This is a genomic window from Martinezella tropici (genome assembly GCF_003287875.1).
Taxonomy (GTDB): domain Bacteria; phylum Pseudomonadota; class Alphaproteobacteria; order Rhizobiales; family Rhizobiaceae; genus Rhizobium; species Rhizobium tropici_C.
Window position 1 is genome coordinate 1 of record NZ_QMKK01000056.1, and the last position, 57,671, is coordinate 57,671.

Annotated in this window: 47 protein-coding genes and 1 pseudogene (1 of these 48 running past the window's edge); 26 read left to right on the plus strand and 22 right to left on the minus strand. The window is 58.2% G+C overall.

Features of this window, described 5'->3' with window-relative positions; all coding sequences use genetic code 11:
* The 7 genes and pseudogenes from DQ393_RS29360 to DQ393_RS34165 all read left to right on the plus strand — a co-directional run.
* Positions 1-207: pseudogene (locus DQ393_RS29360) on the plus strand (bifunctional methylenetetrahydrofolate dehydrogenase/methenyltetrahydrofolate cyclohydrolase); the annotation flags it as partial.
* A gap of 114 nt (positions 208-321) precedes the next feature.
* Entirely contained in the window at positions 322-1,455 is a 1,134-nt protein-coding gene (locus DQ393_RS29365; RefSeq protein WP_112345238.1) for an aminomethyltransferase family protein, read from the plus strand.
* Between the two features lie 10 nt (positions 1,456-1,465).
* Positions 1,466-2,071 (plus strand): dimethylamine monooxygenase subunit DmmA family protein, encoded by a 606-nt coding sequence (locus DQ393_RS29370; protein WP_112345239.1) that lies wholly within the window; start codon positions 1,466-1,468, stop codon positions 2,069-2,071.
* On the plus strand, positions 2,068-3,033 hold the full coding sequence (locus tag DQ393_RS29375; RefSeq protein ID WP_112345240.1) for a PDR/VanB family oxidoreductase: 966 nt from the start codon (positions 2,068-2,070) through the stop codon (positions 3,031-3,033). The genes DQ393_RS29370 and DQ393_RS29375 overlap by 4 nt, the downstream gene beginning before the upstream one ends.
* Before the next feature lie 29 nt (positions 3,034-3,062).
* Positions 3,063-4,103 carry a heme-dependent oxidative N-demethylase family protein gene (locus DQ393_RS29380; protein ID WP_112345241.1) on the plus strand — a complete coding sequence of 347 codons (1,041 nt, stop codon included), beginning with the start codon at positions 3,063-3,065 and terminating at the stop codon, positions 4,101-4,103.
* 68 nt (positions 4,104-4,171) lie between these two features.
* Complete coding sequence (locus tag DQ393_RS29385) at positions 4,172-5,509, plus strand: NAD(P)-binding domain-containing protein (protein ID WP_112345242.1); 1,338 nt, start codon at positions 4,172-4,174, stop codon at positions 5,507-5,509.
* Between the two features lie 115 nt (positions 5,510-5,624).
* A complete protein-coding gene (locus DQ393_RS34165; RefSeq protein WP_112345374.1) occupies positions 5,625-6,254 on the plus strand; it encodes a methyl-accepting chemotaxis protein in 630 nt (209 codons plus the stop codon).
* On the opposite strand, the gene DQ393_RS29395 is transcribed toward DQ393_RS34165, so the two are convergent.
* On the minus strand, positions 6,221-8,590 hold the full coding sequence (locus DQ393_RS29395; RefSeq protein WP_112345243.1) for a DUF1989 domain-containing protein: 2,370 nt from the start codon (positions 8,588-8,590) through the stop codon (positions 6,221-6,223). The two genes, DQ393_RS34165 and DQ393_RS29395, sit on opposite strands and share 34 nt — an antisense overlap.
* 242 nt (positions 8,591-8,832) lie before the next feature.
* On the opposite strand from DQ393_RS29395, the gene DQ393_RS29405 reads away from it, so the two are divergent.
* Both DQ393_RS29405 and DQ393_RS29410 read left to right on the plus strand, forming a co-directional pair.
* Complete coding sequence (locus DQ393_RS29405; RefSeq protein WP_112345245.1) at positions 8,833-10,617, plus strand: APC family permease; 1,785 nt, start codon at positions 8,833-8,835, stop codon at positions 10,615-10,617.
* Between the two features lie 198 nt (positions 10,618-10,815).
* On the plus strand, positions 10,816-11,601 hold the full coding sequence (locus DQ393_RS29410) for a class I SAM-dependent methyltransferase (protein ID WP_112345246.1): 786 nt from the start codon (positions 10,816-10,818) through the stop codon (positions 11,599-11,601).
* A 60-nt stretch (positions 11,602-11,661) separates the two neighbouring features.
* Here the strand turns inward: DQ393_RS29410 and DQ393_RS29415 are convergent, their stop codons facing one another.
* Complete coding sequence (locus DQ393_RS29415; RefSeq protein ID WP_112345247.1) at positions 11,662-12,885, minus strand: MFS transporter; 1,224 nt, start codon at positions 12,883-12,885, stop codon at positions 11,662-11,664.
* A gap of 137 nt (positions 12,886-13,022) precedes the next feature.
* Between DQ393_RS29415 and DQ393_RS29420 the strand changes: the two genes are divergently transcribed.
* Entirely contained in the window at positions 13,023-13,616 is a 594-nt protein-coding gene (locus tag DQ393_RS29420; RefSeq protein ID WP_162737093.1) for a TetR/AcrR family transcriptional regulator, read from the plus strand.
* Between the two features lie 59 nt (positions 13,617-13,675).
* Here the strand turns inward: DQ393_RS29420 and DQ393_RS29425 are convergent, their stop codons facing one another.
* A complete protein-coding gene (locus tag DQ393_RS29425) occupies positions 13,676-14,326 on the minus strand; it encodes a glutathione S-transferase family protein (RefSeq protein WP_112345249.1) in 651 nt (216 codons plus the stop codon).
* Between the two features lie 331 nt (positions 14,327-14,657).
* Entirely contained in the window at positions 14,658-15,389 is a 732-nt protein-coding gene (locus DQ393_RS29430) for an SDR family NAD(P)-dependent oxidoreductase (RefSeq protein WP_112345250.1), read from the minus strand.
* 81 nt (positions 15,390-15,470) lie between these two features.
* On the opposite strand from DQ393_RS29430, the gene DQ393_RS29435 reads away from it, so the two are divergent.
* Positions 15,471-15,863, plus strand: a complete 393-nt coding sequence (locus DQ393_RS29435) for a winged helix-turn-helix transcriptional regulator (protein ID WP_112345251.1) — start codon at positions 15,471-15,473, stop codon at positions 15,861-15,863.
* A gap of 86 nt (positions 15,864-15,949) precedes the next feature.
* On the opposite strand, the gene DQ393_RS29440 is transcribed toward DQ393_RS29435, so the two are convergent.
* Positions 15,950-16,339, minus strand: coding sequence for a limonene-1,2-epoxide hydrolase family protein (locus tag DQ393_RS29440; protein ID WP_112345252.1), 390 nt, complete (start codon positions 16,337-16,339; stop codon positions 15,950-15,952).
* 79 nt (positions 16,340-16,418) lie between these two features.
* Entirely contained in the window at positions 16,419-17,159 is a 741-nt protein-coding gene (locus tag DQ393_RS29445) for an SDR family oxidoreductase (RefSeq protein WP_112345253.1), read from the minus strand.
* 105 nt (positions 17,160-17,264) lie between these two features.
* On the opposite strand from DQ393_RS29445, the gene DQ393_RS29450 reads away from it, so the two are divergent.
* On the plus strand, positions 17,265-18,206 hold the full coding sequence (locus tag DQ393_RS29450; protein ID WP_112345254.1) for a LysR family transcriptional regulator: 942 nt from the start codon (positions 17,265-17,267) through the stop codon (positions 18,204-18,206).
* Between the two features lie 473 nt (positions 18,207-18,679).
* The gene (gene arr / locus DQ393_RS29455) at positions 18,680-19,102 is read left to right on the plus strand and encodes an NAD(+)--rifampin ADP-ribosyltransferase (RefSeq protein WP_112345255.1); all 423 of its coding nucleotides are present in this window, start codon (positions 18,680-18,682) and stop codon (positions 19,100-19,102) included.
* A gap of 298 nt (positions 19,103-19,400) precedes the next feature.
* On the opposite strand, the gene DQ393_RS29460 is transcribed toward arr, so the two are convergent.
* Positions 19,401-20,441, minus strand: a complete 1,041-nt coding sequence (locus DQ393_RS29460) for an aldo/keto reductase (RefSeq protein WP_112345256.1) — start codon at positions 20,439-20,441, stop codon at positions 19,401-19,403.
* 14 nt (positions 20,442-20,455) lie between these two features.
* On the opposite strand from DQ393_RS29460, the gene DQ393_RS29465 reads away from it, so the two are divergent.
* The 3 genes from DQ393_RS29465 (at position 20,456) to DQ393_RS29480 (ending at position 23,082) form a co-directional block, all read left to right on the plus strand.
* Positions 20,456-21,163, plus strand: coding sequence for a TetR/AcrR family transcriptional regulator (locus DQ393_RS29465; RefSeq protein WP_245430491.1), 708 nt, complete (start codon positions 20,456-20,458; stop codon positions 21,161-21,163).
* A gap of 1,257 nt (positions 21,164-22,420) precedes the next feature.
* Positions 22,421-22,672, plus strand: a complete 252-nt coding sequence (locus DQ393_RS29475; protein WP_112345259.1) for an AbrB/MazE/SpoVT family DNA-binding domain-containing protein — start codon at positions 22,421-22,423, stop codon at positions 22,670-22,672.
* Entirely contained in the window at positions 22,669-23,082 is a 414-nt protein-coding gene (locus DQ393_RS29480; protein ID WP_112345260.1) for a type II toxin-antitoxin system VapC family toxin, read from the plus strand. The genes DQ393_RS29475 and DQ393_RS29480 overlap by 4 nt, the downstream gene beginning before the upstream one ends.
* Positions 23,083-23,182: 100 nt before the next feature.
* Here the strand turns inward: DQ393_RS29480 and DQ393_RS29485 are convergent, their stop codons facing one another.
* From DQ393_RS29485 to DQ393_RS29500, 4 genes are read right to left on the minus strand one after another with little or no spacing between them, the layout of a single operon-like run.
* On the minus strand, positions 23,183-24,340 hold the full coding sequence (locus DQ393_RS29485; RefSeq protein WP_112345261.1) for a site-specific integrase: 1,158 nt from the start codon (positions 24,338-24,340) through the stop codon (positions 23,183-23,185).
* On the minus strand, positions 24,337-24,591 hold the full coding sequence (locus tag DQ393_RS29490; protein WP_432422045.1) for a type II toxin-antitoxin system Phd/YefM family antitoxin: 255 nt from the start codon (positions 24,589-24,591) through the stop codon (positions 24,337-24,339). Before DQ393_RS29490 ends, DQ393_RS29485 begins: the two co-directional genes overlap by 4 nt.
* Before the next feature lie 6 nt (positions 24,592-24,597).
* Complete coding sequence (locus DQ393_RS29495; protein ID WP_112345263.1) at positions 24,598-24,975, minus strand: type II toxin-antitoxin system VapC family toxin; 378 nt, start codon at positions 24,973-24,975, stop codon at positions 24,598-24,600.
* Complete coding sequence (locus tag DQ393_RS29500; protein ID WP_112345264.1) at positions 24,972-25,262, minus strand: type II toxin-antitoxin system Phd/YefM family antitoxin; 291 nt, start codon at positions 25,260-25,262, stop codon at positions 24,972-24,974. The genes DQ393_RS29495 and DQ393_RS29500 overlap by 4 nt, the downstream gene beginning before the upstream one ends.
* Positions 25,263-25,968: 706 nt before the next feature.
* Between DQ393_RS29500 and DQ393_RS29510 the strand changes: the two genes are divergently transcribed.
* The 4 genes from DQ393_RS29510 to DQ393_RS29525 all read left to right on the plus strand — a co-directional run bounded on the left by DQ393_RS29510 (position 25,969) and on the right by DQ393_RS29525 (position 32,419).
* A complete protein-coding gene (locus tag DQ393_RS29510; RefSeq protein WP_112345265.1) occupies positions 25,969-27,018 on the plus strand; it encodes an IS110 family transposase in 1,050 nt (349 codons plus the stop codon).
* A 618-nt stretch (positions 27,019-27,636) separates the two neighbouring features.
* On the plus strand, positions 27,637-28,659 hold the full coding sequence (locus tag DQ393_RS29515) for a trypsin-like serine peptidase (RefSeq protein WP_112345266.1): 1,023 nt from the start codon (positions 27,637-27,639) through the stop codon (positions 28,657-28,659).
* Positions 28,656-29,705: a hypothetical protein gene (locus DQ393_RS29520; RefSeq protein ID WP_112345267.1), complete on the plus strand. Its 1,050-nt coding sequence runs from the start codon at positions 28,656-28,658 to the stop codon at positions 29,703-29,705. The genes DQ393_RS29515 and DQ393_RS29520 overlap by 4 nt, the downstream gene beginning before the upstream one ends.
* A complete protein-coding gene (locus DQ393_RS29525) occupies positions 29,702-32,419 on the plus strand; it encodes an ATP-binding protein (RefSeq protein ID WP_112345268.1) in 2,718 nt (905 codons plus the stop codon). Before DQ393_RS29520 ends, DQ393_RS29525 begins: the two co-directional genes overlap by 4 nt.
* 6 nt (positions 32,420-32,425) lie before the next feature.
* On the opposite strand, the gene DQ393_RS29530 is transcribed toward DQ393_RS29525, so the two are convergent.
* The gene (locus tag DQ393_RS29530) at positions 32,426-33,496 is read right to left on the minus strand and encodes a hypothetical protein (RefSeq protein ID WP_112345269.1); all 1,071 of its coding nucleotides are present in this window, start codon (positions 33,494-33,496) and stop codon (positions 32,426-32,428) included.
* Between the two features lie 1,184 nt (positions 33,497-34,680).
* Between DQ393_RS29530 and DQ393_RS29535 the strand changes: the two genes are divergently transcribed.
* Both DQ393_RS29535 and DQ393_RS29540 read left to right on the plus strand, forming a co-directional pair.
* Positions 34,681-35,841 carry a peptidoglycan-binding domain-containing protein gene (locus tag DQ393_RS29535; RefSeq protein ID WP_181592437.1) on the plus strand — a complete coding sequence of 387 codons (1,161 nt, stop codon included), beginning with the start codon at positions 34,681-34,683 and terminating at the stop codon, positions 35,839-35,841.
* Entirely contained in the window at positions 35,838-37,697 is a 1,860-nt protein-coding gene (locus DQ393_RS29540) for a cell wall hydrolase (RefSeq protein ID WP_112345271.1), read from the plus strand. The genes DQ393_RS29535 and DQ393_RS29540 overlap by 4 nt, the downstream gene beginning before the upstream one ends.
* A gap of 416 nt (positions 37,698-38,113) precedes the next feature.
* On the opposite strand, the gene DQ393_RS29545 is transcribed toward DQ393_RS29540, so the two are convergent.
* The 3 genes from DQ393_RS29545 to DQ393_RS29555 form a co-directional block, all read right to left on the minus strand.
* A complete protein-coding gene (locus DQ393_RS29545) occupies positions 38,114-38,986 on the minus strand; it encodes a hypothetical protein (protein WP_112345272.1) in 873 nt (290 codons plus the stop codon).
* 54 nt (positions 38,987-39,040) lie between these two features.
* Positions 39,041-41,338 carry an AAA family ATPase gene (locus tag DQ393_RS29550; protein ID WP_112345273.1) on the minus strand — a complete coding sequence of 766 codons (2,298 nt, stop codon included), beginning with the start codon at positions 41,336-41,338 and terminating at the stop codon, positions 39,041-39,043.
* 333 nt (positions 41,339-41,671) lie between these two features.
* Positions 41,672-44,575 carry a Tn3 family transposase gene (locus DQ393_RS29555; RefSeq protein WP_112345274.1) on the minus strand — a complete coding sequence of 968 codons (2,904 nt, stop codon included), beginning with the start codon at positions 44,573-44,575 and terminating at the stop codon, positions 41,672-41,674.
* 95 nt (positions 44,576-44,670) lie between these two features.
* Between DQ393_RS29555 and DQ393_RS29560 the strand changes: the two genes are divergently transcribed.
* Both DQ393_RS29560 and DQ393_RS29565 read left to right on the plus strand, forming a co-directional pair.
* Positions 44,671-45,288, plus strand: a complete 618-nt coding sequence (locus tag DQ393_RS29560) for a recombinase family protein (RefSeq protein WP_112345275.1) — start codon at positions 44,671-44,673, stop codon at positions 45,286-45,288.
* Entirely contained in the window at positions 45,281-46,312 is a 1,032-nt protein-coding gene (locus tag DQ393_RS29565; RefSeq protein WP_210209440.1) for a pyridoxal-phosphate dependent enzyme, read from the plus strand. Before DQ393_RS29560 ends, DQ393_RS29565 begins: the two co-directional genes overlap by 8 nt.
* A gap of 339 nt (positions 46,313-46,651) precedes the next feature.
* Here DQ393_RS29565 and DQ393_RS29570 read toward each other — a convergent pair whose 3' ends face one another.
* The 5 genes from DQ393_RS29570 to DQ393_RS34350 are packed head-to-tail and all read right to left on the minus strand — an operon-like array spanning position 46,652 to position 55,209.
* Positions 46,652-47,737, minus strand: a complete 1,086-nt coding sequence (locus tag DQ393_RS29570; protein WP_112345277.1) for a restriction endonuclease PLD domain-containing protein — start codon at positions 47,735-47,737, stop codon at positions 46,652-46,654.
* 13 nt (positions 47,738-47,750) lie between these two features.
* Positions 47,751-50,996, minus strand: a complete 3,246-nt coding sequence (locus tag DQ393_RS29575) for a hypothetical protein (RefSeq protein ID WP_181592438.1) — start codon at positions 50,994-50,996, stop codon at positions 47,751-47,753.
* Complete coding sequence (locus DQ393_RS29580) at positions 50,993-53,113, minus strand: N-6 DNA methylase (protein WP_112345278.1); 2,121 nt, start codon at positions 53,111-53,113, stop codon at positions 50,993-50,995. The genes DQ393_RS29575 and DQ393_RS29580 overlap by 4 nt, the downstream gene beginning before the upstream one ends.
* Positions 53,100-54,959, minus strand: a complete 1,860-nt coding sequence (locus tag DQ393_RS29585; RefSeq protein ID WP_112345279.1) for a DNA methyltransferase — start codon at positions 54,957-54,959, stop codon at positions 53,100-53,102. Before DQ393_RS29585 ends, DQ393_RS29580 begins: the two co-directional genes overlap by 14 nt.
* 31 nt (positions 54,960-54,990) lie before the next feature.
* On the minus strand, positions 54,991-55,209 hold the full coding sequence (locus DQ393_RS34350; protein WP_112345280.1) for a ribbon-helix-helix domain-containing protein: 219 nt from the start codon (positions 55,207-55,209) through the stop codon (positions 54,991-54,993).
* Positions 55,210-55,871: 662 nt separating this feature from the next.
* Here DQ393_RS34350 and DQ393_RS34235 point away from each other — a divergent pair.
* Together DQ393_RS34235 and DQ393_RS29600 are read left to right on the plus strand one after the other, a co-directional pair.
* Complete coding sequence (locus DQ393_RS34235) at positions 55,872-56,021, plus strand: trypsin-like serine protease (RefSeq protein ID WP_348628033.1); 150 nt, start codon at positions 55,872-55,874, stop codon at positions 56,019-56,021.
* 97 nt (positions 56,022-56,118) lie between these two features.
* Entirely contained in the window at positions 56,119-56,829 is a 711-nt protein-coding gene (locus DQ393_RS29600; RefSeq protein WP_112345281.1) for a hypothetical protein, read from the plus strand.
* Positions 56,830-56,929: 100 nt separating this feature from the next.
* Here DQ393_RS29600 and DQ393_RS29605 read toward each other — a convergent pair whose 3' ends face one another.
* Both DQ393_RS29605 and DQ393_RS33955 read right to left on the minus strand, forming a co-directional pair.
* On the minus strand, positions 56,930-57,202 hold the full coding sequence (locus tag DQ393_RS29605) for a hypothetical protein (RefSeq protein ID WP_112345282.1): 273 nt from the start codon (positions 57,200-57,202) through the stop codon (positions 56,930-56,932).
* 257 nt (positions 57,203-57,459) lie between these two features.
* A protein-coding gene (locus tag DQ393_RS33955; protein ID WP_146758997.1) for a hypothetical protein crosses the window boundary here: on the minus strand, positions 57,460-57,671 show its 3' portion. Its footprint extends 100 nt past the window's final position; only the last 212 of its 312 coding nucleotides appear in the window; its start codon lies beyond the right edge, outside the window — the gene reads right to left on this strand; its stop codon occupies positions 57,460-57,462.

Here is a 57,671-nt window from a genome sequence, read left to right on the forward strand (position 1 = left end):
GTCGGCATCAACCGGATCGCGGCCCCTGAGCGGGGCGAGGGCAAGAGCCGGCTGGTGGGGGATGTCGCCTATGGTGAAGCCTCCGAAGTCGCTGCCGCCATCACGCCGGTTCCGGGCGGTGTCGGACCGATGACGATCGCCATGCTGATGGCCAATACCGTCATTGCAGCACATCGCGCTGCGGGTAAGAAGCCGCCGAAGTTTTGAGAGCGAAATACCATCCGGACGGCTAAGAAAAACCCTTCGGATCGGCTTGCCAAGGCGTGAAAGACGATTATAGTCAGGAAACAAATATTCCATAGAAGAAAAAGAGGGAACGAAATGGCATTATCATGGCGTTTCTCCGCCTTGGCGGACCGGCACCGTGCTCTCGGATCGAAACTCGAGGACTGGAGCGGCATGGGAACCGCCTGGACCTACGAGAAGGACATGTCGCAGGAACACGTCGCGATCCGCACCAAAGCCGGCATCATGGACGTTTCCGGCCTCAAGAAGGTGCATCTGGTCGGACCGCACGCCATTGCCGTGCTCGACTATATCACCACCCGCGACATGTCGAAGATCTATCCCGGCCGCTCGGTCTATGCCGCGATGCTCAACGACCGCGGCTACTTCACCGACGACTGCATCGTCTACCGCACCGGTCCGAATTCCTGGATGCTGGTGCATGGTTCGGGCTCCGGCCACGAGGAAGTGCTCAAGCAGGCGGCCGGCCGCAACTGCGCTGTCCTCTTCGACGACGATCTGCACGATCTGTCGCTGCAGGGTCCTGTCGCCGTCGACTATCTCGCAAAATATGTGCCCGGCATACGCGATCTCAAATACTTCCATCACATGCAGACGACGCTGTTCGGCGCGCCCGTGATGATCTCGCGCACCGGCTATACCGGCGAGCGCGGTTATGAAATTTTCGTGCGTGGCCAGGATGCGCCGATGATCTGGGATCGCATCGTCGCGGAAGGCGAGGAGATGGGGATCATTCCCTGCTGCTTCAGCGTCCTCGACATGCTGCGTGTCGAAAGCTATCTGCTCTTTTATCCCTACGATAACTCGCAGATGTATCCCTTCGCTGACCAGCCGCCCGGCGACAGCCTCTGGGAGCTCGGCCTCGACTTCACGGTCAGCCCGGGAAAGACGGGTTTCCGTGGCGCCGAGGAACATGCGCGCCTCAAGGGCAAGGAACGCTTCAAGATTTTTGGCATGCTGATCGATGCGGACGGTCCGGCCGATCTCGGCGACGAGGTCTATGCCGAGGGCAAAAAGGTTGGTGTCATCACCTGCCCCTGCTATTCGACCTTGACCAAGAAATCGATGGCGATCGCCCGCCTCGATGTCGACAAGGCGGTGCAGGGCACCAAGCTTGAAGTGCGCGGCAAGAGCCTCAATGCGAGTGCCATCGCCCATACGCTTCCGTTCGACGACCCTGAAAAGAAGAAGAGGACGGCTATCGGTTAAGGAGGCGCTCATGCTTGTCGAAGGCATCAAGAGCCGGCCGGTCTACAAAGGGCTCTCCATCCAGCCGCACGCCCGGCGGCATCTGTTCGCGCTGGAAGGTGAGGGGGCCAATGCCCTCCTCGACCAGACGGTCGGGCTTGACGGTACCATCCTGTCGCGCAGCGAGATCCTCTATGTCGCGCGCGGTTCGCAGGGCAGGGGCCATGATGAGGCCCTGCGCGGGCTCGGCGCCGACATGTTCTTCACGGCGCCGACCATTGCGACGTTGCTCTTCCGCCTGAAAGGCTCGCTCGCAACGGCTCACATGGGCACGCGGCTTTATATCGCCGGCACGGAAGGTTTTATCGGCCAGGCGATGATGGTGGCGTTGGACCTTGGCATGGATCATGCCTCGATCATCACGGAGCATCGCGGCTCGCTTGCAAGACGGGTGCAATGCGTCCACTGCAAGGGCATCACCGACGATGTCACGCATAGTCCTTTTGCCTGCAGCCATTGCGGGCTTCCGCTCTTGGTGCGCGACCATTATTCGCGCCGGCTCGGCGCCTTCCAGGGCGTCAACATCGATGCGGAAGAGCCGGGCACGGCGCCTGATCCCGAGGAGTTGTTCCTGTGAGCGGTGGTACGGAAATTCCGGTTCGTGTCGCGAAGGTGACGCCCGTCGCCGATCGCATCAAGCGCTTCCGCTTCGAGCGTCTTGATGGCGCGCCGATGCCTTATTTTTCCGGTGGCGCCCATGTCATCGTCTCGATGAATGACGAGGGCCATGTGCGCCGCAACGCCTATTCGCTGATGTCGCCGCCGCATGATTGCTCGGCCTATGAGATCAGCGTGCTGCGTGTCGAGGACTCGCGCGGCGGTTCCGCCTTCATGCATGAGAAGGTGCGTGAGGGTGACGAGCTCAAGGTCAGCTATCCCGTCAATCTGTTCCAGCCGGACTGGCGCGGGCGCAAGCATCTTTTGATCGCCGGCGGCATCGGCATTACGCCCTTCATCGCGATGATGCAGCAGTTCTCGCGCGAGGGCGCGAATTTCGAGCTGCATTATGCCGTGCGTTCGATCGATCGCGGCGCCTATTGTCAGGAACTTGTCGAGCAATACGGCTCGCAGCGGGTGAAGATCTATTGCGACGCCGATCGCAATTTCATGCCTCTGGCACGTCTGCTCGAAAGCCAGCCGCTCGGCACGCATCTCTATGTGTGCGGCCCGACCGGCATGATCGACAGCGTGTTGAAAACGGGTATAGAAGCCGGCTGGCCGGAACAGAACCTGCATTCCGAACGCTTCCTGTCTTCCCAGCCCGGCAAGCCCTTCTCCATCATGCTGACGCGGTCGGGCAAGACCGTTCACGTCGGCCATCACGAGAGCATGTTGGAGGCGATCGAGGCTGTCGGCATCGATGCGCCCTTCCTCTGTCGCGGCGGCGCCTGCGGGCAGTGCGAGACGGGTGTTGCCGTCTGCGACGGCAAGCTTCTGCACAATGACGTCTATCTGAGCGACGAAGAAAAGGCCTCCGGCCGAAAAGTGATGATCTGCGTCTCCCGCTTCGAGGGAAGCGCGCTGCATCTCGACCTCTAAGCATCCGGCCGATATCCAGGAGAATGGGCATGGCAATCGCCTTCAAGCAGGAAACGTTTCGGGACGACTTTACCTACCGCAACAGTCCGGAAAACATCCGGCGTTTTCCGTTCCCTTTCGATCGCGACGAATACATGTATTCGGTCAACATGGAACCGCATGTGAAGGGGCGGAAGAATACGGTCTACGAAAGCCTCATCGACGTCGACGAGCACTATGTCGCCGAGATGCATGACCGGGCCCTGGTGCTGAAGGAAGATCCCTTACGCTATCAGGCGCTGCCGCACATGATGACAGCGCAATGGGACACGCTGGAACTCTTGATGGAAGAGCAGGCGGCCGGCTATCCCGAGCATTTCACGCTCACCAAGAATGGCGATCAATGGCGCTGGATCAATAGGCCGCTCGGCATAGACGACACCTTCACCTTCGGCGATGCGTCCACGTTGCCTTACGAACCCTTCGAATACATCACCCGCCAGGCGCAGGGTGATTTCTGCATCGTCGACCAGCGTGACGGCAATCTCTGGATGGATGCCGGCATGGTGACGACCCAGGCCGATTGGTCGCTTGATTTCGATATCGGCATGAACTTCATGGAATGGCATGGGCCGGTGCCGCTCGCCCATCAGATCGGCGTCTTCGACCGCGCGCTGAAATTCCTCTTGAACCTGCAGCAGGGCAAGCCGACGCGCCGGTTCAACTGGACCATGACGATCAATCCCCGCCTCGATACCAGCCCCGAAAACTACCCGAAGTGGGGTCCGGATCGCACCACGGTGACGCCTGAGAATGTCGGCGAAAAGGTGCATCTGCGCGTCGAGTTGCAGAGCCTGTGGCGTCTGCCGCGCTCGAACGCCATTCTCTTCGTCATCCGCTGCTATCTGATGAACATGAACGAGCTCGTTACCGTGCCGAAATGGGCGCGCCGCTTCCCGCGTGTGCTCAAAACCTTGCCGCCGGAGCTCATCGACTACAAGGGCCTGACGCGCTTCCGCCAGACCACGATCGACTGGCTGTCGCAATATGATGACGGCGCGCCGACCAGCCCCGGCATCTTCCCGGATTGATGCCGGACGCGGCGCGAAACGACTGCATGCAATAAGAACTTCGATACAATCGAGAAGGGGAATGCCACATGACACGAGTTGCCGTTATCGGTGCCGGCCCTTCGGGCCTTGCCCAGCTAAGGGCCTTTCAATCGGCCGCAAAGAAGGGTGCTGATATCCCGGAAGTCGTCTGCTTCGAAAAGCAGGCGGATTGGGGCGGCCTTTGGAACTATACCTGGCGCACAGGCCTCGATGAATATGGCGAACCGGTGCATGGCAGCATGTATCGCTATCTCTGGTCGAACGGCCCGAAGGAATGCCTGGAATTTGCCGATTATTCCTTCGAGGAGCATTTCGGCAAGCCGATCGCCTCCTATCCGCCGCGCGCCGTGCTTTGGGACTATATCAAGGGCCGTGTCGAGAAGGCCGATGTACGCAAATGGGTGCGCTTCAGCACGCCGGTTCGCATGGTGCGCTTCGATGAAGAGACGAAGAAGTTCACGGTAACCGCGCATGATCGCCCCCAAGACCGGATGTATGACGAGGAGTTCGACTATGTCGTCGTCGCCTCTGGCCACTTCTCGACGCCGAACGTGCCCTATTTCGAAGGGGTGAAGACCTTCAACGGTCGTGTGCTGCATGCCCACGATTTTCGTGATGCGCTGGAGTTCAAGGGCAAGGACGTGTTGCTCGTCGGCCGTAGCTATTCGGCCGAGGATATCGGCTCGCAATGCTGGAAATACGGCGCAAAATCGGTGACGACAAGCTATCGCTCTAAGCCGATGGGCTTCAAATGGCCCGAGAATTTCGAAGAGCGGCCGCTGTTGACGCGTCTTGAAAACAAGACGGCCTATTTCCTCGACGGCTCATCGAAGGATGTCGACGCGCTGATCCTCTGCACAGGCTATCAGCATCATTTCCCCTTCCTGCCCGATGACCTCCGGCTGAAGACGGCCAACCGGCTCTGGGCCGATCATCTCTACAAGGGCGTGATCTTCGACAAGAACCCGCAGCTTTTCTACATCGGCATGCAGGATCAGTTCTACACTTTCAACATGTTCGACGTGCAGGCCTGGCGGGCGCGCGATGTCATGATGGGCCGCATCAAGCTGCCGCCCGAAGCGGAACTGCAGGCGAACTTCGACAAGTGGCGCGCCCGCGAGGAAACGCTTGAGGATGCCGAGCAGATGATCTGGTATCAGGGCGACTACGTGAAGGAGCTGCTCGCAGAGACCGATTATCCGAGCTTCGATATCGAAGGCACGAACAGGACCTTCATGGAATGGGAGCATCACAAGGCGGAAAACATCATGGGCTTCCGCGATCATGCCTACCGCTCGCTGATGACCGGCACCATGTCGCCGACACATCATACGCCCTGGGTCGACGCGCTCGATGATTCCATGGAGGAATATCTGCGCAATTGATCCTTGACCATTTCCCCACCTGACCGGCAAGGGAGGCGAAAGCAGCCTTTGCCGGATTTTTATGCGTTGAGACGAAACGAGTTCATCCGCAACCTTCTCTTCGGGCATGGCTTCCATGGATTTTCAGACAAGCGTTCTCGGCCGTATGGCGGGTTTTCTCTATCGCTGCCGGGCGGACGAAAACTATACGATGCTTGAGATGACCGACGGCATCGAGCGTATCTTCGGCTATCCCGCAGATGAGATCATCGGCAACCGCGCGCGAACCTTTACTTCGATCATGTGCGAGGATGATATTCCGCTCATGGATGAGCTTGTCGGCAAGGCTTTGGAAAGCCGCACCGACTGGACGATGGAGTATCGCATCCGTCATCGCGACGGCCATTTCCTCTGGGTGACGGAGACCGGCGGCGGTGTCTGGGACGAGGCCGGGGAGCTTCTTTATCTTGAAGGCAGTATCCTGAATATCGAATCGCTCTACCAGCGCCTCGACGAGCAGACCGCGGACATGCGGGTCACGGCATCGAAGACCAACGAGATCCTGCAGTCGCTGCGCTACTTGAAGCTGCTTGCCGTCAATGCCGGCATCGAGGCGGCAAGAGCGGGCACGGCCGGATCGGGTTTTGCGGTCCTGGCGGCAGAGATGCGTACGCTTGCCAACTCCTCGGAAGAGGCGGCACGCGCAATCTCGGCCGCGCAGAAGAAGTCGGATCAGGATCGCGGCCGCGTCTTCTGCGGATCGTAGTGAGAAAGCGGCACGATGACAGCCGGAAGCCGCTTTTGCTGACCATCCAGCTTGCCGATCTCGACCTTGGTTCCAACAGCCGCATGCGTGACGTCGACACGGGCGAGCGCGATGGTTTTGCCGAGGATCGGCGACCGTGTGGCGCTGGTGACCACGCCGATCTGCGCGCGGCCGATATGGATGCAATCGCCATGTCCGATGGACTCGTTGGCCTCGATATCAAGTCCGACCATCAGATGCCGTGGGTTTTCCTTTCGCCTGACCAACGCCTCGCGCCCGATGAAATCGTCCTGCTTGGATTTCAGCGGAACAGTGAAGCCGATGCCGGCCTCGAAAGGATCGGTCTGATCGTCGAATTCGTGATGGGCAAAGACCAGGCCCGCCTCGATACGAACCATATCGAGCGCCTCAAGACCCATCGGCTTCAGCCCGTAAGGCTCGCCGGCTTTCCAGACAGCGTCAAAGACTGTTACCGCATCCTTCGGATGGCAGAAGATCTCGTAGCCGAGCTCGCCGGTATAGCCGGTGCGCGAGACGACGACCGGTGCTCCCTCGAAATGGCCGATGCGGCCGACGGTGAAGCGGAACCATTCCAGCTCGCCGATGGTTGGTTGGCGCGGCGCCGTCCAGATGATCTCCTTGAGGATATCGCGGCTCTTCGGGCCTTGCAGGGCGATATTGTGCATCTGGTCGGTGGAGGAGCGGACCCAGGCCTTGAAGCCCTTCTTCTCCGCCTGCTCGCGCAGCCAAATGCCGCTATAGTCGTCGCCGCCGATCCAGCGGAAGTTTTTGTCTGCGAGGCGGAACAGCGTGCCATCGTCGATCATGCCGCCATGTTCGTAGCACATGGCGGAATAGACGACCTGGCCGGTCGAGAGCTTGCGCACGTCTCGCGTCAGGCAATATTGCAGCAATTCCTCGGCATCCGGCCCTGTCACCTCGAACTTGCGAAGTGGCGAGAGATCCATCACCACGGCGCGTTCGCGACAGGCCCAATATTCCTCGACCGGCCCTTCCGAGGAGAAGCGGTTCGGCAGCCAGAAGCCGCGATATTCCGTGTAGTCGCGTGTCATGGCGGAAAGGCGCGGGTGAAACGCGGTTTCCCGCGTCAGTTCGGGGTCGGCGTCAGGGGTCATGCGATAGGCCACCGCTCGTGTGAATTTTTCTTTGCCGGAAAAGGTGCGCACGTGGATATCGGTCGGGTCCCAGCCATTGGCCGCGTCGATGTCATCGGGGCAGGAGGAGGAGACACAGACAAGATCCGTCAGGGCGCGCATCAGGACGTAATCGCCGGGCCTGGACCAGGGCTCGTCGAGATAGAGCTGGTTATTGTGATCGACATTGGTGTTGTAGAAGTAGTTGAGTGCCTCCCACCCCTTTCGGCCGGCGATTCCATAGGGAGCGAGCGCCGCGTTGAAATTGTCGGTGCAGTTCACGTGGCCGGGATAGCCCATGTCGTCATAGTAGCGGGAGTTGCAGGCCGTTGCGAAGGCGTCGTGGCGGCCAACCGTGTCCTGCACGATTTCCACCAGCGGCTCGAAATCACGGTCGAAGGCCTTGGAGGGAAGGCCGGGCGCTGGATAGCTGCGGCCGAGCAGGGTGCGGGTTACGGTTGAATCGAGCGCAAGGTCGAGGCCTTTGTCGACCTTGCGGGCGGAGAAGGCCTGGAAATCGGTGCATTGCCGGCCGTAGACGTCGATGATCTGAATATATTCGCCGGCACGGACGAAATAGGCCGAAGCGGTCGCTGCCTTGACGCGGATGTCCTCGATCGGATCGGCGAGCGGTTCGGGGAGCGCGGATGCATAGTCTCGCAGGATGGTCGTGCGGCATATTCTGAGCTCGATCGGCGTTGCCGTATCCTGCGTCTCCGGCGACATGGTCGTTCCCGGTGCGCAGGCGATCAGCAGGCCTTTGGTCGCGATGGTGAATTCCGCCGTGCTGCCGGCGCGAGATGACCCGCCGAAAAGGTGCAAAGCTGCCGCGGACGCCATGTCTGCTCCGCGCCGTTCCAGCGCTATCCTAACGCGGCCGGCGCTTTCATCTCCGGACGAAAGAATGGCTTTCAGACCTGTCGCTTCGCCGGTGAATGCCGACCCCAATCCTGCGGATTGAAAGCGGCCCTTCTCGTCGAGGAAGGTGAGCTCGCAGACCTGGCCACCTTCGCTATCCGTCACCGAAACCCGATCGCCGGGCTCGACGCGCACGACCAGCGACCCACCGCCCTTGCAGCGATAGCGTTCGGTATCTTGCGGCAAGGCCGGAATGCCTGGGTAGCGGATGATGCTCGCCGAAATCGGCCGTATTCCGGCGGTCGGCGGATGGAGTTCTCGCATTAAACCCTCTCGGGAAATAGGTGCATCGAGGCACTGGAATCATGCTGACAAAATGCCGATGGAAAGTAAAGGGATATTGACTAAAAAGAAAATATCTTCACTATGCATAAAGGGCATGCATCTGGAAATCCGCGCACAGACTCGGCTCACGAAAACCTCCAGCACGCCCCGCAATGCCATGGGAGGCACGTTCAGGGAGACGTACGAGAGATACGTCCGGAACAAATTGGGGAATTTCATCGATGACGGATATCGTGGACGCCGGCGCTTCCGCCGGCACCGAAGGTAAGCTTATACGCGCGCTTGACTGGAAGGGCGCGTTCTGGGTGGCTGCGGGCGTGCCGCCGCTTGTTCTCTTCTCCATCGGCGGCATCGCCGGCACGACGGGCAAGCTTGCCTTCGTCGTGTGGATCATCTCAATGATCATGGGATTTTTGCAGTCCTTTACCTATGCCGAAATTGCCGGCATGTTCGGCAACAAGTCCGGTGGCGCCTCGGTCTATGGCGCGACGGCCTGGCTGCGTTACTCTAAGTTCATCGCGCCGCTTTCGGTCTGGTGCAACTGGTTTGCCTGGTCGCCAGTGCTGTCCCTTGGCTGCGCCATTGCGGCCGGTTATATCCTCAATGCCTTCTTTCCCATCCCCGCGGCGGATTCACAGGCCGTGCTCAGCTGGATCAGCGCCCATGCGACGTCGATCACCGCCGATAGCCCGCGTGTTGCCGAATACATCGCGGCCCATGCCGGTACATCGCCCGACGATGCGGTGAAAGCGCTGCTCAGCGCCGATGGCGTTGCAGCTTTTACGCCGGCCATCCGCACCTGGTCTCTCGTCAGCTTCAACATTCCCTTCCTCGCAACCGCCAATATCAATGCTACCTTCTTTATCGGCGGCGTCCTGATGCTGATCATCTTTGCGATCCAGCATCGCGGCATTTCCGAGACGGCAAGCGTGCAGAAGTGGCTGGCGATCATCGTGCTCGTGCCGCTTCTGATCATCGGTGTCTATCCGATCGTCAGCGGCCAGATCCTCTCCGCCAACGTCACCGGCCTGCTGCCGCCGACAGCGGCTTACGCCGCGACCGACGGCACCTGGAGCAATGGCGGCTGGACGCTTTTCCTCGGCGGTCTCTATATCGCAGCCTGGTCGACCTATGGCTTCGAAACGGCGGTCTGCTATACACGCGAACTGAAGAACCCGAAGACGGATACGTTCAAGGCGATCTTCTACTCGGGACTTGCCTGCTGTATCTTCTTCTTCCTCGTGCCCTTCGCCTTTCAGGGCGTTCTCGGTCATGCCGGCATGCTGGCACCGGGCATCGTCGACGGCACCGGCGTGGGCGAGGCGCTCGGCGGCCTGATCGGTGCCGGCCGCGTCGTCACGCAGCTGCTCGTCGTCCTGATGATCCTGGCGCTCTTCCTGGCGATCATGACGGCAATGGCCGGTTCTTCGCGCACGCTCTATCAGGGCTCGAAGGATGGCTGGCTGCCGAAATATCTCGACCATGTGAACGAGAACGGCGCGCCAACGAGAGCGATGTGGACGGACTTCGCCTTCAACCTCTTTCTTCTGGCCATCGCGTCCGACACCAGCGGCTATTTCTTCGTGCTCGCCGTTTCCAACGTCGGATACATCATTTTCAATTTCCTCAACCTCAATTCCGGCTGGATCCATCGAATGGACTCCGGACATATCGAGCGCCCGTGGAAAGCGCCGTCCTGGCTCATCGGCCTCAACACCGTGCTTGCCTTCGTCAACGCCCTCTTCCTCGGCGCCGGCGCCAAGGTTTGGGGCTATGCCAATGCGCTCTGGATCGGCTTTGCCTTCGCGGCCCTGATCCTGCCGGTCTTCGCCTACAGGCATTATGTGCGCGACGGCGGCAAATTCCCGGCGGGCGCGATGGATGACCTCGGGCTGATCGGCCAGGATCTGGGTGTCAGGAAAGCGGGAATCCTGCCCTATCTGGCGCTTGCCGGCGGCCTCGCCATCGTGCTGATCGCTAACTGGATCTTCCAGCTGCCGGCATAGCGGCATCCTGCCTGATCTCCGGTTCACGGCATTGAGGTCCGGCCTGCTCGGCAGGCCGGACCTTTCCATTGCGAAGAATGTGCCCCCTTCAATCACGGAGCATGGTGCCGGTGATCTGCTGTTGCTGCGCCCATCTTCCCCTTCCGATCTATCTTCTTTATAGGTCCCTGCCCGACAATATCGGGCAGGAGGATGACCATGAACGCGAATGATGTCGCCGCTCACTGGGAAAACAACGCCGAGACATGGACCGTCTATAGCCGCGCAGGTTATGACAGGTACCGTGACGCGTTGAATACGCCTGCCTTTTTGAACATGCTGCCCCCGGTTGCCGGCCTGAAAGGGCTTGATCTTGGCTGTGGCGAGGGTTCGAATACTAGGGCGGTTGCGCGTCTTGGCGCCCGTATGACCGGGCTCGATATCGCGCCGACCTTTCTACGCTATGCCCGCGAGACCGAGGCAGGCGACCCGCTCGGCATCGAATATGTACTCGGAAACGGCCAGTCCATCGACTTTCCCGGGGCGAGCTTCGACTTTGTCACCGCCTTCATGTCGATGATGGACATGGCAGATCAGCAGAGCGTGCTCAACGAGATCGAGCGCATTCTCCGGCCCAAGGGCTTCCTGCAATTCTCCATCCTGCATCCCTGCTTCGTGCCACCAACACGCAAGAACATCCGCAATGAAAAAGGCGAACCGATCGCGGTTCAAATTGCCGACTATTTCGACGAGACTGACGGGAGGATCGAACGCTGGGTTTTCTCGTCGATCCCTGCGGAGGAGCGCGCTGCACTGGCACCATTCTCGATTCCTCGCTTCCACCGAACACTCTCGAGCTGGGTATCGATGATCATTGGTGCCGGTCTTGTGATCGAGGCATTTGGTGAACCGATGGCAAGCAGCGAGGTAGCACTCGCCGAACCGGTGGTAGCCGATACCCGCGTAGCGCCGATTTTCCTGCATATCAGGGCTCGCAGAACCTGATATGCGGAAACCTTCGCCATCGCGAGTGTTTGCTTTCCCGAAATCGTGTTTCGGCCTCGCTCATTCGGCGGCTTGATTGACGGACGCAGCATCACCTGCCCGCGCCCCCGACAGGCTTGTTTGACCAAGTGCCACGATCAAGACGGTGATCGCGCTCGATACGACCGAAACCCAGAAACCATTCGCCGGTCCGAAATTATCGACCATCCAGCCGGAAACGAAGGCGCCGAGCGCCATGCCGATGCCAATGCCTGTCATGATCCAGGTCACCCCTTCCGTCAGCATTGACTCCGGCACCCGGCGTTCGATCAGTCCGAAAGCGGTGATGAAGGTCGGAGAGATGGCAACGCCGCTCAGGAAAACCGCAAAGGCAAGCAAGGTCACGGACGCGCCGGCAACGAGAAGCGGCAGGGCGGTGAGGGCAAGGACGCCGACTGCGATCAGCAACTGCCTCTGGAGCGGCGCCTTGGGGTTCAGAGCGCCGATGACAAGGCCGACGATAAACGAACCGAGGGCATAGACGCCGATGACAAGGCTTGCTGCGCCGGGCTGGCCAAGCTGCTTTGTGATGGCGACGGCGCTCACTTCCGCCGTGGCGAAAGTGGCGCCGACGAAAATCAGGGCAAGCGTGATGATCTGGACCGGACGCAGCCGGATGGCCGAATGTTGCGGGCGATCGGAATCAAGCGCACGCACCTTGGGTTCTGTCGAACGCTGCAGTAAAAAGGCCGTCGTTCCGAGCGCAAGGAAGATCGTGCTCACAAGCATCCCGGCCTCCGGGAACAACGAGACGGAAAGGCCGACCGAAAGGGAAGCGCCGGCGATATAGACGAGCTCATCGGCCGCGGATTCGAATGCGAAGGCCGTGTTGAGCTCGGGTCGGTCGCGGAAGATTTCCGTCCAGCGAGCACGCACCATGGCCGGAATGCTCGGCATGGCAGCCGCAAGGAAGGCCGAGGCAAACAGCGTCCATGCCGGCCAATCCTGATTTGAGGCGATGACGAGAACGATAAAGGCCACGACCGAGAGAATGGTGACCGGCGCGACGACAGCGCGCTGGCCAAGCCGGTCGACAAACCGTGATATCTGCGGCGAGACGACTGCATTGGCCAAAGCGAAGGTGGCGGACACCGCCCCGGCAAGCCAATATTCGCCGCGCGTCTGTGACAGCATGGCGACGATGCCGATGGGGGCCATCGCAATGGGAATACGCGCGAAAAAAGCCGCGGCCGAAAAACCTTTCGCACCCGGCGCCCGGAAGATCTCGCGGTATGGATTGGACATCGGAACGCTCCCTGGAATTGGACGAAATCGCCACAGACATACGCGGCGTATGCGAATGAGATAATTGCATACGTCGCGTATGTCAAATAATATACGCAGCGTATGCGAATTTATGCAGAACCATTGACGGAGACGTAATGCGCAAACCCCGTAGTGAAATGATCGCTGAGACGCGAGCCAAGCTGCTGGCCGCCGGCCGTAAGGCATTCGGGAGCGTCGGCTATGCCGACGCATCGATGGATGATTTTACAGCGGCCGCCGGACTGACGCGGGGGGCACTATACCACCATTTCGGGGACAAGAAGGGGCTTCTGCAGGCCGTCGTCAGCCAGATCGACGCGGAAATGACTGCAAGGCTCTGTGCGATCTCATCCAGAGCACCATCGCGTTGGCAGGCATTCGTCGACGAGAATGTCGGATATGTCGAGATGGCGCTGGAGCCGGAAATCCAGCGCATCATGTTTCGCGACGGCCCGGCTGTCCTTGGTGATCCCTCCGGATGGCCGAGTGCCAACGGCTGCATCGCCACGATCACAGAGAGCCTCCGCGCCCTTGGAGACGAGGGGATCATCGTGAAGATTGACCCGGAAGCCGGCGCTCGCCTCATCAATGCGGCAAGCAGTTGTGCTGCGCAGTGGATCGCCAATTCGGACGATCCGGCGACAACCTCGAAACGAGCGGTCAAGGCCTTTCGAACTTTCCTCGAAGGCTTGCGGATCGAGAAAGACTGATCCGACCGAAGGCCCGCGGTCGCGACCAATTTCCCGCGAAGGCACCGGATGGAGCCTCGTCAGGCCGTCGATGCGGCGGTGAAAACCGCCAGCTGAGCCTCGAAAGCCCGCTTGTATGCCGGCCGGGCTTCGCCGCGGGCGACATAGGCGGAGAGGTTGTGATAGTCCTGTAATATACCCGAGTCCTTCAGCCTGAGCAGGACCGATATCATCATAAGATCGCCGGCGCTGAATGCCTCGTCGAGCCAATCGGCACTGCCGAGGTAACGGGAGAGTTCGTTCAGCCGCTGGCGGATGCGTTGATCGACCATGGACAGGCGCTGCTCGTACCAGATCTGATCGCGCTCCTGGATTCTTGCGGTTGCGCGGTCGATGATCGGCGGCTCCACCGTGGAGAGAGCGGCAAACATCCATGTGATCGCCCGCGCACGGGCGCTGGCAGCGTCCGGCAAAAGACCGGCATGGCGCTCCGCGATATGGAACACGATCGACCCCGACTCGAACAAGGCGAGATCGCCCTCTTCATAGGTCGGGATCTGCCCGAAGGGGTGAAGGGCGAGATGCGCGGGCTCCTTCATCGCCTTGAAGGAGAGGAGGCGCACCTCGTAAGGCTCGCCAACCTCTTCCAGCGCCCAGCGAACGCGCATGTCACGCGCCAGACCCCTGCCGCGATCCGGCGACTTTTCAAAGGCGGTAATCGTTATCGTCATTGCTGCTCTCCATTACTTGTCTCTCTCAAAGACGGCTGGCTGAGCAAAATTCCGACACTTGGTTTGCGAGATAGCTTCCGAAAGCGAGAATGCCTGAAGAGCCGCGAGGGATCAGATCGAGGAAGCCATGGCAAAGGTTTGAGTTCGGCCCGAAGCGGACGTTTCACGGACAGGTGGACGGGTTCGTCGAGAACAGAGGCGCTAACATGATCGCACTCGGTGTTCAGTGACTTTTTGGATGTTGAACGGCTTCGATTTTAGGTCGGTCTGTCATCGAGCGCGTTTGCCGTACCCGACCTGCTCAGATCGGGTACAGCGTTTCGACTTAACCTTAGACCTGCCGCAAGCCGCCGTCGACGCACAATTCGGCACCGGCGATGTAGCTCGCATCATCGCTCAACAAGAACAAGGCGGCCGCGGCCACTTCCGAGGGCCGCGCCATTCGCCCCATCGGGATCGGAGCGACAAGTGCCGCACGCATGTCTTCCGAAACCGCAGCCATCATTTCCGTATCCGTTGGACCGGGTGCAACAACGTTGACGCGGATACCTTTGGGCGCGAGTTCTGCGGTCCAGGTTCGGGCATAGGAACGCACGGCTGCCTTCGTGGCGGCGTAAGTTCCGTATGAAGCGTAACCTCCACTATCGGCGATGGATCCGACGAGGACCACCGACCCGCCTTCCGTCATCACGGGCAGAGCCGCCTTCAGGCCAAAAACCATCCCCCGGACGTTGACGTCGAAGTGGCGGTCGAAGTGGTCTGGCGTTATGTCGGTAATCTGCGCAGGCTCGGAAAGGCCTGCATTCAAGACGAGCGCGTCAATACGGCCGCATGCTTTGCGCACTTTTTCGACGGTCTCCACCATATCTTCGGGCACACTGGCATCGGCGGCAATGCCGACCGCGTCATAGCCGATACCCTTGGCAGCCTTCTCGGCATCTTCACTTTTGCGACTGGTAATGAAGACCTTCGCGCCTTCGGCAGAAAGCCGCTCTGCAATTGCCAAGCCTATACCTTTGGCGCCGCCGACGACCAGGGCAACCTTGTTACTCATTCGAGCCATCGTAAATCCTTTCAATTGATGGTCTCGTCATGATATACGTCCTATATCTGGTATCAATTACGCACCTGAAGTAGCCTAGATATGGACGAGTATACTGACCTGGAAGCACTTTCTCATCGCGCCTGTGGCGACATGGCACGGGTTCGCCCGGTGCTCGACAAGATCGCTGACAAATGGACGATCCTGATACTGACAGTGATCTGTCCCAAACCCTCGCGCTTCAACGAGATCAAGCGGCGCCTCGATGGGATCACGCACAAGGCTCTGGCCGACGCTTTGAAGAGGCTTGAGCGGAACGGCCTCGTGACGAGAACCGTACTCCCAACGCAGCCGATCGGTGTAGAATATGCCATTACTCCACTAGGCCATTCCCTGCGGGAGCCGTTTGAAGCACTGTGTGCATGGGCAGCGGCCAACGGCGACAAGGTCGAGGCGGCCATGCTGCGCTATGACAACATGGCAAATCGTCGGTGACGATGGCGTTATGACCGCTTCCGGCGCGCAAGGGACCTAGGGCCCAGGCTCTTGCTGGCCCTAAGCAGCCAATGCATCCCATTGCGTTATTTCCCGATCAGAGCCAACTGTCGATCAAAATCAGCGGGATCGAAATAGTCGCGCCATACGGTGATCGATCCCTCCACGACCGTAAGCGTCCCCATGACCGGAAGTATGATTTTTCCACCGCCCTCATGCAGGAAGACGTCGAGCCGTTCGTTGAGGATGACATTTCCGGCCGCCGCGATCTGTGTCACCGTCCAATCAACCGTGAATGTCGTTCCAATTCCGAAATCACGGTGAAACTTTCGGACGTTCTCCCGCCCGACGATATTCGGGAACGGTACGTTGTCGTACAGCACGGCTTCGGAAAGCATGGCGATCGCCTCGTCGATATGGCCGGTGTTCCAGTGGCCGAAAAAGGTCAGGGCTGTCTTGGTTGGGTCGGTCGACATTCAGTGAATTCCTTCTTGCGTGGTTCGAAAACCGAGCGACAAATTTCAGAGAGTTCTGGCTCGCAATGCTGAAAACCTTTCAGACCAGCCGCGCTCCACCATCCAGGTTGAGGGTCGCGCCGTTCATCCAGCCATTCGCCATCAAGAACACGATTGCCGCCCCGGCTTCCTCAGCGCTCCCGAGACGATGTAATGGCAATGTTGCCTTTAGGGCCTCGACAAAGGCGTCGCGACCGTCGCCAAGCGCCTTGCCAAGCAGCGGAGTATCGATCGGACCCGGCGAAAGGGTGTTCACGCGGCGCGGCGCGAGTTCCAGCGCAAGGCCGCGTGCCAGTGCTTCCATCGCCGCCGAAGCGGCAGCGAGAACGGCGGTCCCATAGGCATTCGGCCGATCGCCCAGTGCTCCGGAAATGAATGTCACCGAACCGTCGCCGGCGAGCCGATCTCCAAGTGCCCGAAGAGTATATATCGCCGCCCAGATGCGCTCTTCGAACGCGCGGCGGAGATGGTCGACGTCGGCTTCCAGCACCTTGCCGATAACGAAGCTTCCGGCCAGCAAGACGAGGTGATCGACATGCTCGATATCAGCGAGCGCGGATTCGATGGTCTCGCGCTTGGTCACATCGGCGACCCTCCAGCCGCTGAAGCCATGTTGTTCTGCGGCTTCTTTTGCCCGCTCGGCGTCAAATCCGACCACGATGACTTTTGCGCCGAAGGATTTGGCTTGGGTGGCTGCGGCGAGACCGATCCCCGAGGTGCCGCCGACGATGAGTATGGTCTTGCCTGAAAGGATATCCGAGATGTTTGATTGAGTGCCCATCGCTCTGGCTCCGTTTTGAAGGCGCTCGATTGCGCCGACGGCCAGAAGCTAATTCCAATTGGATCGATTGATAATTGGCCCGCTATTCGCTTTACTCATGCCACCATGGCACAAATCGGTATAGAACGTCTCACGGGCCTGATTGCATTCGCGCGGGCCGCATCCCTGGGAAGCTACACGGCGGCAGCCCGTGCGCTCGCGGTGTCACCGTCGGCCGTCAGCAAGAGCGTCCAGCGGCTCGAGCAGCAGCTCGGCATCGTCCTGTTCCTCCGTACCACGCGCTCTCTGACGCTTACGCCGGAGGGCCGCGATCTGCACGATCGCGCGCTGCGTCTCTTGCGGGAAGCCGAGGATATCGAGCAGGCCGCAATGGCTGCCCGCGCCGACCCGTCCGGCATTCTCCGGATATCCGCACCACTTCCGGTTGGCGTGCATATACTCGGCCCGGCGCTCCCTCGCTTGCGCGCACGTCATCCGAAACTCGCAATCGATCTGCGCCTGGGAGATCAGTTCGTGGACATGATCGAAGAGGGTGTAGACGTCGCCATTCGGGTTGGAGCGCTGGCCGACTCCCGCTTGAAGTCCCGACGGCTTGCGCCGCATCGCCTTTGCGCCTTTGCTTCGCCCGACTATCTGAGACGACGGGGTACGCCTCGACATCCTGACGAGTTAACGGGGCATGACTGCGTCAATTTTCGCTTCCAGAGCTCGGGCCAGACACTTCGCTGGCCCTTTGCATCAGGAAAACGCGTCTTCGAGGCCACGCCAGAGATTGGGATCACGGTGGACACAAGCGATGGTGTCGCCGCTGTCCTCGTCGCCGGCGGCGGCGTCGGCATCTCTCCAACCTACATCGCCGCGCCATATGTGAAACGCGGCGAACTCGTGCCGATCCTCACCGCCTTCGCCGTTGACCGCTCCAGCATGATTGCGCTCTGGCCGGAGAGCCGCCGCGCCAATCCGAATGTCAGAGCATTCCTGACATTTCTCGATGAGGTTTTCCCGGCACGCCCACCTTGGGATGAAGTGGTATTTGCCGGACAGTAGTGTTGCGGGGTCTGGGTACTATCAGGTCGACGGTGCGTATGATGCGCTGTTCTCAGCCGATCTGGCATATCAGCAGATTGAAGGCTCGGTGATCGGCGGCCGGCAGCAGCTGCGCGACGTCGCCTGCGGTTCCGCCGCCGCCATAATGTGGCATGGCATTTCAGTCGCGAGGATTTGAAAGTAGAGGCCGGCGAGGTTATCGAAACAATCCTGTAGCTGGGAACAAAGCAGAGGGCGGCCTCGACGGTCAAGCGCGTGCAAGTCTTTTCCGAAGAGATCAGAAGCTCTGGCTGGCGGGTTGGGTCAGTGATTGCGAAATACACGGAAATTGAATCTGGCAGACGAAATGATGGTGGAGCCGGTCCGAAACGTGACACAGTCTTCTTCAGTGAAATCAGGATCGGTACGATAGTAGACCGAACCTACCCCGGCCGTCTTGCCAGAAGCAGACGTATAAGAGAAGGACGATCACGATGACGGAAGTGCTGGATGAGGGGCCTTTCTTTCATGGAACAATCGCGGATTTGCGCGTGGGTGATTTCCTCACCGCAGGATACCGGTCGAATTATCGTCCTGAAGTGGTGATGAACCATATCTATTTCACTGCCATTCTGGACGGTGCCGGACTTGCCGCTGAAATCGCGGCCGAACTCAGCGGGGGCGGCGCAGTCCCACGTGTTTACGTCGTAGAACCCACAGGGACATTCGAGAACGACCCGAACGTCACCGACAAGAAATTTCCCGGCAACCCCACTCGATCGTATCGCAGCAGCGCACCGCTCAAAGTCGTCGGCGAAATCACGCATTGGACCAGATTGACGCCTGAAGCACTACAGGTATGGAGAGAACGGCTAACCGCACTGCGCTCAGACGAACGAGGCGACATCATCAACTGACGCGAGATGGTCAGCTTTCCACCCCGAGTTAGACAACTGGTCCCATATCCAGAACGGCGGCTTTGAGGACATCTCGCAGCCTGGTTCAACGGCCAAATAAGACGCAAAGTACAGTTGCTTCCTCGCCCGGAAAAAAGGATATGAACCTTCGTCGCCGTTGATCAATTCGGATCAATTACTCTGTCGCAGATACCCGCGGGCAGGACGGTCCTCGCCATGCGTTCAAAGGCATACGTCCGGGTACCGGCTCATCGCCTGAGGAGACACTGTCGAGGACCTCGGTCATCGTCGGCCCGGATCAGGCGGCGGAAATAGCCGGAGCGGTGAACTCTTCGACCTTGCCGCCGGTATAGCCCGGACGCGCGCCCTCGAGGACGTTGTAGGGGAAGGCCGTCGGGATCGCGCTGACCTGATCCAGGCGCGCGATCTGCTCGGTCGACAGGGTGACCTTCGCGGCAGCCAGGTTGGAGTTGAGCTGCTCGATGGTGCGTGGACCGATGATCGGTAGCGTGCCCTTGGCAGCGACCCACGCGATCGCGGCTTCGCCCGGCGCGACGCCCAGCTCGCTCGCGACTTCGATCAGGGTGTCGAGGATCGCCGTGCGCTGTGGCGAATTCTCCTGCTGGAAGACATTGCCGCCCATTCCTTCCTTACGACCGGTCTCGCCCTGGCGATACTTGCCGGTAAGAAGGCCGCCGCCCAGCGGCGACCAGGAGACCATGCCGAGACCGAGCGACTGGCCGGCAGCAAGCAGCTCCTGCTCACTGGAGCGGGCCACCAAGCTGTGCTCGAACTGGAGGCCGGCAATCGGAGCCGCGCCGCGCAGCTCGGCGATGGTGACGGCGCGCGCGGCGCGCCACGCGGGGAAGTTCGACAGACCGGCGTAGAGAACCTTGCCGGCGCGCACGAGATCGTCGAAGCCGCGCACGATCTCTTCGGCCGGCGTCACACCGTCCGACATGTGGACGAACAGGATGTCGATATAGTTGCTCTTCAGCCGCTTCAGGCTATCCTCGACCGACGCGACCATCGCCTTGCGGCTATTGCCGGTGACCACGATGCCGTCCTTGGCGCCGGCGGGCATCGTGTACTTGGTGGCGACGACGAAATCGTCACGGCGGCCGACCAACGCGTCGCCGATGATTTCTTCCGACTGGCCGCCCTGATAGACGCCGGCCGTATCGATGAAGTTGCCGCCTGCATCTGCATAGGCGTCGAGGATGCGACGTGACTCGCCGCGCTCCTGACCATAGCCCCAGCCTGTGCCGAACATGCCAGTGCCGAGCACCAGCTCGGAAACGCGCAGACCCGTGTGCTGGCCGAAAAGTTTGTAGCGCATGTCTGTTTCTCCTGATGGATTTTTTAATTGCGATCGCAATGTATCGCCGTCGAGAGCACTACTTGACTTTAATTGTGATCGCAACTAAAAAATCTGGAACTTGGATCGGAGAGTTTTTTATGCGTGTTTCGAGGGAGAAGGCGGCAGAGAACCGGGATGCGCTTCTCAGCGCCGCCAGCCGTCTTTTTCGGGAGCGGGGGATCGACGGAGTGGGCGTCGCAGAGGTCGCCAAGGAAGCTGGGCTCACGCACGGCGCGCTCTATGCGCATTTCCAGTCGAAGGATGAGCTTGCCGCAGCGGCATTTTCACATGGCTTCGCGGCCAACATGGAAGCCACGCGCGAATGGATCGGCGACAGACACATGGCGTTCGAGGAACTGCTTGACGGATATCTTTCTCCCTATATGCGCGAGAAGGTCTCCGACGGTTGTCCGATGGCCGCGTCCGTCAGCGAAATCAGCCACCATGATGAGGCCGTCAGCGAGAGTTTTACCAGCGCGTTCATGACCTGGGCCTCAATGAACGAAGCTTCTCTCGAACCTTCGATCCCCGGGTCCAACCGTCGAAGACTGGCGCTTGCCGCTACTGCTGCTGAGATCGGCGCTCTCGCCATCTCTCGGGCCGTGGCCAAGGCGAACCCTTCGCTGTCGGACGAGGTGCTTGAAGCTGTGCGGGCCGCATTTGCTGACGCCCACGAGGTCGTAAAGACGCGGACCAGATGAGATATCAGCCGGTCCCGCGACGCGTGAGGGGCACAAAAGCGGCTCAATTTAATCTGGGCCGAGGTTTGTGGGAAGGCCTAGCGACATGAGCGAAAAATCATCCGCTCTTCAAACTGTGCCGCCCAATTGAAGCTTCAATTGCCTCAACAAAAAGCCCTGCCTGGTGGGGCCAGGCAGGGCAGCAACAGGAGCACTGTTGAACGCGCGAGCCGGGTGTGAACTGGAGTTCAGTAACTTGCGCACTTCAATCTATCATTGTGTGACGGTTTTGTGAATGCCACCATTCGCATTTCGGGCCGAACCAGAACTACGCTCTTTCGCACGAACTACTCGCAAACGGTTTCGCGCACTACGACCCGATGATGATGGCGGTAGCCGTAGCGCCTTTCCGTCCAGCACCGGTGATGATACCGATAGCGAGGGCCATCATAGTACCCATCATATGCGTAGGGAGGGGGATCGCGATAATAGCGTGGTGGCGGCCGATCATAGTCGTAGCGAGGCCCAACTCCGTATTCAAAGTAGACCTGAGAGAATGCCGGCGAGGCGGCCAAAGTCGTTGTGAGCGCTAGCGCCGCGATTATGATTCTTTTCATGGCTTTCTATCCTGATTTACATATAACTGCGAGGCGTTGATCCACGCCTTGGATGTAGTATGCCATGAGCGCTGTTCGTGAATACGGACGAAAGTCGCGACCAAGTACGGACTTAGGCCTCATGCCCGCGATGGCATCGCTAGACGGTAACACCTTTCAGCAAGGACAAGGTCGAGGCGCAGGCCCAGGTTCTCACTTCAAGCTCGGGGATATGCTGGCTAGGTGGACAAGACACTGTTCGGACACTGACACGATGAAGGATGGGGCGGTGTTCCTGGATTTTTCCATGAGAAAACGACCAGTTTTAAGCGTGTTTTAGGACCAAACTGGAATTCCAAACTGCGCGTTTTGCGGGCGATGCTAGCGGTTACTCACATTGGGAGTGAAACGCTTGTCCGTAGGCCTCTGCGGCCGAAATGCCGAAAACTTGCCACCTCATGGGAAGACACGGGAGCGCCGTTGTTGGCAGGCAGCGACGCTAAGAGGAGGGAGCGGGATGGGAATTATCGGCCCGGAAGTTTCTAATCGCGTGAGCAAGCACCCGGCCCACGCGGCATATTGGTCGAGGCTGGGACGCTGGCCAGGAAGGTTCTTGATTTGCTTGCTGGTAATGTGAATTTTAATTACTATCTCATAGTACTCAGCGAAAAGGAGTGTCCTTATGACTTCCCTAACGGTAACGATGAAAGGGCAGGTCACATTAAAGCGGGATTTACTGCAGCACCTCGGCATCAAGCCGGGCGAACGCATTGACTTTGACAAACTGCCTGGCGGCGAGCTTCGGGTGAAAGCTGCAAAGCCCACTGGAACGATTGATACCTTCATCGGCCGGCATGCGGGCAAGGTTAAAAAGCCGATAACGATTGAGGAAATGAATGAGCTTGCCGCCGCTGGTTGGGCGGGTGACGAATGAAAATCTCCGTCGATACAAATGTGCTGGCTCGTGCCGTTTTGCAGGACGATGCAGAGCAAGGCCGCGCCGCGAGCAAGCTCCTGAGAGAGGCCTCGCTCATCGCGGTTTCCCTGCCATGCATGTGTGAATTGGTTTGGATACTGCGCCGGGGGGCGAAGCTGTCGAAAGAAGATGTCGCCGTGACGATCCGCGATTTGCTGGATGCCGGAAATGTGGTCATGAACCGACCGGCTGTCGAGGCCGGGCTTGCGATCCTTGAGGCCGGCGGAGATTTTGCCGACGGTATCATGGCCTATGAGGGCAATTGGCTAGGTGGCGAAACCTTCGTTTCGTTCGATAAAAAGGCGGTTGAACTACTTACAGAGCAGGGGCAGGCGGCGCGGCTTTGTCCTGATGGTGCAGCACAGTAGATATCTGCCCACTCCCATAATGTGGTGGAGTTGTTTGCCCGGTCAGCGGAAGAAAATATTGATGCGGCCATAAGGATGCCGAAAGGCTGGTCAGTTTCGGCTACATTGCCAGACGCGCGGCCCGCCCATTCTTCCGGTCGGCGTTGCTATAATAACCTGCCGCCTGCGGGACCGACTTGTGCAGCGACTGCTGCATGGCTTCCTGCAGGGGGATGCCGCGATTGGCCGCCTCGGTTAGATACCCCGATCGTAGTCCATGCGCCGAAAACACCTCCGGGTCCAAACCGGCCTGCTTGCATCGGGTTTTCAGGATCAGATTGACCGACTGCGGCGTCAGTGCTCGCCGATCAATATTGCCCCATTGATCGATGCGCCGGAACACCGGTCCGGTGTCGATCCTGGCCTCCGCAAGCCACTGCTTGAGCGCCCCCACCGGCCGGCCGATCAGAATGACATGTACTCGGTCTTCAGCCGTCGTCGTCTTGGTGCGGCCGAGATTGATGGTGAGACACGGCAGGAGAGGGGAGGAGGCATTCCTCGGATCGGCATGCACCGGTTCCTCGTCGGTCAGATCCTCGACGCGCAGGTCGGCGACCTCGGAGCGCCGGCGACCGCCGGAGGCAAAGGCGGTCATCAGCAGGGCCCGATCGCGGACGTCGGCCAGCCGATCGCCGGCACAAGTGGCCAGCAGCTTTGCCAGGACATCACCGGTGACGGCCCGTTTGCTCTTGCGCCGCCTTGGCCGAGAGCTGGCCCTCACGGCCAGCCGGAGCGCAGATTTCAGGGAAGGGGCGGTAAATGATCCTGTCAGCCCGCGCCAGCGCGTCAGGATCGACCAGGAGGTCAGCCGCCGGCGCACGGTGTCAGGCGCATGCGGGCCATCGACACGCAGCAGGCCCTTGGCACGCAATCCCATCTCAACGTCATCCGGCATGCCGTGGGAAGGATCCTCAACACGTTCGACGGGGTCCCAGAGATGGTGAGCGACGAATTTCAGCAAGAGGCTCTCCGGTGCCGGCCAGGGGAGGGGCGCGCCGGTGGCGAGCTCGCACCAGGCTTCGAGATAGCCGAGATCGGAGGCAAGGGCGCGAAGGGTATTGGCGCCCATGCCCTCCTTGGCCAGATGCTTGAGGGTGGCGACGTCCTCGTCCGTCAGTAGGGTTGCCAGCTGATCGCGGCGATCAGAGGGCAGGATGGCGTCGAGCGCATCGAGCTCCTCGACGCGCCTTTCAGCCGAAGTTGATGACGCGCCGCTCATTTCGGCAGTCCGTGCTCGTCATAGAGATCGTCGTGGTTCGACGTCTGATCACCGTTTGCCGGGCGGCCCGCGGCTGCCAGCGCAAGAAAATCATCCACCGCGCTCTGGCCCTGCTTCGGGAGCGCCGTGAGGACGGCGATAGGCTGCCCGGCACGGCAGATGACGATCTCGTCATTGCGCCGGGCGAGGTCCACCAGCTCTTCGAATCGTTCCGCCGCTTCCAGAATATCCGCAAAAATCTTCATCGCTATTGCCCCTCACCAGACCCGTTCGTGCAGCACAGTGTCGAAAGCCACGTCCAGCGACAAGAAGGTGCAGTGCTCCAGCCGTGTCTGGGCGGCGAGAATGCGATCCCAGGGATCGCGGTGATCCCAGTCGAAGCTTGCCGCCAGCTCGGCATGCAGATCGCTGATGGCGAGCGTCTGCAAACCGCTGGCGGTGACCGCGGCACGCAATTCCTGCGGCTTCAGGTCTAGCTTTTTGAGGCGCATCTTGTTGTCGAGCTCGTAGAAGGAGACGGCGCTGACGAGGACAGTGTTGGCCTTGTCCTCGATCAGTGCCTGGGCCGTGCCGGACAGCCGGTGGCTGCCGATCGTCCACCAGTAGACGGCGTGGCTGTCGAGCAGCACCTTCATGGCTTGGGCTCGCGCCCGGCTGGCCCGCCCTGCCAGATGCCGACATCGTCGTTGAAGTCGCCGGCGTCGATCGCCGCCTGCTCAGTGTCGACATCGTCGAAGAGGTTATCCGGCAGGCCACGCTGGCGCAGCAGGCCGAACGGGCGTTTACCACCGTCGGCCGGGCCGATGCGGGCGTAGACTTCATTGCCGCGCATGATAACAATTTCCTCACCCTGGTTGGCTCGTTCGAGCACCTCGGCGAAATTCTTGCGCGCTTCGCTGATCTTGTAGCTGGTCTGAGGCATTGTGCGCTCCGATAATGGCTTTTGAAGCTACAGTAGCATCGTGAATGTTCGCGTACAAGCCGTGTGTACGCCTCACTATCGATACTTGATACTTATCGATGGTAAGAGGCACAGAAAGCTGTCGTCTGACCAACAGAAACAATCATCGATTTCGATTCATTATGACGAAAGAATAGCGTTAATTCATATGGTTAATGATGTCGAAACTGGGAAATTTCGGCCCGACATCGGGTAAAAGGGCTGATGTAGCTTTTCCGTCCCGATTTCAATTGAAGCGTGGCTGCCTGCTTCAGACTGCTGTCGTTAAGAATCCTGTCCAACTCAGGCGCCACGTGACGCGCTGTTGACCATTGCTCGCCTGGAATTGCGCGTGCCGGCTTTGAAATTTGATCCTGAGATCGCTTCGGCAAAAGGAAAAGCTCAATGAAATCGTTAGCGGAAAATCGACCTTGATCAATTGGTTAAACGTAACCGGCGCATGACCTTTTGCCGTTTGAAATGACAAAATGAAACCCACATCAAGAGTCGCAAACTTTGAGGGGTTTCCAAGCTACTCGTAAGGTATCTCTCAGAAGATCCCGATAACCAACTGGTGTAACGGGCGGAGCCCAGCCAGCCGAGTTTGAAGGCTTGGTGGTCGTCCCTCACAATGATGGTGTCGCGGAGTCAGGAAGGGCCTGCTCCATAGCATCGCGGAGAGACGACCATGAAGCAGTATGCCGGCATCGATGTATCCTTGGAATACTCAAATGTGTGCGTAGTGGATGCGGATGGCCGCATTGTGCGTGAAGCAAAGATACTGAGCGAGCCCGAAGCGCTGATTGCCTGGTTTGGCGAGCACGGCGTTGCGATGGAACGGATCGGTCTTGAGGCAGGCCCTTTGTCGCAGTGGCTCCATGCCGGGATGGCAAGGGCGAGTCTGGCGGTCGAACTGATCGAGACGCGCCACGTGCGGGCGGCCTTCAAGACGATGCCGGTTAAGACCGACAAGAAGGATGCACGGGGCATTGCGCAGTTGATGCGGCTAAGGTGGTTCAGGCCGGTCCACTGCAAATCGCTTCCGGCCCAGGAGGTGCGTGTGCTGCTGACCGCACGCAAGCTCATCCAAGGAAAACTTCACGACATCGAGATGAGCATCCGTGGCATACTGCGCGGCTTCGGCCTCAAGGTAGGGCCGACCACGCGACGCACCTATGCAGCACGAATCCGCGAGCTGATTGAAGGCCATCCGACTTTGGAGGCGATTGCCGCATCGTTGTTGAAGGTGCGCGACGCACTTGCGGACTGTTTCGAACGAAGGCTCCGTGGTATGGCCCGTCAGGACGATAGTGCGCGGCGGCTCATGACGACTCCCGGGGTTGGCGTTCTGGTGGCGTTGACATTTGTGTCGGCCGTTGACGCTCCTGTGTCGGCCGTCGACGCGCCTGAGCGTTTCCGATCATCCCGAGCGGTGGGGCCGCATTTCGGATTGACACCGAAGAAGTATCAATCGGGCGAGACCGACTACAGTGGTCGCATCTCGAAGATCGGCGATGTGGGTGTGCGAACCGCGCTCTACGAGGCGGCCAACGTCATCCTGACCCGGCCGGTCAAAGGCTCGGATCTTAAGACTTGGGCGCTGGCGGTCGCAAGACGGGCGGGACCCAGAAAAGCGCGCGTTGCACTGGCCCGCAAGCTGGCGGTGGTGTTGCACCGCATGCTCAGAGACGGAACCGACTTCATTCCTCGCAAGGCCACGCCAGCCATGGCCGGCTGAGGAGGAGGGTGAAAAGGATGTAACAAGACAAGCTTTCGGGCGGGCCATACCATCAGCCCCCCGAGCAAGGTCCCTTCGCCGGGACGATGGATGGGTTAGGCCGCAGTGAGGGAAGCAGCACTAGTCGACTGCGCGTCTCTAGATTGGCCAACCGCTCCTCAGCAGACCCCATACAGCAGCGACCTTGCGTCGACTGCGGACAGAAGCAAGCACTCGGCGAGGGATTGAGCTCATAAGGGATTGACTCGGAAAGACCCTCATTCAGCACTTTGGACGGACTTCCCGAGTACCGGCTAGGGTGTCCGGCTTTTTGCGTGGCCATCGCGAGGCGCAGTTCGATGGGCGCTGTCGTGTTCTTTGGCGATGATCCCTTCGAGCTCGTGACCGCAGGCGATCGGGCTTGCCAAAGGTCGCGTCGAAACGAGATCTCAGGCCAGGCTGTATGAGACCAGTCAACGGCTGATCGGAGAGGCACCCGGCGACCTCATGGAAACGCAAGCAGTCTTGCGCTAATACAATTATGTCTGAATGCACTTTACAATTGCGCTTGATGAGAATCACTATTGCACACTGACTGAAATTCGATTGAATTGAAGATATATTTAATTGGAGGAATGGGTGCGGTTCTCACAAACTCAGATCAATCTTCTGTATGACTCGATCCGGGCCGCATTTGTGCCTGATGAACTGGAAATTTTGCTTTCTGTACGGTTTGGCGTCAGATACGGCGCAATTGTTGCTTCGAGTAAAACAGATGATTATCGCGTCTTCAAACTCGTAGAGCACTACAACGCCAAATACGAGATCGAACATCTGGTCGCCGCGGTCCGCGATGCGCGGCCGAGCGTCCCGGAGTTCACCGAACTGGCGGAGGCCGCGGGGCTGATCCAATTGCCAGCGTTTTCTGTGCTCCAGGCACTTGCCCGTCCCTTGCAGGGCGGCACGGTCGGCCAGGATCCAGGCGATTTTCGCCGTAAGCTCGCCGTGCGCGAGAATAGTCTGTGTCGCATCGTCATCGACAATAGACGTTTTGGGACGGGGATGTTGATCGGCGAAGACATCGTTTTGACCAATCACCATGTGATCGAAAAGGCTATTGCGGCTGATGGCGAGAGCCTGAACAATGTCGTTTGCGAGTTCGACCACCGTGAAACCGCCCAACGCGTGATGAGTCCTGTCATGCCGGTTCAAGCCACGCGGGTACTCGCTTCCAGTCCGTTTGCCGAAGCCGATCAGGCCGTTGAGCCTGCCAATACGGCGCCGGAGTTCCTTGACTATGCCGTCATCAGGCTCGCCAAAAGAATCGCTGACCAGCCGATCGTCGAATCTGGGGAACCGCGGGGAATGACCCGTCTTTTAGAGAATTCACCCGAGCTCATCGTAGACCAAGGCCTGTTGATCCTGCAGCATCCAAACGCCATGCCCATGCGCCTTGATCTTGGGTCGGTCACCTGGCGAAATCCTGTACGCATCCGCCACTCCGCTCACACCTTGCATGGCTCGTCGGGCGCTCCAATCTTCGATGCTGATCTCTCTCCGGTTGCTCTGCATCATGCCGGTTATGAAACATCTGCGGTAAATCAGGCGATCCCGATATCGCTGATCATTGCAGACGCTCGGGCCAAAGGAATATCGCTATGAATGTGACGCTCACCGTACCGGAAAGGGTTGCTCTTTTCGAGCTGTTCGATTCGTGTCCAGACAATGACACGATCGAAGAGGTGTTCTACACGATCCAGGTTTCGCTGCACGACATCACCGAGCCGAAGAAAAAGCCGCTGGTTATCCAGCGGTGCCTGACTTACCTCCAGGAAGATCACAAGAAATGTTGCGCGATTGCCAAAGAACTCTGCAAGCGATTTAGCCAAAACCCGAGCGTTGCAGCTGTCCAGCAGCTAATAGCGAGGCTCGAGCGTCCGATCCCCGCGACGTTGGCCGACGTCATCCTGATCGACATCAAGGTGATTATCGATCGCACCCATCTGCGCGGCACCCTAGAAGACATTATCGTGCACGGCTTCCCTCGGCCCGTCATTGGCGTTTCCGGGCCGCGCAAGGCCGGCCGCACGCACTCATGGCACCTGATCCGGCACGTTGCCGACGAGAACGGCATTCAGCGCATCAAACTCGATCTGAAAGCCTGGATCGCCGAGGAGCAGACCCTTGAGAGCCTGGTCGACCGCATCGTCGAGAAAGCGCAGCTCACCGATTTTGCGGCAAAAAACTGTATTGGCGTAACGCCTGAAGTGAAAGGACAAAGGTACGCGACCGCTCTCGCCGAAGCTCTAGCAGAGCGTCCCCCAAGACAACGTCTCTGGCTCGTTTTTGACAGCGTCGATCAACGTGTGGATCCTGCAATCGGGCCATTCATCAAGGCGCTGTGCGAGGCCGCTTGTGACAACGTCTTCACCAACTGCACGATTTTCGTCCTTGGGTGGGGACCGGATTTTGAATTGAGCAATGCTTTCAAGCCGAGGATTGAACAGCTTTCCGAGTTCCTACCGTTCGAATTGACCGCTGCCGCAGAAGCTATCAACAAGATCGGCAATCCTCCACTGAATGCTGCTGTCCTGCAACAACGCGTCGACCGCATTCATGCTGCTGCGCGCAGCAGCCTTTGGCCTGACAATGTTCCGGATATCGAAAGACTTCTTCTAGCATTGGGCGAGGAGGTTCGAATTCTATGACGGAGAACCCGGCACCTTCGCGATCGACGGCTCTTTCTCAAGTTCTCCAGCTCGGAAGCGAGGCTAAGGACATTCTTCTCGCCGCCGCCGTTAAGGAGCGGTGGCGGCTAGACGAACTTATCGACGACTGGTTCGAGCGCCATCCAGATGCGGACGGAGCATCTTTTCGGCTGGCGATGCATGCAGCCGCAGAGCTCGAACGTGCATCGTCTTCAGTAATCGATCGCAACGGGCAACCGGCCCGGGAACTGACAAGCGAATCCCGCCTGAATCTCCTGGAGACCGCAGGCGTGAAGCTTGTGCGCGCCCTGACGAAGACCGCGGGCGGGCCGAACACCTTGACGGAAACACTGTTTCACGCGCTTCTGAACTCCTTGCCAGTTGGTTCGCTGTCCAGCCCTCAGGAGTTGTTGGCATTACGCACGGCGGCGGCCTGGGCTCAGGCCGCCGGTGTCGAGTTGCCATTTACGGCTGCAGAAATCGAGCGCAAAGAGCGTATTGCTTCGTTCGAAGCCTATCTTGCTGGCCCAGACCTCGCCAAATTCGTCGGTCGCCGCAGCTTGCTGCGCGTCTTTGAAAACCTGTGGGATATGGCGGGCGATGTCCGTCCGTCGATCCTTCTTTCCGGGGCGGGTGGAATCGGCAAATCTCTCACGGTTGCAAAGTTTTTGCTCGACCGCCTGCGCGACCCGAACCCTAGCCGTCGGCCGCTGGCTATCCTGCACTTTGACTTCGACCGTTTCGACCTTCAGGATGCGCGCTTGGGCACCTTTGTGACCGATGCGCTGCGGCAGGTCGGAAAATGGTGGCTGCCGCATCAGGCAAATATGTTGATGGATTTGGCCCGCATACCCGCAAGCTTTGCATTCGAAGGCGTCAGCTTGGCAATTCGAGGCGAGGAAGCCACACGCGATGACCAGAGAATTGTCGACGAGATGGTGCGTCACCTGCCGCATGATGAGACGCAGCCCCCGCTGATAGCCGTGTTCGCTGATACGTTCGAGAAGGTCGACAGCTACAACCCGACCGCAGCCCAGGGCTTGCGGGATTTTTGCGAAATGCTACGATTCTCAGGCGCCGACGTCTTCGAGATTTACGCATCGCGTTCGTTTACCCGGCCCAGCGAGTTCGCCAACAAGTGGACCCGAAAGCCTGCCGCCCAACCGCGTCTTGGTAGACTGGGACAGCGGGAATCAATCCTGTACCTGAAACGGGCAGCAGCCGAACGAAATATTGCGATGGACGATGAAACTGCTCATCAGGCTCAAGTCGCGCTCCGTCGCATGCCGCTGCGTTTGCGCTTGGCTGTCGCGCTTATGGGTCACGACAGCAAGTCCTTCGACGCCAAAGCATGGCTGGAGCAATGCAGTAGCGAAGAGCTCGGGTCGGACGCGATCTTGTACGAGCGCGTTCTCAACCGTCTTCGAGATCCCCTGAAGAAGCTTGCGAAGCCCGGTCTGCTCCTGCGTCGGCTCAGCGCGGAGCTGATTTCCGAAGTGCTGGCGGACGCTTGCGGATTGCCGAAGGGACTTGCCGCGGCCGAGGCGATCATGACTGAGGCCCGCAAAGACCAGGCACAACTCTTCTTCACCGATCAGGGCGACCCAGACGCTCTCTGGCACATCGACTATGTGCGCAGCGAGATGCTAGACGATCTCGTGCGGGACATTGACCCGGAGGTCTTCCGAATGGTGCACAGGTTGGCGGTCGAATACTATGCTCGCCGACCCGACACCGCTCTGTATCGGGCAGAGGAGCTTTATTCGCGTCTCCAGTTAGAGGAGGATGCGGAGGTATTGGACCAGCGCTGGACGGCTGCGGCTGGACGACGGCTGCGAGGTGCCGTTGAGGAACTCCCCCTCGAAAGTGCTCGCTATGTTCGCACCAGGACGGCTGGCGGCGCTGTAGGATCGATCGAACGCGACGCCTCACGCTACGAGGAATTTCGCTTGGAGGCGCGGCGACGCTTGCAGTCTGGGAATGCAAACCTAGAGGACATCCTCGAGCGAGCACAAGTGAAAAAGAGCGCCATCTCGCCGCTGGGCGATATCTATGTGCAGTCGCTGCTGGCAACTGGGCGAAGCGATGAGGCACTTGCCGGGGCGATCGAACTGCGGCAAAGCCGTGGCCGTGTTTCGTCAATCGTGAGACTTGGCGTCTATTCCACTGCCGCGGCCCTCCTTGAGGCCCGCGGTAACTATCATGTCGCAAGTGAGTTCTGGAGCCTGGCGGAGGTCGCCGCGGAGAACGCGCGCGCCGTCGATCAGGTTGCACCAGCCATCGGCGTCCTCAGGTCGCGCCGGCGGCGCGGTTCGCGGCCGCGGCAGGACGCAATCAAAAGAGCGACTGCTTTAGTCCTTCAAGCAGACACGGATCTTTTTGAGCGTCCGGTGACCGCGCGTGAAGCGGTAGCGGAGCTCGCTGAACAGATTTTTGATATACCGCGGGACGGAATAGGTACGTTCCTGCTTCAGCTCGGTTCTTTTCTGATGGACACCGACCAGTTTTTCCTCAGCAGGCTTGATGAGACAGCAGGCCATCGGATTCGCCTTGCTGAATATCTGGCACCAGATGTTCCGGCGGATGGATCTGCGGCATCAATCAACAGGCGGGCCTCGAAGGCGCTGTATTCGCGCGAACCTGAGCTTGTCAGGCTTTTGATCGACGCGATGCGCCGTGAGGTCGACGCATCACTAAAGCTTACCGGCTCCTAGTGCTATTCAGTCGAGCTCGTCAAGGTCCGGCAACGATCTGGCCCGGTCAATTGACACAAGGTCGATCGCCTGGGAAAGCGGATCGACATACTCCTGAAATGGCGACGATTTAGCCGGCATCCAGCCATCGTTCGCATATGCCTCATCAAGGGCAGCGATGATTCGCTTGGCATCCAGCTTCGTGAAGTCGGCGCTTTTCTGCACGGCCCGCTTAGCCTGGCGAAGAAGGATTTTCCCCTTTTCATCGTCGCCTTCGCCTTTGGCATCGAGCGCCTGTTCGAAGGGATCGCTGACGTAAGCGAACGCGCGATAATCGTCACGTTCGGCAACGCATTCGATACGCACCAGCATATAATCCTGCGGCTCCAGCGGCTTGAAAGAACCCTCTTTGGTGTCAGCTTGGCGGATGCCCTCCGACGTGATCCAAAGCCGGTTTGCTTCGATCTTGCCCTCCTTTCCCTCGGAGAGCCAGATGTACCCGGATGCCAAAGGTGATGCTCCGTTACTGCCCGTGAAGGCGTTATGATAGTAGAGTTTCGAAACGGCCTTGCCGGCACCCAAGAGATCCTGAACACTCGACGCGATCGAACTGGCGATACCAGCCGCCATTGCAATCTGCGCTCCACCGAGCTTGCTGGCGAATTCGCTGACAACACCGGCGAACTTCAGAATCGTGTTATCGGACGCCATCGAAACCAGACCGCAGTCAAGGGAAATCGTACCTCCTCGGAATGGGAGCAAGGGTGTCATCGGATAATTGTACAGCAGCGACTTGCCAAGATCGGTCTGCTGGATGTCAAGGCGGTTCTTGCCGGAAACGTTGGCAAACTCGATCGATGTGCCGCCATAGCTCATTTCCACCAATGAATACGTCAATGGATAGCGTTCCGTGAACCAGCTTGACTTGTCGCGGAGAAACATTTCGACCAGCCAAAGGCGGATGTAGGTCTCTTCGCCGACTGCCTGGATCGTCACGTTATCATTCGTCAAAATCTGGCTTGGATCCAGGCGAATCTGCGTATTGTGCTCCGCCTTCTGATGCAAGAAATCATTCAGCCATTTGAATAGTCCTGGCATTCCAAATCCCTCCCCTGTTTTCCCGTGGCCAGCGCCCCGATTCAGACTGCAACCTCATTGATCGTCAGCATGCCATCTCATTGCGAACCGCGGTTGTTGCTCACCGTCCCTCGCGCTTTTCACGTCAAACGTAGAAAGCAGGAGATTTGGAAGAACATTCAAGGATTGGGTTTCAACGGGCGTGATCGCGGCCGAAAGGCCGACAAATCAACGCACGTCGTCGCCCGCGATGCACGAATTTGCCGGCTGCACGCTGCGACCGGTAGATTACAACATTATTGCATGCTGTACAGGTTATAGTAGCTCGCCTGTGGGGAACAACCAGAAATCGACGGTCCATAGGCCGGATGGGGCAGACCGCCGGCGCACTCGGCAAGAGTGGCCGTGGCAACCATCAACTCTAAAGATCCAGATGTTCATCCGTCGCCCGTGATCAGAATTAGTAGCACTTTAGTTCGCAGGCCTTCATATCAGCGTGGCGGCACAGCAACGGATAATTAGCTTGGGGGGCACTTATCGGGCAATTCAAACCAGTTCATCAAACAAAGATAGCCGTTTATTGCGGCAGGGCCTCGTTGCCATCCAGTCTTCGAACGCGCAGCGGGTGCGTTTTGACCGCTGAAGAGGGGATAGCGAAAGAGGGGAAGAAAATCTCAAGGCCGAGCTATTTATTCAGCACCTGCCGGCGAGCCCCGACGGCTCAGAGCCCAGAGACGACAATCACATCGCCACTTTCGCCCGTTGCCGACGACTGCGCTGCCAGGGCGCCAGGAGCCTTGCCGGTACATCCAATATTGGCAGCGTACAGTCCTCGGACGCCGCTCGAGCTATCGCGCGGCCAAAACGTCGTTATCAAAGAGCTAAATACTTTAAGGGCTCATGCCATGCATCTTTTGTGTGTATAACTGCGGATTAATATTGTGCACTCATCCGAATCGGTATGTTTCTAGTTCCACCTCCGTGGATTGTCCGTCGTGCCGGGGTTTTCCTGCAAAATTGCAATGAGAAAACAGAGGGACGGAATGTTACGATTTTTTGGAAGCGCCCAAAGACTTCGTCTGATTGTAACGTTGATGACGCTTCTCTTCGTAAGCTCGTGTACGACAGATTCCCAACCTTCAATGGTACTTCGAGCTGACCGTGTCAAAGCTTCCGCAGCCAATCGCGTTGGCGTCGTTGCTTCGATGGTTCAGTACTCAGGTCTATCTGTAAAGCCGAGTCCTGGCTCGCCCGAATGGAAACTTGTCGTCCTGGGCGGTTACGATTACGTTGACGAGGATCTTTGCACACCGTTCCTGGATAATCTTTTCGTCGCCGAACGGAAGTTGCGCGCAACACGCAACCAGATCTCGGACACAGGTACGGCGGCAATGGCAATCATGTCTATTGCCGGCACCTCTCTGGAAGCGATCGGCTATGTCGCAGCATCGCTAGGGCTTGCGAAGTCGTCCATCGATAACTACGAAATTCTCCGCCTGGTTGATCTGGGGCCATCACGCGTTCGTCAATTGGTAACTCGAGCCCAGATAGCTTACCGGGAACAGACGATAAAGAATGGCGGCGATTATAACCAAGAAGTCTTGGCCATGAACGCAGTTGCCGGCTATCTGGACCTTTGCCGCGTGCCGACGATCGTGTCGCTCATTGACAGGGCCGTCGATAACACGGGCTTTGTTGCGGATACCTCGAGCAATTTAGCGGCGCCGCAGTTGCTGACCGTAGGCGGTATGCAAGTTTCCGCCAACGAGGCATTGAGGGCAAGTGAGCACGGTCAGGCGAGGTTCGTGCCGAAAGATCCTGATGCTCCCATTGTCGCGGTGCCGAAGGGCGGTACAAGGATTGCCGGTGCGATCACAAGTTACGAAAAAGAGATTGACCTTTTAGACGGCAAGCGAATTCAGCAGGCCCTTTGCGTTCCCGACGACGGAAACTTCGGAAATCACCAGAGCAAGACAAGGCTTGCCATTGAACAGTTCAAGCTCGCTTGGGGACGCCGTGTCACAATTCCAAGCGGCGACTCTCCTAAGACGCTCAACAGTCCCGATCAGCGCCTAGCCATCCTGTCGAAGGGGTCCGCCGCGCGTTGCAATTCCTGGCAGAACCATACTTTCGAGATGTTCCTTTTCCCGGAGCCCCAGAATGTCGTGGAGTTCAAGGACAACTTTATCCGGATCATGACTGAGGAAAAGATAGCTCCCGATGTCGTCGCGAGGATCGAAAAAGACGACCAGTTCGGACCCAATCTGCGCGAGGCTATCAAGGCGTTCCAAGACAACAGAAAACTTCCCATTACAGGATTTCTTGACACCAAGACCTATGACGAGATTGTGAAGGGACGGTCGTGACTATCGTAATCGCAAAGTTCGAATTCTTTCTCAGAACGACCCCCGGCGGAACGCTAACACAGCATCGCGTGATGGCCGACGCAGAGTTGACCAAGCTAGGCGAAGCGACGTCTGCCGACGGCAAGCAGTGGGTCAATGTCGAAGACAAGGGCACCCAAGGGTGGACACGTTCAGACAATGTCAGGGACAGCGCACTCGCCCGCACAATCGGCGAAACTGAACTGGCGGCGGTCAGCGTTGCCGTTGCCAAAGACCTTCAGACGAATGCCGGCTATTTGTTGGCTGTTGCTCACGTCGAGAGCCGAGACGATTGGCGAAATGGTATTATCACAGCAAACCCCGATAACTCCGGCGCTTGCGCGCCGTATCGCTTCACCGTGGATGGTTGGAAATCGATCGCGGATAGCGATCGAGGGCGAGAACTGGGCTTACGCGAAGCCGGTGCGAATTTTCCCGATCAGCAGTGCCTGGCGGTGGGGCTTGAAAGCGTGCTGGATGCCGATGCTCTAACGAAAGGACTTGGACGATTTATCACCACACTCGACCTCTACCTGGCTCATGTCTTTGGAACCGAGGCAGCAATTGCGCTGCGAGAACCGTCCGCACAGGAGAAAACGCTTTCAGACATCTTCGGCAAGCTCGGGCTCAGCGCAAACCTCTTGGATGGCCGTGAATTGCTCACGATGAATCAAGGCGGGAATGCCAACGTTTCCTTGTTTCTGGAGCGCTGCAGGACGTCACTCCAGGCAGGGCTAGAACGAGCGGTGAAACTCCTGCGCGATTTTCCTGTCGAACTGCCTGAAGATTCAGATGCCAGTTTCAATGATATCCCCGCCGACTTTAAGGGCGTGGTCATCAAGGTCGAGCCGGACGACATCGACGCGCTTGCGCGTTTGTGCAGCGCCGAGGTCGGGGTTTTCAAGCAGTTTGGCGAGCAGGTCCTTGCTGATGGGGTGGGAGCGGTTGTGGATACTGTTTTCAATCGGGTCGTCGATGATTCTTCCGAATTTGAGAATACTATCCAGGCCGTCATCGAAGAGAAATCTCAATTTACGCCAATTTCTGAGACTCCAAACAAGACCTGGCGGGAATTGCCGCCGTCAACGGAGGTCTCTGCCATCGTTGATGCTCATTTGCGAAGGCGTGCATCCGGAGGATCGAGCCTGATCCTAGGCGCAATGCATTTTTTCAATCCCCATTCATCCAGTCCAAGCTGGGGGCAGCAGGTGCAGGCTCACCCGACCTTCGTCGCCGGCAATCCTGAAACCAACTTCGTACATTATCATGGTTTCCCGACGAAGGGTGGGGGATCATACAAGCCTCCAGGACCGTACATAATCTTTCATGCGGGCAAAGGTCACGCCTTCGACGGCGACGGATCCGCACTAGCCGCTGTCGCTGTCCCCACGAACGACAGTGATGTGATAAAGCTTCTGCGTGAATATATCGCCGCCAACAAGATTCGCTTCCAGCCTCCCAAAGACAAGTTGCGTGGAATGTTGCTCGGTACCGGCCCCGGCACGGCAACACCGTCCCTCCGTCGACTGGTTCTCCACCTTGCTGGTGTTGTCGATACATTCATCGAGATAAGCTCGATCGTTCGCCCCGGTGGCGGCAGCTTCCATCAATCAGGACAAGCGGTGGATATCGGCAATGAAGATATTGCTTCCAGCCTGTTGCCCAAGGTCGCAATCCAGTCGATCGTCGATCAGTTCAAAATTGATGAGATCATCTTCGATTCTCGCAAGATCGGCGAAAAGACGAATCGGTTTAATTTTAATGGCGGGAAACCTTTCTCCTACGACGAAGCCACAATTAACCAGCACGGAAACCATATCCATTTTGCGGTGGTCTAAAAGAAAAGACGCCGACGTGGTACTGCTGCTGACCGAGCGATTTGGTCCTGCCTTCCGCACTCTCGCGGGGATGGGACGCATGCGGCGGGGCGAAGCAGCTTAAGTGAGCAAACATGCGCGGCCGGCGAAAGCAGGCAGACGTGATCAAGAACCTTGAGCGGCAGGTTCACGACCATCGGCGCACGAAAGTTCCTTCAACTCGGCGATGAACGCGTCCTTTTCGTGAGCGATGGGGTGGACGCTCCCACTCAACAAGCCTCAAAATACAACCAATCCAATAGGGCGGAGACGGCGCTTACACTGTTTCGGAGTGATTGCGATTGCCGCGACCGTCGATCTCTACCCATGATGTGCATCAAAGCAGCCGGCGACCAAGCTGGGCGCAATCGCTTCAGAACTAACCTGGTCGATCAAAATCATTCGAGGTTGTCGAAGAACCTCTTCGCCTGTTGGTCGCGGATCGCATTTTCGAGCGTTTCTGCCATTTCTCCGAACAGTCCGCCAAGCTTTTCCAGATAGTCCCGCGAGATGTCGGTATGAGAAGTGCCGTCTCTGTCTACGCCATTGCGGTGGACGCAGTCGTGTCTCTTGTCGACGGACTTGATGACTAGCGCTCGGTCGTCTTTGTCTCGCGGCAGGATCGGCTTCCCGAACGCGGATTCGCACACGCCATTTATCGGCACCAGCTTATGGAATGACAGCCCTTGAAGCGTCGTCTTCACCATCTCGCGCACGATATCCGGTCGATCAAGGATAGTTGCGAGGCTGATCTGTTTGTCTTTCAGCCCCTCTAGCTTCAGCATCTTCCGCTGCACTTCCACGTTTTCCATCGCCGCGCCGATGATGGCGTCCGACAGGTAGACTTCGAGAATCGAATACAGCATGACGAACAATAATCGGTTCTTGCTGCCCGCGCCGCCGACGGTACTCAGTTCATTGACGTTGATCTTCCAGTCCCGCATCGCTCCGGCGAAGATCCCGTAGGCACGCGGTTCCGGCTCGGGCTCGTCCCAGCCGTCATAGTTGCTGTCGTCGACCTTTATTGTGACGTCGACGTCCGGGGCGTCCTCAAGCTCGGCCGTCCAGCCGTTCTCGTCGTGACGGATGATGACAGTCCAGCCTTCCTCGTCGTCGTCGAACTCGCAGGCGACCTCTTCGAAATGCGTCTCCTGATCCCCGGCAACTTTTAACCAAGTTGCCGTCGAGTTTTTGCAGTGAGGGCACACGAAGCTGACCTCGACGTCGATCTGAGACCAGAGTTCGTGCATGTATTCTTTCACTGAACTCATTTGCGCTCTTCCTGCCAGCTCGGGCGGCCGCTTATTCTTTGTCACAACCGCGCGTTATCGGCAGAGTTTCTTCAAACCTGCCAAATGCTTACTGTCGACCTGCTCCATCATCTCTATTAGCGCGCCGGCGGCGGCTTGTGTTTCCTCCAGGGTCATTGAAGAGAAAGATAGCAAATCGTCCAAATTGTCCGAATGCGATTCGACTTGAGCCAATCGTTCGAGCGCCGTCAACTTGTCTCGATCGAGCTCTGGATAGTCGGCGTAAAGCTTGGCCATTTGGCCGGTTAGCCCGGAGCTCCCGGGGCACTTGAATGCCAGGAAGACATCGAGGACGCGGCGCAGGACATTAGGAATCATGTACCCGTGATCGTCATAGGCACCCGCCTTCTCGATGAAGCGAAGGACATGGCTGAAGAGGAAATGATACTCAGAGTCATATTCCCGAAGCAGCTTTGACATCTCGACGATCGTCGATGATCGTTTAATTTGGCCCTCCGGAACAGCGACGTCGATGAATAAGAAAGTAGCTGTCGGCTCCTTGCCTTCAGGGGGACGCGCCTTGTTTTTCCATGCCTTCCGGAACTCGCTCATGCACTGGAGATTGTGGGTAAGCACGATCACCTGACTGGCCTTGTCGAGCCTGCTACGAACAAGTGAGCAAGCGAAATTGAGCGCCTTGGTGTCAAGGCTTGATACGGGGTCGTCGACGACGACGATGGCGTCCTTTAATTTGCGATTTTCGGCCTCGATCGAGGACAGGAAGTATGAGATTGCAATTGCAGTCTTTTCTCCTTCGCTCGGCATCCCTTTGATCGGCGTGCCGTGGCGATGAAGCTGGTAGCCCTCTTCTACCGGATGGATAGTCAGTTCTGCATGCCCGAGGTAGGAGGCTATCAGCTTGTTAATCGCCGTTGCTGCCGGACCGTGTACCCTGATTTTTTGTCGCAGGTCGGTAGCGGCCCGTCTCAATGCGGCCAGCGTATCATTTTCCTTGATAACATTGGCGGCCGCGTCAGCGAGGTCGTTTGCCTGCTGAGCAAAATCGGTGCGGCACTCAAGCAGGTAATGGCGACGGATCGCCATCTCGGCGGCGTTTCTGTGCTTGGCAAAGTTATCGACGATATCATTGTGTGTAGTGAGCGCCTCATTGATGACTGTGATCGCCTTAGCCAATTCTTCTGCGGTTGCGATGACGTCCGCCTCAGTCGACAATTTGCCGGTATCTGCGGGCGATGCGGGGCGCGTGCGTTTGGCATCGAGGACCCCTCGCAGGCCAGAAAGGTGCGCAATCGCGTTTCTGACCTCTTGTGAGACCAACTTTCTCGCTTCACTGAAGCCTTCTCGCAGCTCGGGGGTAAGCGCCTCTTTCGATGGTACGCGCTCTTCAATACCTGTAAGTGTTGCGATCACCGCGTCGAGGCGCTCAGCGGTCTTGTCGAGGCGTGCGACGAACTGGTCGACTTGGTCGTCAAGCGCGGCGGTTAGTTGGGCGCGTCGCTCACTTGAGATTGCATTCCGGCAATAAAGGCAGTCCGCCACTTCATTCGCTTGATGAAAATCGTGACCATGCTTCAGCCATAGCAGCATATCGGGATAACGTTGCACCTCATCAAGCGCGACTGTAGTGAGTGACTGACTGCAGATGTCGACGATAAACCGGTACGCGGCGCCTATACTTGCTGCATCGAAGGCAATCGGTGCGATTCGCGGCATTGGTTCGTCTAAGCGCCGCATATCCTCAGCGGCCGTCACTTCATCTCGGGTCAATGGAGTGCCGTCATCATCCTTCCAAGCCTCGAAATCCTTAACTAGACTTGGGGCTTCATATTTGCGACTCCCCAAATGAAGATGAGAAGCGATCGATTTTGCGCGCTCGCGTTTAAAGGTCGCGAAGGATTTGTCAGCTGCTTTCTCCGCCTCGAGCGCTACAGCTTTGGCAGTCTCCGCCTTCACGATCTCACTTTCGATCTTGGTCAGCTCAGCGGCCGAATCCGCCTGCTCGGCTCCTATGTAGAAGACCGGGTTCGCCATCCCTGCGGTCCATTGCAGGTTCTGCTCGATGTAATCGGTATTAAACACCAACAAACGCTGTTCGAGGCCACTTGGGTTTGATGGGCAACCGTATGCGGCACCATCGTCCAGCACCACCTCGAATGAACAGCCGTCAGGCAACTTCGGGTGCAGCTCTCCCGCTTGGAGGCTTGAGAACAAGCGCGAGAGCGTGCTTTTGCCTGACCCGTTAAAACCGTAAATAAGATTATACTGGCGCAGCTCGAGTGACGTGGACCGCGCGTTCCGGTCAGCATAAACGCCCATACCTTGCATTGATCGGATGTTGGCGATGATCTCCATTAGTTGAAATTCACAGCCTATTTTTATCCTGTCAAGGTTGCGAAGCTACGGATCGAGGAATAGGCCGGACATGGCGCCAGCCCATTCAAAAGATAGCGAGAGTGGTTTTTTGTTGAAATGACTTACGCCCAATTAAATTTGGAACTGCCATGTTCATTGAAAGTAATCACGGCCTGGGCCGCGATATGTCTACTTCGTGAAAGTGGCTGACCGACACCCGTCCGTCGGCTAGCGGCCACAAACCAATCATTACGGGAGAGCAAGCTGGTTAATTTGCCTAAGAAATTTGCTGCGCAGGGCATCTAGGGGTCATTTGCGGGAGGGGGCGATATACTACCTTAACGGCGGCCATCGATATTCTCCAGTGAGCGTTATATGCTCCCATCCGAGTGGTGAGACGTGGGGTAGGAGCCCGAGGTCGATCTGCTCACCGCTATCAATTTGCTCCGCGACGATTTCGCCAAGCTTCCATGCGTTCCAATAGATGATGATGGCAGTGAGGAGGTTGAGACCAGCAATTCGATGTTGCTGGCCCTCGGACGACCGATCTCGGATTTCACCTCGCCTGTTGAAGTTGACCGCACGCTTCAGGGCATGATGGGCCTCGCCTTTGTTCAATCCGATTTGCGCTCGGCGCTGCAGATCAATGTCGCTCAGCCAGTCGAGCATGAAGATCGAGCGCTCGAGACGCCCGACCTCTCTGAGCGCCAGTGCCAGGCTGTTCTGACGTGGATAGGCGGCAAGCTTTCGGAGGATCTGGCTGGGTACGACGGTCCCGGCGGCCATACTGGCGGCCAGCCGCAGGATATCGGGCCAATTTTCACGGATCTGCCGAGTGTTGATCCGGCCGCCGATCATCGGCTGAAGCACAGGTGGCACCTCATTGGTCGCGGGAACATAGATCCGCTTGTCCGGCAGATCGCGGATTCTCGGTGCGAACCGGAAGCCGAGAACAGAGCAAATGGCAAAAACATGATCTGTGAAGCCGCCCGTATCGGCATAATGCTCGCGGATTTGCCTTCCGGTGTCATTCTGCAGCAGACCATCGAGAATATAGGGCGCTTCGTGAGCTGTCGCGGGAATGACCTGGGTCGAGTATGGCGCATACTGATCGGAGACGTGACTGTATGCCGAAAGCCCTGGCTCATTACCATACCGGGCATTGACGACGTTCAATGCTTCTCCGGTCGACCCTGCCGGGAAGTGTTGGCCATCGGAAGACGAAGTGGTTCCGTCACCCCAAAAGCGGGCCATAGGTAATTTCGACTGCGCCTCAACAATCATCGCAAGGGCGCGTGCTGTTGTTTCCTCCCTAACGTGCCACTTGCCGATCCGCAGCAACTCCCAGAAAGTGTGGGTGTCGCTGGCGTCGGCCATCTTCCTGAGACCGAGATTGACGCCATCGGCGAGGAGAACGGTCATGATGCCGATACGATCGCTGCAGGCAACACCCGTGCGGAGATCAGTGAAGGCATCGGTGAAGTGCAGCTTTTCATCGACCTCAATGAGGATGTCAGTGATCCGAACAAGCGGCATGCCTTCATAGAGTTTCAAGACGAGCGCGGCAGCCTCCTCCGGCGCTGCCTTTTCGAGTCGATCAATCTGAAGCTTGCCATCGATGATGGCCCCACCTGCAAGAATACCGGCCTCGTTGGCACCTTCAATTTGCGCCATGCCATGTTTGAGAACCTGGCTTCGACGGTGAAGCCAGTCGTCCGCTTCCAGCGGAACGACCAACCGCGCAGTTTCGGAGACGGTTTCAATCGGGACCAGGGCTGTGCTGATCTCGCGATATCGCCTGCTGTCTGCCAGCCAGATGTCGCCTGAGCGCAGGGCGTTGCGAAGTTCGAACAAGATCCCGATTTCCCATATTTGACGATCTGGTTTTCCACCCTTCAGAATCCTTTTGCGCCATTTGGCTCGGGCAAAGTCGAGCGGTGCATTCACCGGCAAAGTACGATGTCCGCGGCGATTGAGGCGGCGCAGCATTTCCAATGCGTCGAGAAGCGAGTCCGCGCCACGCCCACCGCGGAACGCCAGAACTTCCAGAAACCGAGGCGCATACCGCCGGAACCGGGCATATCCATCGGTCACAAATTCCAACGGATCTGCCGAGACTTTGCCTGTCAGCGCGGCCGCCTGCGCGACAGTTTGGCGGAGTAAATCCCAACCACCACCTTCTCTGATGGCCAATCCCAAGTCGTCCTGCTCATCATGCGCAGTGATCAATGCGTCGCCGTAGCGGGAAAGCATTTTCAGAGTGTCGCTGATCGAGGCGCGCTCGGCTTGCAAGAGCTCATCCCGTTTGCGTTCACAGGCACGATAGAGCTTTCCGACGATACGATCATGCGTCTCGACGGCGGCATCCGCCAACATAGCCGACCATTCCACAACGCACGCCGCCAATATCGCCAATCGTCGATTTTCCGGCAGATCCCGCATTCCATCGGCGGAATAGCGTTCGCCCTGGCGGCGCAGACCGGTCACGCGGAAAGGGGGGATATCGTCGAGAGTGCCAATCTTGATGGCGAGCTCGCGTAGAAAGTCCAGCCGGTCGAGGAGGCTATTCATATCGTTGGAATTGGAACCGGCTTCGAACTGACGCAGCCACACAAAACGCGTGACCCGACCATCTGCAGTTTCGGAAAGCAGGGACGAGGGGCGAGTGCGGCTTTGTGCATCCAGACGCCAGGTGATACGGGACGCGATCGCCCGTTCGGCGGCGACCAAAGCATCGGCACAACACCGTTCAACGGTCGAGACCGCCGGGACGATGACGTTGCGGCGACGCAGTTCCGCTAGAAACTCCGCAGCCAATAAATCATTCGTTCTTGACCCCTCCGCAGCTTCCTTGAGCCATGTAAGCATATTCGCGCGTACCTGACCTTCGAATGGTCGATAGCCATAGAGCTGCTGCAATGCCGTCGAATGCTGGTAGCGCGTTTCCGATCTGGCACCGTATTCCGCAAGTTCTTCAGCCGCCACACCGATCTGTGCGCCGATGAAGGCCAACATCGGGGGCGGAATCATCTCGCCTGGCTGCAAGAGACGGCCGGGATATCGGAATGCACAAAGCTGAAGAGCAAACCCCAATCGGTTTCGAGGACGGCGGCGTAGTCTGATGCACCGCAGGTCTCCGTCACTTAATATGTAGTGGCGAAGCAATGACGGTTCGTCAGTTGGCAGATCGAACAGCCTCTCGCGCTGTCGTTCGGTCAGAATGGTGCGCCGTGGCATGCAGGTATTGTCCCTATTGAAGTATAGTCTGTTCTGGACAACAATCGGCCCTTACAAATCAAGGTCTTCCGGCACCAAAATCCACGAGGGTTCAATTGGGACAGCGCGCCGCCATTTACTGTCGCGTTTCGACCGCCGACCAGTCATGCGAGCGGCAAGAGCGTGACCTCACGGCCTTCGCTGACCGAGCTGGGTATGAGGTTGCTGCGATATTCAAGGAGACAGGCTCCGGCGCGAAACTCGATCGTGCCGAACGCAGGAAAGTCATGGCCCTTGCTCAGTCCCGAAAAGTGAACGCGATCCTCGTCACGGAGCTATCTCGCTGGGGGCGTTCGACCATCGATCTTCTCAACACGCTGCGCGAACTGGAAAGTTGGAAAGTCTCGGTCATCGCCATGAACGGCATGACCTTCGATTTATCCTCTCCGCATGGTCGAATGCTCGCGACCTTCCTGTCCGGCATTGCGGAATTTGAACGCGACCTGATTAGCGAAAGAGTCAAGTCCGGCCTTGCCGCTGCCAAGGCACGCGGCAAGAGGCTCGGCCGCCGGCCCGGAGCCCGCCCCAAATCGGATCGACTTGGGCCGAGAGTAATGGCATCGATCGCAGAAGGCCGCAGCTATCGGTGGATCGCTCGTGACCTGGGCATCAGCAAGAACACCGTCGCAGACATAGCGAAACGGGACCGCATAGAAAGCAAGAATCATGAATGAGATGTCTCAAAACCCTGTTGCGGCAGTTGAACTCAGCAAGATCCAAGGTCGGGCAGCCCTATTGGCTGGCGTTATTTTCGAGACGCCTGTTGTCGAACTTGCATCGCCCTTCGTCACGCAACTCTTCGACACAGGGCAAGTTTTCCTCAAGCTCGAACGCTTCCAGAAGACCGGTACCTTCAAGGCTCGAGGTGCGTTGTCAAATGCACATTCCATTCCACTGGAAAAGCGGGAAGCCGGCATCACCGCTGTTAGCGCCGGCAACCATGCAATTGCGGCCGCCTGGGCCGCCCGCCAACTTGGCCTCTCGGCAAAGGTCGTGATGCAGTCGTCAGCAAATTCTTTCCGGGTTGGGCGGGCGAAGGCGGAAGGCGCACAGGTAATCTTCAAGGATGGCGGTCCTGCAGCATTTGCCGAGGTTGAACGTATCGTAAGGGAGGAGAGGCGCACGCTAATCCACCCCTTTGAAGGGGAGAATGTTACACTTGGCACAGGAGGCGTCGGCCTCGAATTTATTGACGCTATTCCCGATCTCGATGCGGTCATAATTAGTGTTGGCGGAGGAGGGCTGATCAGCGGCGTTGCGGCGGCAATCAAGCAGATCAATTCGCGTTGTGCTGTCTATGGTGTCGAACCGAAGGGGGCAGCCTCAATGTCGCTCAGCCTGGCCGAGGGCCGGCCGGTTACCCTCGATAGCGTTATGACGGTGGCGGATAGCCTTGCACCGCCGATGGCGCTACCGTTCGCTTTTAGCGTGATCGCCCATTACGTCGATGACATCGTCACGGTATCGGACGACGATATTTGCGCGGCGATGGCAATTTATCAGGAAGAGGCAAAATTAGCAGTAGAGCCTGCCGCCGCAGCCGCCCTTGCCGGGGCCATCGGTCCATTGCGTCAGAGGATAGTCGGAAAGTGCATTGGCATCGTGGTTTGTGGGGCGAACATCGATACGGAATCCTACCTCACCCTGACTGAACGAGGCCGTCGGCACATGAGTGCGCAGCTCCTATCTCGGCCTTAAGGTAGTATTTCGCCCCCTCCCGCAAATGACCCCATCTATAATAACGGGCTCGTTGGTTCTGACCGTTCAGGAGCAGTGGTATTATTATTATCTCCAGCCGCAAATCGTGCGTCACGTGACACCGATTCAACCCTGTAGTGAGGCAACCACCCCATCTTGTTCTGGCGCCGAAAGACCCGTCGCGCGGACGCAACGGCGCGGTACCGCCACCGGATGAAGTCATAGTTGACATCAAAGCCTCGGGGGACGGGCCGCTTGCCTTAGGACAAGCAGAAGGCAATTTCATAGATTGTCCGTCTCGGCCAGTGTTGTTGTCGCTGGCCGCATTGCAAGAATGGATCACAGCAGACCAACAAGCCTGTTTGTAGCAATTGCCCCAAGACGGAAAAGCGTTCCGCGCTGCGTCGATGCCTGCCGCCAGGAAAGCGCAAGGTCGGAATCCCACGGGGTGACAATTAATTCAAACGAACCATCCGCCAGCCTCCGGAACATCACAGCTGTGTCAGCATAATTGAAGCCGCCCTGCGTCAATGTGGGGAGGTTCATGCGTTCCATGCCGTTATTGCCATGCCACGTAAGACGCCGGTCAGTCCACACGCGAGCACCGCTGCGGATGACCGGTTGCCCGATTGTCAAATTATTAGGATAGTCATACTGGTTGAAGGCAAACCCAAAGAACCGGTGCCCGCCGCGAGGAAGCTCCAGCTGACTACGTGAACCACCCTGAAGCGCTTCTCCTTGTACCCACATGGCATTAAAATTAGCCGGGTTTATTGCGCCGTTGGCAATGGCCAGCCGGAAGAGCTGCGTCGCCGCCGCGCCTAGCGGCGCGGGCGGTGCGACCGGTTGGGTTTCCTGCTGAATTTCAGGCGGCGGCGGCTGCGCGATCCGCAACCCTTCGTAGGCAAGCAGAATGGTCTCAGTGAGGGGCACAGTGTCGAAGCTCACACTGGTGAAGGCCGCGTCCATCTCACCGCGTGGAACATCGCGCTGCGCCCAGGCCGCTTCCGTATTCACGCTGAATCCACGCGACGTGAGATTGGCCGAACTGACGAGCGCATTGCAGTGATGCACATCGGTATTGAACGCATAGAGCTTGGGATGAAACGCCCGAGTAGGTAACAGAGAACCTTCCATCAGCCGCTGCGCTCCCGAAACCCGCACTTCGGTATTAGGCAAGGCCAGCCACTGGCGGAGGGCCTGCGGCTCGGTAAGGCCGAAATCAAAGGAGGTAATGAGAACTTTGGGCATCGCGGCAAACGCAGCCGGACCAGCCGCATTCACAACGGCGGTGAGCAAAATGTCCGACCCGCCCCTCGTCACGTAAGCTGCGGCAACCTGCATCGATATTGGCGCAGGTGCGATCAGATCGACAATGGCATTGCGAATAGCCGCGGGCTCTGCAGCACTTTGAACGATCAGCAACCAGGCTCTCCTGTTAAAGTCGGATTTTGCTCATCTCAGCCTCCGCGGTCACGCCAAGGGCCGCCTGGGCAAGCCCTTCAAGCTCAGAAACCAACGGCCAACCGTCGAGAAACTCCCGCATCCTGCGCCGACGAGCCGTAAGCGCCTTTGCAGGATCACTCAAGTAAGCGTCGGCCTTCGCGTGTGCCGCAGCGAGGGCCGCAATTTCTTCGGCTAGCGCGGCGATCCTGGCATGGTCGTCATTTCCTGCATCGTAGTGCGGCATCAGGCGATAAGGCAGGGTATGTATGTGCCGCTCGCTGAAATCGCCTTTGGGATTAAAGGGTAACGTGGCCTCTGTCAGTGCGCGACTGTTCAGCATTCCCACCTGGAACCAGGCCTCTCCTTTGCCTTCTATCACCTTCCAGTACAAGGTCTGGTCAACCACCAGGTCTTTGGCTTCGGACAATGGGACGCAGGCTGCACAGATATTCTTGCCTCCGGCACCTGCCAGCATAAGGAATCCCTCGGACCCAAAGATCTGCTTTGCCAGCTTTCCACGCTCGTCCACTCTCTCCTGCAAGGTCTTTCCTTTGCCTACGTCCTTCAGCTTTTTGTTGATGGCAGCAAACCTGCGCGCAGTCTGGATCAGGCCGAGCTTTCTAATCTCGGACTCGTCAAGCACGGTCCACGCTCCGTTAGCTGCTCGAAGTGCCGGAAGGGCGAGCGGTGCCCGGTGAACCCCGAGAACATAGGGAAGGAGATTTTCAGACTGCGCCATCTTGTAAATAAATCGCGGTGCGGCATAACCTGGAAACGTCTCTTTGGCCATTTCCTTGGCCGACTTTACCGTGAACTGCCACGGCGACGCCGCACCCGGAGTATCTACGCGGCATTCCGCACCTGTATTCTGCAAGATCTCAACGCAAACGGCCGTCCGCGGCATGAGGTCAGCCCCTTGCTGTGGCAGGTCGGTCATTCCCCCGGCTGCAGCAGGTCCGCCGCTCTTTTCGAGCGCCCAGGCGCTCCGCGTATCACCCAGTTTCCGTATCGAAAAATCGACGGCTTCAAGGCCTGTGGATGCCGCAAGAACGCCAGAAAAGGCGGTCAACGGCAACGACGCGGACCCTGACCGCTTATGGCCGATCAGTGCCGCGCCGGGATACTTGAAAGTGCCCGGCGCCACTTGCCAGACCTCAGATATTTCAAATGGTACGGGCCGCTCGCTGCTAAGGAAATCATGTTGGCGCAGGCGTTCGTGGTGATTGCCATTCAGGATGGTGCCTGGCACCAGGCAGGCGACCGAGGCATCCTTACCAAGATAGCGGTCGATGGCATGCAACAGATGCATCGTGCCCAATTCAAGATGAAGGAACGACTGACCTGCGGGCTGGATGCCGTAGAGCTTGGCTCGCCCTTTAAGCAACTCCTTGTAGGGATTGTCGGCAAGCCCGCTCATCGCCAGCCACGGCGGGTTCGATACAAGGCCGTTGAAATGCCCGGTAAGAAGGCCGGGCCGGTAGGTGTTGCGCAGAATGAAAGCCCAGATGCCGTTTCTCCCGGCAACCGCGAGCTCTGCCATGCGATGTGCGAGCGGATAGAGGGCTTCGGATAGCTGCTTATGGAGTTCGGCCGGCAGCGTGATCCCGAATGCCGCGATGGCGCCGTCAAGGAAGCTGTCCGCGTCGCTCTTGGCGAATGGCGTAACGGCGCCGCGCGCCTGCGCATCTCTCGCTTCGTCATAGGCCCAGTCAACGATGCGGTCGAAGAACTCCCGGTATTCCGGCTGCACCAGTGCGGTCGGGAGCTGCACTGTCATGCCGTCAAGTGAGACCGGTATTGTCTCGTCTTCCCCGACAAGTGGCACGGATGCTGAAACCGGAGTGACAGCGAAAAGAGAGTCTGCGTGATAGATCGGAATGGTAATCGGCTTCGTCGCCGCCTTGATCTCCGCTGCTAGACTGACAACCCACGTTGTCTTGGCCAGACTGACGGCGAGCGGGTCGATATCGAAGCCGGTAGCGACATCGCCGAGCTTTTCGATATCGGCGAATCCGAACCGCGCACGCGTGGCTTTGATGATTTCGGCGACGATAGTGCCAGAGCCGCAGCACATGTCCACAAGGCGGGGCGGTTCCCCGGCCGGAAGGCCATCAAGACATCTGTCGGCCAGCAAACGCGCAAGCCAGTGCGGCGTCCATTCCTGCCCCAGGAGTTTGCGCTGGCTGCTGCGGGCAAGCTGCGCCATCAGGCGGCCAAACAAATCTTCTTCAGCCAGCCACCCGAAATCATAGGCATATAAATCGCGCTGGAGGTCGCGGGCGATGACAACGAGTTTATCGATATAGGGCACATCCAAAAGCCAGCCGAAATAATCCTGTTCGACGACGTTTTCCAGCTGGTACTTATGGCGAAAGAAATCACCATTGAGGATTGTCCGGAGCTCTTCGTCCGTGCTGAGAAGGGCCTTACCCTGAAGCACGTTGGCGCTCAAAAGGCGCGCCAAGAGCGTGACGTAAACTTCGTCCACATACGCTTGTGTACGGAATGTCCCGGTTGATCCCTCCAGATGATCCACAAAATGGGACCATAATTCCGTTGCAAGGCTTGCAGAGGGATAGGAGCTGCGCCCTTCTTCAACGAGCTTGACCAGCGGCGCAGCACTGCTTTTGTAGGTCAGCGAGTCCATGCCAAGATCAGAAGCCAGAAAATCCGCGCGCAGCGGACGGGATTGCTCGCGCGCCAGATGCTTCAGTATGAACGCGGCGAGGCGTTCCGCCGAAACCTCCCCGTCGTCTAAAAGACGTAGTTCATCGATCTGCACGAGCGTAACATCTTCCGCTGTGCAAGAGGTTGTGTCCACGCCGGGTGCTAAGACCGCATCGTATGCGTACCAATCCACCGTATCGGAAAGTACGCCTCTTACCGATGTCAGGGGCACTCCGCTGCGGATAAGGCCAGCGGCCTGCTCACGGACCTGCTGATAACCGGTATCGCGCTTCGTTGCGATCCGCAGATCAGCCTCGTACTCGATCGTGGTCGAGCCGACCAGGTTATCGATGAAACGCGACGCCGCCTTCCCCGACGCGACGCCAACTTTTGTGTGTGCCTCGGCACCTTCAGTATAGTTGTTAATCCAGCTGACATGAGCGATATCAGGGAACATGACGCGCAGCCGCCCCTGGAGCTCACTGCGCAGTACGGCTTCCACATGACCACCGTCCCGTAGCATACGGGCTCGGGCGATGGCCTGACGAACATTCTCGATATTTGCACTCAAGACGCAATCCTTTGACGGGCGGAACAAGAGGCATCGAGCCGCTCGTAAATATGCCGGGCGTAATTTGTGAGCTCGGATTTGTTGGCTGAGGGAAACGCGGCCGCAAGCACGAGCTGGTCTATATCTGCGAGCGACGCGTAATCCGAGGAAGCCAGACGCTGCCCAAGCGATCCGAGTTTCTGGCAATCGGCGTCGGAGAAAACCGGAACAGGCATCTGGCGGATATGTGTGGCCTCCAGCTTAAGCGCGCCGCCGCCAAGCGGTGTACCCAAAGCCTCCATGCTGGCCCGGCACCAGACACTGCTGAACAATCCGTAGAGACCGTGGTTTGTCCATCGAGTGCCGTCCGCCCACAGGGTCGAAAAGTTGGCGTCAATCAGGATCGGCGGGAGAGTATTCAACGACACGGCGGCTATACCGTGATTGATCCGCGGTACAAAAATCGATGGCAGATGCCGCGCCGAAAACGCAGGCAGCATGTACCAGAAGCCGGGAATCCGGTGGGCAATGCCCGGCCGTTTCACATTGGTGCGAACAGCCGAGAGATCAGGAATGAAACGTGAAGGCTCGGCAGGGTCGAGTGCAAGACGGGAGGCGCGGCGCACGAAAGCGGCAAGCTCTTCGGGCATCTGCCGGGGGAGAGTTTTGCGGCCTGCCCGGTATGCACTCTCGTGCTTCAGTACCGTTTCCCTATCCTCAGGCAGCACCCAATTCGATAGCTCAAGAACACGCGCACTCGGTATCTGGCCGCGCGCAAAGCCGGGGATGTCTGTCTGCCGGTGAAGTACGGGCCGCAAGACCTCTTGCGGCACCTTGAATCGCAGCCTTTGAAAACTCTCTGAGGCCTCAATGGTGGCCGTACCGTCACTATGCTCGGCAAGCATGGTGACGTAAAAAAATCGGTTGCAGCCCGTACGCAACCCCTGGCTGACCTTGATCGGTCCCTCTGCGAGCGTCTGCAGACCAGCTAACGTGCTCCCCGAAGGGAGCAGCGCCTGTAAAGGTTCGGGTACAGCTGCAGCCGCGCGGCCTTGTGCGCGCGCTGCAGCACGACTGGTCGTGCCTTCAGCTTTTTGGAACCAAGCTTTGCCCTGCAGTCGCTGCGCTAAGGTTTTCCATTCTTCCGTGAGAGCGAAGGGACGATTATCGATATTCGGGACGGCGCTTCCCCCCGCTCGCGCCCAAGACGCGAAGGCCGCGTCTGGATGCATCCCGGAAAATGCCAAGCCCACCAACGACTCCGCGTTCGCTGCGGGCGGTGCAATCTGGAGCCACCGGGGATTAGCCCATGAGGTCCGCTCTGCGAGTGGCGCTGCTGCTTCGTCATCCGTCAGCCGTCGTGCGACAATGAGGTTTGTGCGGACCAGCGCATCCGAAAACCAGCCGGGCTGGGTGTCGTCCACGATGAATTCAAGCGCGAAGAACCGCAGAAGAAGGTAGCGGACAATGTCCGCATAATCCCGTGAGCGCCAGGTTGCCGGAGCCACAATTGCAAGGCGGCCGCCGGGGCGCGTCAGGACGGCAGACAAAATCCATGATGGCACAGAGAGATCGGCAAGGCCGGAATAACCCGCGGCGAGAATCTGCCAAAGCTTCGACTCTGCGCCGCTCGTCCGCTCTTCGATAATGGAGCACAGCCCCTCCCGGATGGCCGCACTGCCGTGCTTGTCGCCCTTCTGGGACTGGTATCTGACGTAGGGCGGATTGGTGATAACCAGATCGTACCCTTCGGGTCTTAGCTGCCGGATGACGGCCGGATCGAAGGCGCTTCCCGCTATGACCGCACTTTTCACACCTGCTGAACGGCCCCACAAATCCGCGGCGCGTTGCCGACAACAGGCTGCAGTAGCGTTATCGACCTCAATGCCGTCCAGCTGCGTCGCCGCAATACCACGTTCCTGCGCAGCGCTGGCGGCAGCGTCCAGCAGGTCGCCGTTCCCGGCCATGGGATCAAGGATTGTGACGTTCTCGTCGTCGAGCGCTAGGTGCGCCAGCAGTTTGCCAAGGGGCAGTCCCGTGAAGAACTGCCCCAAGCGCTTGCGCTGCGCCGGTGGCAAATTCTCTTCAAAGAGCCGCGCGGCCGTTCGTATCTCGGCTAGAGCGTCACTCGCCGGCACTGACTAGCGCTCCCCTTGGTGACTGCTCGGCAAACCAGCGGTAGAAAACATCCGCATCCAGCGGCACCTGCTGCTGGCGGCTGAGGAAATAATTCACGAAACGCGAATAGAGCCGAGGCGCCGTTGATTCAGCTGGATCGCGGGCTGCAGTGGCCTCACTGTGCAGGGCTGCCGCAACGCTCCACACATTTTCCACGCCATGGTCTTCGCAGTCCCGCCGTGGCCCCAGCAAAAGGACGGGATCGCCGCTTACTGCGCCTTTTGTCGTGACCTGTTTAAAGCTGCCTTGCGTCTTGTTCAGAACGCCCGCGTGTTCTACGTCAAACCCCGCATCCTGATAGGCGCGCTGCAGCGCATTCCAAATCTCGGCGGACGCTGAGTGAAACACCATCGTGGCTTGTCCCGTGGGTTTCAGAATCCGGCGAGCTTCGCTGAAGGAGCGCGTCAATAATTCTCGATACGCGTCGACTGATTTTTCCTGTTTTGGGCTAACGATGGCTTCATCGGTTCTGTCGGTAAATTTCTTGAGCCACGCCTCGTTGATGAAGTTTAGTTCCGCGTAAGGAATGTTCGCGCCGAAAGGCGGATCGGTGAAGACATAATCGATACTGCCGGACGGCAGATCGACTTGGCAGCTTGAACCGTTGACGACTTCGATCTTGCCACTGCTGCCGTGAATCAGCTCGAATGCCTGGGTGATCGTCGAGAGTTTGCGCTTCAGTCCGGCAAACAGATTTTTCTCGACGGGAAGACCGCTGATATAGAGAACGCCCGGCTGCGCGCTGGTGACCACGAGGTCTTTCTGGCCGGTCTTGGCCACGACACGGGTCATAATGGTACCGTGCGAGGCATTGTAGCTGAGAAGCCAGAAACGCAATCCCTCGCGCAAAGCTCCTCTATAGGATTCGACGCGCTTCCACATGCGCGCGAAGACAATCAGATTGCGCCGTGTATAAAAGTGATGAACGTGCGAAATCCCTAAGTGATAACCTTTCCTGTAAAGATCGCCCCACGGAATCATGGCTTTGGGAACGCAGGAAGGGATCGATTCTGCGGCGATCTTTTTCATCAGCGCAAGATCAGAGGCGTGAGGCGCGCGGGACCATAGCTTTCCTCCGGTGGAGCCGTATATGCGGGCCGGGGTGCGGTGGCGCAGCTCACGATCTTCCCCAAGAACATCGTCGGCCTCTGTGACGGTGACACGCTGCGCTTCGTCGAGCGCGCAACTATGATCGCACTTGGGGCACGAAAAGGTGGACGAGATTTCAGCGGGCTCAAGAGAGACACAGGCATCCCACAGACCGACGACCTTCCGGCAGCGCGGGCAGCGAAGGCTGTCGCTCCAGATTATGTGACGAAGAGAGCCCTTCTTTCCGGAAGGATCGCGCGCTTCGTACATCCAGCCATCTTGCTCAATGCCAGCGGCGAGCACGTCTTCCGCGGCCTTCTTAAAGGCGGCGGGATCAGGCGGATTGGTCAGTGTGCGGCCAACGAAAGCGCCGAGTACGCCAAGCTCATACAGAACGGCATTGCGGGCGCCCCACTGCACATCCAGACCCAGCCGCTTGGCTTCGGCGCGCAACGCGTCGCTTGGCCGCTCGCAAAGCAGAGCCGCAAGTCCCGTGGTACCGCTACCACCGAACCCGTCAAAAACGGTGTCGCCGGGACGTGTATGCGCGGCGATGTATAGTGCGATCGCGTCTGGAGATATCTTGGTCGGATACGGGAAAGCGCCAAAAAGCGAGCCGGAGCGGCTGGCAGCGAGAGGACGTCGATAAAGCGCATCGAGAGACGCTTCGGGAACGGCCCTGGCAGGCTGCCGCTGCTTAGAACTTGAGACGCGCATTCGATGGATTCCCCCGGAGATGTTATTCTGTTCAGGCACGTTCAGCGACAGACGACCGCCGCACGGGGCCCGATTTGCCGGGTGCCCGCTGCGGTTCGCGATGTTGACGGAGATACTCGTCGATCGCGCGCCTGACGACCCACGAGATGGACACATCGTCACGACCGGCGATAACGTTGAGGGTGTCATAGTCTCTCGCAGTGACACTAACGGTAACGCGCGGACCGAATTTTCTCGATTTTTCACTCATAGCTCTTCCGCTCGTGTTCTCGTATTGTTCTCTATAAGCTTATGCGACTCACTTTGCAACAAAGTGCATCACTTTGACTCAGCAGTCGAGCATCAGCCCGAGGTTTTGCCCGCCACATCTTTTCGACAAATTTGCTTACGTCACTGCCGCCCCCAGGCACGGCGGGAACAGCATGAACTGGCCTGCGTTGGTCGCGAGGTCTCGCAAGTTCGATCTCTTGCGCCTCTTAAGCCGATACCACGCGGGGTACCAGATAATACCTGCACCTCGAATCGGCTTAAAAGCATAGTGACGCAGCATTAGGCAATGAATTACCATACTATGCGTCTAGCGCATAACTGTGTTGCGACGCAGCATCTGGCGTCCTTTTGAAGAGGCATGTATTCATATTGTCAACGAAGCAACGCACTCATCCCGCAACGTTTCGGGTTTCAGATACCCTCACTCCTCCTCCCAAGGGGTGTCTGATGGAACGGCGACTTTCCTCCTCCCAGTTGCTGTTCATTTATTGCGAAAAGCCTGCCGCACCTCCTCCCGCGGCAGGCTTTTTCGTTTGTCCCGGAAACGGTACGGTACCCTAAACAAATCGGACTTGCGATCACCGAAGTTCCATCCCGTTGGATTCGGTGACCCTAAACGGGTTCTGGCGGTTCGGGGAGTAAGTGTCGAACGGCGGGGCCGTTTTGGTAGGAGGGGTGAGCTGGGGCGATGGATGTGCCCGGCCAGGAAAACCTGGCGTCTATACGCGCGTTTCAAACTTCGCTGCTTGGCTTAGATCGTGCAGAGAAGGCTACTTGCTGGGCAGGCCCTGATTGGGACGCGGTCAAGTAATTTGTCGGCGGATATCATTTGTCATTTTGCTTTAATATGGCGTCCGCGTTGCTCTATGCGGAATAAGGGGCGAAATCCATGACTGAAACAACACGGACCGGCATCGCCGTAATAGAGAGCAAGTGGAACGGCGAAGGCATCACGATGCGAAAGAACGCATCGGTCAAGCCGATGTTCGATATGCTCTGCGACCTGCACTTCGGCAATACCCATGAATATGTCTACGAAATGGTCGCGACAGCTCCTGCACTGGCGGACACAATCAAACGTATGGCTTGGGACAAAGATATCTCCACAATTTACCTCGCGTGCCACGGCAGTGAAGATGGTTTGTATCTTCACGGCTGGGATGAAGTGGTTGACCGTAAGAAGCTAAGTAAAATGCTGCTGGAAGGCGGTTCCAGAAGCTCTTTGAGCGGCGTTTACCTTGGGGCCTGTGAATTTGGAACGCGTAAGCTTGCCGAACACCTGTTGGCTAATGACAAGCGACTGCGTTGGGTCGCCGGCTATCAACATTCTGCCGATTTCATTGATGGCACGGCCCTCGACGTCATGTTCTTCAATGCCTGGTTCAGGCACGTAGACGGAGCTTCCGACACACGCGCTCGTGAAATCGTGAAATCGGTCGCAGAGGACCTGAAAAACAAATGCAAGGGTCTCATCTCAACGCGGGAAGAGAACGGTCACGATGCCGACGACGAAGACGCGCCGGGCATGGGGCTTTCCATTTATGCCCGTGCTCGCGGCCCAAAAGGCGGCATCATCGATTTGCTACGTGACGAGGAATGAGCTCCTTCAAAGTCTGACGGGTTTCGATATGCTTTTCGACTGACGGGATATGCCGGCGGTGGTTGTTGGGGAGCGATGAAGTGTCGAAGGTATTTTTCACCTATGGCTGGAGGCCGCCGGGCGACCCCTGCTTGCCATTGACCTTCAGCTCCAAGGCGGCGCGCACATAAGTGAGAACGCCGCTAGTGGAGGGAAATTTCGTCTTCACCGTGGGTACGAAGGGAGAACCGACCTGGCCAGAATGCGCCGCGGCCATGTCGGCAATCGCACTACCGATGAACTGAACCAGCGCAATCGCAGCCCCGATCCTGTCCGGTCTCCTGACCGCCTCCGGCGCTCCGGCGATATTGACGCTGATGATTACCTGCAACACGACAGCGCTATTTCTGCTGGTGAAGCTTGGTACCTCAAAAAACAGGATCTTGCCCCGACCCCATCAAATTCGGAGCAATCACGGTAGAGGTCATTTAATTGCGGACAATGACAATAACGCTTCTGCTGTGACGTATCTCGTCGAGAAAATGGCAAGCGGAAGTGAGGAACGACGTCACGAACCTGCAACTACTGATATAAGATGATCGATAGTCGATTCGCGCCCTCCTAGGATCCCACACATTGCAGACATTTTCTTCACATCACTTTGCTTTGCTCAGGGAATGGCAGGGTCGGAAATATGACCGGGACAGCCCCGATCACCAGCGCGTTTATCAAGAGCTGAAAACCGCATACGACCTTACCAAGCAGTGGGCTGATGGTGTTCTTGCCGCCCTTTTTCCATCGGGAACCGTCACCTGCCGGCGGCGGCCGACCAATCAGGGAAACAATTTCGAGCGGTACAATTG

Excerpts from the sequence above, each read along its gene's own strand:
- DQ393_RS29370 (WP_112345239.1), top strand. The coding sequence starts at position 1,466 with ATGCTTGTCGAAGGCATCAAGAGCCGGCCGGTCTACAAAGGGCTCTCC.
- DQ393_RS29420 (WP_162737093.1), top strand. The coding sequence starts at position 13,023 with ATGCGCAAACCCCGTAGTGAAATGATCGCTGAGACGCGAGCCAAGCTG.
- DQ393_RS29385 (WP_112345242.1), top strand. The coding sequence starts at position 4,172 with ATGACACGAGTTGCCGTTATCGGTGCCGGCCCTTCGGGCCTTGCCCAG.
- DQ393_RS29445 (WP_112345253.1), bottom strand. The coding sequence starts at position 17,159 with ATGGGCACTCAATCAAACATCTCGGATATCCTTTCAGGCAAGACCATA.
- DQ393_RS29475 (WP_112345259.1), top strand. The coding sequence starts at position 22,421 with ATGACTTCCCTAACGGTAACGATGAAAGGGCAGGTCACATTAAAGCGG.
- DQ393_RS29520 (WP_112345267.1), top strand. The coding sequence starts at position 28,656 with ATGAATGTGACGCTCACCGTACCGGAAAGGGTTGCTCTTTTCGAGCTG.
- DQ393_RS29430 (WP_112345250.1), bottom strand. The coding sequence starts at position 15,389 with ATGGCTCGAATGAGTAACAAGGTTGCCCTGGTCGTCGGCGGCGCCAAA.
- DQ393_RS29510 (WP_112345265.1), top strand. The coding sequence starts at position 25,969 with ATGAAGCAGTATGCCGGCATCGATGTATCCTTGGAATACTCAAATGTG.
- DQ393_RS29485 (WP_112345261.1), bottom strand. The coding sequence starts at position 24,340 with ATGAGCGGCGCGTCATCAACTTCGGCTGAAAGGCGCGTCGAGGAGCTC.
- DQ393_RS34165 (WP_112345374.1), top strand. The coding sequence starts at position 5,625 with ATGGATTTTCAGACAAGCGTTCTCGGCCGTATGGCGGGTTTTCTCTAT.
- DQ393_RS29545 (WP_112345272.1), bottom strand. The coding sequence starts at position 38,986 with ATGAGTTCAGTGAAAGAATACATGCACGAACTCTGGTCTCAGATCGAC.
- DQ393_RS29450 (WP_112345254.1), top strand. The coding sequence starts at position 17,265 with ATGGCACAAATCGGTATAGAACGTCTCACGGGCCTGATTGCATTCGCG.
- DQ393_RS29460 (WP_112345256.1), bottom strand. The coding sequence starts at position 20,441 with ATGCGCTACAAACTTTTCGGCCAGCACACGGGTCTGCGCGTTTCCGAG.
- arr (WP_112345255.1), top strand. The coding sequence starts at position 18,680 with ATGACGGAAGTGCTGGATGAGGGGCCTTTCTTTCATGGAACAATCGCG.
- DQ393_RS29550 (WP_112345273.1), bottom strand. The coding sequence starts at position 41,338 with ATGGAGATCATCGCCAACATCCGATCAATGCAAGGTATGGGCGTTTAT.
- DQ393_RS29410 (WP_112345246.1), top strand. The coding sequence starts at position 10,816 with ATGAACGCGAATGATGTCGCCGCTCACTGGGAAAACAACGCCGAGACA.
- DQ393_RS29365 (WP_112345238.1), top strand. The coding sequence starts at position 322 with ATGGCATTATCATGGCGTTTCTCCGCCTTGGCGGACCGGCACCGTGCT.
- DQ393_RS29600 (WP_112345281.1), top strand. The coding sequence starts at position 56,119 with ATGACTGAAACAACACGGACCGGCATCGCCGTAATAGAGAGCAAGTGG.
- DQ393_RS29465 (WP_245430491.1), top strand. The coding sequence starts at position 20,456 with ATGGATTTTTTAATTGCGATCGCAATGTATCGCCGTCGAGAGCACTAC.
- DQ393_RS29480 (WP_112345260.1), top strand. The coding sequence starts at position 22,669 with ATGAAAATCTCCGTCGATACAAATGTGCTGGCTCGTGCCGTTTTGCAG.
- DQ393_RS29405 (WP_112345245.1), top strand. The coding sequence starts at position 8,833 with ATGACGGATATCGTGGACGCCGGCGCTTCCGCCGGCACCGAAGGTAAG.
- DQ393_RS29535 (WP_181592437.1), top strand. The coding sequence starts at position 34,681 with ATGGTTCAGTACTCAGGTCTATCTGTAAAGCCGAGTCCTGGCTCGCCC.
- DQ393_RS29415 (WP_112345247.1), bottom strand. The coding sequence starts at position 12,885 with ATGTCCAATCCATACCGCGAGATCTTCCGGGCGCCGGGTGCGAAAGGT.
- DQ393_RS29425 (WP_112345249.1), bottom strand. The coding sequence starts at position 14,326 with ATGACGATAACGATTACCGCCTTTGAAAAGTCGCCGGATCGCGGCAGG.
- DQ393_RS29525 (WP_112345268.1), top strand. The coding sequence starts at position 29,702 with ATGACGGAGAACCCGGCACCTTCGCGATCGACGGCTCTTTCTCAAGTT.
- DQ393_RS29435 (WP_112345251.1), top strand. The coding sequence starts at position 15,471 with ATGGACGAGTATACTGACCTGGAAGCACTTTCTCATCGCGCCTGTGGC.
- DQ393_RS29565 (WP_210209440.1), top strand. The coding sequence starts at position 45,281 with ATGAATGAGATGTCTCAAAACCCTGTTGCGGCAGTTGAACTCAGCAAG.
- DQ393_RS29530 (WP_112345269.1), bottom strand. The coding sequence starts at position 33,496 with ATGCCAGGACTATTCAAATGGCTGAATGATTTCTTGCATCAGAAGGCG.
- DQ393_RS29380 (WP_112345241.1), top strand. The coding sequence starts at position 3,063 with ATGGCAATCGCCTTCAAGCAGGAAACGTTTCGGGACGACTTTACCTAC.
- DQ393_RS29440 (WP_112345252.1), bottom strand. The coding sequence starts at position 16,339 with ATGTCGACCGACCCAACCAAGACAGCCCTGACCTTTTTCGGCCACTGG.
- DQ393_RS29500 (WP_112345264.1), bottom strand. The coding sequence starts at position 25,262 with ATGCCTCAGACCAGCTACAAGATCAGCGAAGCGCGCAAGAATTTCGCC.
- DQ393_RS29495 (WP_112345263.1), bottom strand. The coding sequence starts at position 24,975 with ATGAAGGTGCTGCTCGACAGCCACGCCGTCTACTGGTGGACGATCGGC.
- DQ393_RS29555 (WP_112345274.1), bottom strand. The coding sequence starts at position 44,575 with ATGCCACGGCGCACCATTCTGACCGAACGACAGCGCGAGAGGCTGTTC.
- DQ393_RS29585 (WP_112345279.1), bottom strand. The coding sequence starts at position 54,959 with ATGCGCGTCTCAAGTTCTAAGCAGCGGCAGCCTGCCAGGGCCGTTCCC.
- DQ393_RS34350 (WP_112345280.1), bottom strand. The coding sequence starts at position 55,209 with ATGAGTGAAAAATCGAGAAAATTCGGTCCGCGCGTTACCGTTAGTGTC.
- DQ393_RS29395 (WP_112345243.1), bottom strand. The coding sequence starts at position 8,590 with ATGCGAGAACTCCATCCGCCGACCGCCGGAATACGGCCGATTTCGGCG.